This window comes from Halomonas meridiana (assembly GCF_009846525.1).
Lineage (GTDB): Bacteria > Pseudomonadota > Gammaproteobacteria > Pseudomonadales > Halomonadaceae > Vreelandella.
Map to the genome: position 1 here is coordinate 2499087 of NZ_CP024621.1, position 57671 is coordinate 2556757.

At 53.2% G+C, this 57671-nt stretch carries 47 protein-coding genes and 1 pseudogene (2 of these 48 cut by a window edge); 6 read left to right on the forward strand and 42 right to left on the reverse strand.

Annotated elements, in window-relative coordinates:
- The 3 genes from CTT34_RS12080 to rfaH form a co-directional block, all read left to right on the forward strand.
- Window positions 1–4235, forward strand: the 3' portion of a protein-coding gene (locus CTT34_RS12080; RefSeq protein ID WP_159342652.1) for a type I polyketide synthase. The gene continues 3097 nt to the left of window position 1, outside the view; the window shows 4235 of its 7332 coding nt (coding positions 3098–7332); the start codon falls outside the window, past its left edge; its stop codon occupies window positions 4233–4235.
- On the forward strand, window positions 4232–5563 hold the full coding sequence (locus tag CTT34_RS12085; protein ID WP_159342653.1) for an aminotransferase class I/II-fold pyridoxal phosphate-dependent enzyme: 1332 nt from the start codon (window positions 4232–4234) through the stop codon (window positions 5561–5563). Before CTT34_RS12080 ends, CTT34_RS12085 begins: the two co-directional genes overlap by 4 nt.
- A gap of 225 nt (window positions 5564–5788) precedes the next feature.
- A complete protein-coding gene (rfaH, locus tag CTT34_RS12090; protein WP_159342654.1) occupies window positions 5789–6304 on the forward strand; it encodes a transcription/translation regulatory transformer protein RfaH in 516 nt (171 codons plus the stop codon).
- A 376-nt stretch (window positions 6305–6680) separates the two neighbouring features.
- Here the strand turns inward: rfaH and CTT34_RS12095 are convergent, their stop codons facing one another.
- Both CTT34_RS12095 and CTT34_RS12100 read right to left on the reverse strand, forming a co-directional pair.
- Window positions 6681–7928: a hypothetical protein gene (locus tag CTT34_RS12095; RefSeq protein WP_159342655.1), complete on the reverse strand. Its 1248-nt coding sequence runs from the start codon at window positions 7926–7928 to the stop codon at window positions 6681–6683.
- Window positions 7928–8680 (reverse strand): glycosyltransferase family 25 protein, encoded by a 753-nt coding sequence (locus CTT34_RS12100; protein ID WP_159342656.1) that lies wholly within the window; start codon window positions 8678–8680, stop codon window positions 7928–7930. Before CTT34_RS12100 ends, CTT34_RS12095 begins: the two co-directional genes overlap by 1 nt.
- A gap of 170 nt (window positions 8681–8850) precedes the next feature.
- Between CTT34_RS12100 and CTT34_RS12105 the strand changes: the two are divergent.
- Window positions 8851–9356, forward strand: a pseudogene (locus CTT34_RS12105) (REP-associated tyrosine transposase); the annotation flags it as partial.
- Window positions 9357–9605: 249 nt separating this feature from the next.
- Here the strand turns inward: CTT34_RS12105 and cysQ are convergent.
- The 4 genes from cysQ to CTT34_RS12125 form a co-directional block, all read right to left on the reverse strand.
- A complete protein-coding gene (gene cysQ / locus CTT34_RS12110; protein ID WP_159342657.1) occupies window positions 9606–10373 on the reverse strand; it encodes a 3'(2'),5'-bisphosphate nucleotidase CysQ in 768 nt (255 codons plus the stop codon).
- Between the two features lie 118 nt (window positions 10374–10491).
- Window positions 10492–12396 carry a sulfate adenylyltransferase subunit CysN gene (gene cysN, locus CTT34_RS12115; RefSeq protein WP_159342658.1) on the reverse strand — a complete coding sequence of 635 codons (1905 nt, stop codon included), beginning with the start codon at window positions 12394–12396 and terminating at the stop codon, window positions 10492–10494.
- Window positions 12396–13298: a sulfate adenylyltransferase subunit CysD gene (gene cysD, locus CTT34_RS12120; protein ID WP_054641454.1), complete on the reverse strand. Its 903-nt coding sequence runs from the start codon at window positions 13296–13298 to the stop codon at window positions 12396–12398. The genes cysN and cysD overlap by 1 nt, the downstream gene beginning before the upstream one ends.
- 82 nt (window positions 13299–13380) lie before the next feature.
- Entirely contained in the window at window positions 13381–14148 is a 768-nt protein-coding gene (locus CTT34_RS12125) for a helix-turn-helix domain-containing protein (RefSeq protein WP_159342659.1), read from the reverse strand.
- Window positions 14149–14289: 141 nt separating this feature from the next.
- Between CTT34_RS12125 and CTT34_RS12130 the strand changes: the two genes are divergently transcribed.
- On the forward strand, window positions 14290–16017 hold the full coding sequence (locus CTT34_RS12130) for an SLC13 family permease (protein WP_159342660.1): 1728 nt from the start codon (window positions 14290–14292) through the stop codon (window positions 16015–16017).
- Window positions 16018–16088: 71 nt separating this feature from the next.
- Here the strand turns inward: CTT34_RS12130 and CTT34_RS12135 are convergent, their stop codons facing one another.
- The 35 genes from CTT34_RS12135 to CTT34_RS12305 all read right to left on the reverse strand — a co-directional run bounded on the left by CTT34_RS12135 (window position 16089) and on the right by CTT34_RS12305 (window position 56359).
- Entirely contained in the window at window positions 16089–16943 is an 855-nt protein-coding gene (locus tag CTT34_RS12135; protein ID WP_159342661.1) for a UTP--glucose-1-phosphate uridylyltransferase, read from the reverse strand.
- 26 nt (window positions 16944–16969) lie between these two features.
- Entirely contained in the window at window positions 16970–18637 is a 1668-nt protein-coding gene (gene pgi, locus CTT34_RS12140) for a glucose-6-phosphate isomerase (RefSeq protein WP_159342662.1), read from the reverse strand.
- 149 nt (window positions 18638–18786) lie between these two features.
- A complete protein-coding gene (pgm, locus tag CTT34_RS12145; protein WP_159342663.1) occupies window positions 18787–20385 on the reverse strand; it encodes a phosphoglucomutase (alpha-D-glucose-1,6-bisphosphate-dependent) in 1599 nt (532 codons plus the stop codon).
- 34 nt (window positions 20386–20419) lie between these two features.
- Entirely contained in the window at window positions 20420–21469 is a 1050-nt protein-coding gene (locus CTT34_RS12150) for a glycosyltransferase (RefSeq protein ID WP_159342664.1), read from the reverse strand.
- Between the two features lie 84 nt (window positions 21470–21553).
- Window positions 21554–23791: a glycosyltransferase family 2 protein gene (locus tag CTT34_RS12155; protein ID WP_217352963.1), complete on the reverse strand. Its 2238-nt coding sequence runs from the start codon at window positions 23789–23791 to the stop codon at window positions 21554–21556.
- A gap of 68 nt (window positions 23792–23859) precedes the next feature.
- On the reverse strand, window positions 23860–24792 hold the full coding sequence (locus CTT34_RS12160; RefSeq protein ID WP_159342665.1) for a sulfotransferase family 2 domain-containing protein: 933 nt from the start codon (window positions 24790–24792) through the stop codon (window positions 23860–23862).
- A gap of 783 nt (window positions 24793–25575) precedes the next feature.
- Window positions 25576–26646, reverse strand: a complete 1071-nt coding sequence (locus CTT34_RS12165) for a hypothetical protein (RefSeq protein WP_159342666.1) — start codon at window positions 26644–26646, stop codon at window positions 25576–25578.
- Between the two features lie 27 nt (window positions 26647–26673).
- Window positions 26674–28623, reverse strand: coding sequence for a rhamnan synthesis F family protein (locus CTT34_RS12170; RefSeq protein WP_159342667.1), 1950 nt, complete (start codon window positions 28621–28623; stop codon window positions 26674–26676).
- 29 nt (window positions 28624–28652) lie between these two features.
- Entirely contained in the window at window positions 28653–29453 is an 801-nt protein-coding gene (locus tag CTT34_RS12175; protein ID WP_159342668.1) for a hypothetical protein, read from the reverse strand.
- Window positions 29453–30334 (reverse strand): NAD-dependent epimerase/dehydratase family protein, encoded by an 882-nt coding sequence (locus tag CTT34_RS12180; protein ID WP_159342669.1) that lies wholly within the window; start codon window positions 30332–30334, stop codon window positions 29453–29455. The genes CTT34_RS12175 and CTT34_RS12180 overlap by 1 nt, the downstream gene beginning before the upstream one ends.
- Window positions 30335–30349: 15 nt before the next feature.
- Window positions 30350–30907 carry a dTDP-4-dehydrorhamnose 3,5-epimerase gene (rfbC, locus tag CTT34_RS12185; protein ID WP_159342670.1) on the reverse strand — a complete coding sequence of 186 codons (558 nt, stop codon included), beginning with the start codon at window positions 30905–30907 and terminating at the stop codon, window positions 30350–30352.
- A 61-nt stretch (window positions 30908–30968) separates the two neighbouring features.
- Window positions 30969–31859: a glucose-1-phosphate thymidylyltransferase RfbA gene (rfbA, locus tag CTT34_RS12190; RefSeq protein WP_159342671.1), complete on the reverse strand. Its 891-nt coding sequence runs from the start codon at window positions 31857–31859 to the stop codon at window positions 30969–30971.
- Between the two features lie 165 nt (window positions 31860–32024).
- Window positions 32025–32981 (reverse strand): dTDP-4-dehydrorhamnose reductase, encoded by a 957-nt coding sequence (gene rfbD, locus CTT34_RS12195; RefSeq protein ID WP_159342672.1) that lies wholly within the window; start codon window positions 32979–32981, stop codon window positions 32025–32027.
- A 12-nt stretch (window positions 32982–32993) separates the two neighbouring features.
- Entirely contained in the window at window positions 32994–34061 is a 1068-nt protein-coding gene (rfbB, locus tag CTT34_RS12200; RefSeq protein WP_159342673.1) for a dTDP-glucose 4,6-dehydratase, read from the reverse strand.
- A 42-nt stretch (window positions 34062–34103) separates the two neighbouring features.
- Window positions 34104–35048 (reverse strand): ABC transporter ATP-binding protein, encoded by a 945-nt coding sequence (locus CTT34_RS12205; protein ID WP_159342674.1) that lies wholly within the window; start codon window positions 35046–35048, stop codon window positions 34104–34106.
- 51 nt (window positions 35049–35099) lie between these two features.
- Window positions 35100–36524 (reverse strand): MBL fold metallo-hydrolase, encoded by a 1425-nt coding sequence (locus CTT34_RS12210; protein WP_159342675.1) that lies wholly within the window; start codon window positions 36522–36524, stop codon window positions 35100–35102.
- A 257-nt stretch (window positions 36525–36781) separates the two neighbouring features.
- On the reverse strand, window positions 36782–37879 hold the full coding sequence (locus tag CTT34_RS12215; protein ID WP_159342676.1) for a KpsE/RkpR family capsule polysaccharide export protein: 1098 nt from the start codon (window positions 37877–37879) through the stop codon (window positions 36782–36784).
- A 3-nt stretch (window positions 37880–37882) separates the two neighbouring features.
- Window positions 37883–38692 carry an ABC transporter permease gene (locus CTT34_RS12220; protein WP_159342677.1) on the reverse strand — a complete coding sequence of 270 codons (810 nt, stop codon included), beginning with the start codon at window positions 38690–38692 and terminating at the stop codon, window positions 37883–37885.
- A gap of 184 nt (window positions 38693–38876) precedes the next feature.
- Window positions 38877–40604, reverse strand: coding sequence for a polysaccharide biosynthesis/export family protein (locus tag CTT34_RS12225; protein WP_159342678.1), 1728 nt, complete (start codon window positions 40602–40604; stop codon window positions 38877–38879).
- Window positions 40604–41062, reverse strand: a complete 459-nt coding sequence (locus CTT34_RS12230) for a DVU3141 family protein (protein WP_159342679.1) — start codon at window positions 41060–41062, stop codon at window positions 40604–40606. Before CTT34_RS12230 ends, CTT34_RS12225 begins: the two co-directional genes overlap by 1 nt.
- Window positions 41063–41316: 254 nt before the next feature.
- Window positions 41317–42576 carry an O-antigen ligase family protein gene (locus tag CTT34_RS12235; protein ID WP_159342680.1) on the reverse strand — a complete coding sequence of 420 codons (1260 nt, stop codon included), beginning with the start codon at window positions 42574–42576 and terminating at the stop codon, window positions 41317–41319.
- 153 nt (window positions 42577–42729) lie between these two features.
- Window positions 42730–44097 (reverse strand): undecaprenyl-phosphate glucose phosphotransferase, encoded by a 1368-nt coding sequence (locus CTT34_RS12240; protein ID WP_167520882.1) that lies wholly within the window; start codon window positions 44095–44097, stop codon window positions 42730–42732.
- 54 nt (window positions 44098–44151) lie between these two features.
- On the reverse strand, window positions 44152–45240 hold the full coding sequence (locus CTT34_RS12245; protein WP_159342682.1) for a glycosyltransferase family 4 protein: 1089 nt from the start codon (window positions 45238–45240) through the stop codon (window positions 44152–44154).
- Entirely contained in the window at window positions 45237–45743 is a 507-nt protein-coding gene (locus CTT34_RS12250; RefSeq protein WP_159342683.1) for a glycosyltransferase, read from the reverse strand. The genes CTT34_RS12245 and CTT34_RS12250 overlap by 4 nt, the downstream gene beginning before the upstream one ends.
- Entirely contained in the window at window positions 45740–46201 is a 462-nt protein-coding gene (locus CTT34_RS12255; RefSeq protein ID WP_159342684.1) for a glycosyltransferase, read from the reverse strand. The genes CTT34_RS12250 and CTT34_RS12255 overlap by 4 nt, the downstream gene beginning before the upstream one ends.
- On the reverse strand, window positions 46198–47433 hold the full coding sequence (locus CTT34_RS12260; RefSeq protein WP_159342685.1) for a hypothetical protein: 1236 nt from the start codon (window positions 47431–47433) through the stop codon (window positions 46198–46200). Before CTT34_RS12260 ends, CTT34_RS12255 begins: the two co-directional genes overlap by 4 nt.
- Before the next feature lie 40 nt (window positions 47434–47473).
- Window positions 47474–48250 carry a DUF4330 domain-containing protein gene (locus CTT34_RS12265; RefSeq protein WP_254436374.1) on the reverse strand — a complete coding sequence of 259 codons (777 nt, stop codon included), beginning with the start codon at window positions 48248–48250 and terminating at the stop codon, window positions 47474–47476.
- A gap of 112 nt (window positions 48251–48362) precedes the next feature.
- A complete protein-coding gene (locus tag CTT34_RS12270) occupies window positions 48363–49682 on the reverse strand; it encodes a UDP-glucose dehydrogenase family protein (protein WP_159342686.1) in 1320 nt (439 codons plus the stop codon).
- Between the two features lie 278 nt (window positions 49683–49960).
- Window positions 49961–51034, reverse strand: coding sequence for a porin (locus CTT34_RS12275; protein WP_159342687.1), 1074 nt, complete (start codon window positions 51032–51034; stop codon window positions 49961–49963).
- Window positions 51035–51297: 263 nt separating this feature from the next.
- Window positions 51298–52053, reverse strand: a complete 756-nt coding sequence (locus CTT34_RS12280; protein WP_159342688.1) for a ProQ/FINO family protein — start codon at window positions 52051–52053, stop codon at window positions 51298–51300.
- 20 nt (window positions 52054–52073) lie between these two features.
- Window positions 52074–52613 carry a dihydrofolate reductase gene (locus CTT34_RS12285; protein WP_159342689.1) on the reverse strand — a complete coding sequence of 180 codons (540 nt, stop codon included), beginning with the start codon at window positions 52611–52613 and terminating at the stop codon, window positions 52074–52076.
- A complete protein-coding gene (locus tag CTT34_RS12290; RefSeq protein ID WP_174788545.1) occupies window positions 52610–53428 on the reverse strand; it encodes a thymidylate synthase in 819 nt (272 codons plus the stop codon). Before CTT34_RS12290 ends, CTT34_RS12285 begins: the two co-directional genes overlap by 4 nt.
- 135 nt (window positions 53429–53563) lie before the next feature.
- Window positions 53564–54352: a prolipoprotein diacylglyceryl transferase gene (gene lgt, locus CTT34_RS12295; protein ID WP_159342691.1), complete on the reverse strand. Its 789-nt coding sequence runs from the start codon at window positions 54350–54352 to the stop codon at window positions 53564–53566.
- Window positions 54353–54401: 49 nt separating this feature from the next.
- Window positions 54402–55199 carry a sulfite exporter TauE/SafE family protein gene (locus CTT34_RS12300; RefSeq protein ID WP_159342692.1) on the reverse strand — a complete coding sequence of 266 codons (798 nt, stop codon included), beginning with the start codon at window positions 55197–55199 and terminating at the stop codon, window positions 54402–54404.
- Window positions 55196–56359 carry a response regulator gene (locus tag CTT34_RS12305; RefSeq protein WP_368026782.1) on the reverse strand — a complete coding sequence of 388 codons (1164 nt, stop codon included), beginning with the start codon at window positions 56357–56359 and terminating at the stop codon, window positions 55196–55198. Before CTT34_RS12305 ends, CTT34_RS12300 begins: the two co-directional genes overlap by 4 nt.
- A gap of 168 nt (window positions 56360–56527) precedes the next feature.
- On the opposite strand from CTT34_RS12305, the gene CTT34_RS12310 reads away from it, so the two are divergent.
- Window positions 56528–57304: an NRDE family protein gene (locus tag CTT34_RS12310; RefSeq protein ID WP_159342693.1), complete on the forward strand. Its 777-nt coding sequence runs from the start codon at window positions 56528–56530 to the stop codon at window positions 57302–57304.
- Here CTT34_RS12310 and ptsP read toward each other — a convergent pair.
- Window positions 57301–57671, reverse strand: the end of a protein-coding gene (gene ptsP / locus CTT34_RS12315; RefSeq protein WP_159343786.1) for a phosphoenolpyruvate--protein phosphotransferase. The gene runs 1891 nt beyond the window's last position; only the last 371 of its 2262 coding nucleotides appear in the window; its start codon lies off the right edge, out of view; the stop codon is at window positions 57301–57303. The two genes, CTT34_RS12310 and ptsP, sit on opposite strands and share 4 nt — an antisense overlap.

The window sequence follows — 57671 nt, forward strand, 5'->3', positions numbered from 1 at the left end:
ACATGGCCGAACGTATTGGCCTGCACTATGGCCCTGCGTTCCAAGCCATTCAACGCGGCTGGATTGAGGGCGATAGCGTCATTGGTGAAATCAAACTCTCCGAGGCGGTGGCTGAACAGTTAGATACGCTGCATGTGCATCCCGGCATTCTGGATAGCGCCTTCCAGATGTTTATTCCGCTGCTGGCACAGCACAGTGAATTTGCCGCCCAGCTCGCCTTTGTACCGGTGCGCGTGGGTCGCATTCAGGTTAATGCCGAGGCAGTCGCGCCAGTGCTGGCCCGTGCGGTGATGGGCAAACGTGCCCCGCACTCCTTCACGGCCGATTTTGAGTTATTTGATGCCCAAGGCCGCGCCGTGGCCGTGCTAAGCCAGACACGCTTCAAGGCCATTCGCCTGAACCGAGCGCACCACCAGCACTTCAGCTACCTGGATGTAGAGCTCACCCCTGCCCCATTGCAAGCCGCCGCGCTGCCGCTGCCTGCGGACGCCTTAACGCGCTTGATGGGGTTAAGCGATGCCTATACCGCCAGCACCGGCCAGCGCTATGCGCAAGAAGTCGCGCCGCTGCTGGATAGCCTGAGCGAAGCCTTTGCACAACAGGGCACCAGCCCCGTTCAAGATGACGAAGCGTCATTGGCACCAGAAACCATTTGGCAGCTACTGGTACAGGATTACCCCGACTACTTCGCGCCCATTCACGCTGTGGGCCGTTTGGGCCTGCACCGTGAACCGCTGCTCAACGGCAGCGATACGCTGGAAAGCCTGGGCATTACTGCCGAGCACTTGGCTGGCATCAACCGGGTACTGATCGGTGAAAACGGCTGGCAAGTCCTGGCCCGCGAGCTAGGCGCGCTGATGGACGCCTCGCTGGCCACCCTACCGGATGGACAACGTCTCAATCTGCTGGAAGCAGGCCCCTGTGCGCCCGCGCTAGGCCAGCGCCTGTTAGAGCAGCTTGCCCATGGCGAGCCAGGAGTAAGCGACCGCTATCGCTACCGCGCGCTTACCACCAGCGACACGGCGCACCATCAAGCGGAACAGCTGCAAGAGCGCTACCCGCTGATGGATATTCAGCCGTTAGACGAGGCGTTACCGGCATTGGCCGCCGCGCAAAAAGCGCAGCTCGCCTTTGTAAGCGCGGATGTCACCCAGCCCGAACGCACACGCCAGTTGATCGACGCTCTACCCGCTCAACTAGCCCCAGGCGCTCAGGTCATGGTGATTGGCCTTCATCCAAGCCGCTGGCTGGACGATCTGCTGGCAACGCCGGGCATCGATCAAGCCGCGCTGGAACAAAGCACGCTCATCGAGTGGTTGAGCAGCCAGGGGCTGAGCGTCTCCTCGCCTATCGAGTTAGAAGAGAACGGCGCTTACCTGCTGCACGCGCAACAAACAGAACACAACGACGCCAACGTTCAGGCATCCAGCACCCAAACGCTGCTGGTGGCCGCCGCTCAGCAAGAAGCGCTCGCGGCAGCGTTGGCCGAACAGCTGAATAGCCATGCAGGCCACAGCGTATGGCTTCGCATCAGCGATGCAGCGCCGCAAACGCTACTCAACGAAGCGCTTGCCGACCTGCCCGAAACACCTGCGGCACTGAACGTGCTTGACCTGCGTGAACTGGGTAGCACCGCCACGTCGGCTCAAACCCAACGCTGCTTTGGCGCACAGCAGTGGTCGCTGGCGCTAGAAGCCAGCGGCCTGGAAGCGCAAGGCAGTGCCGTGACGCTATGGCTAGCCACTCAAGGCTATCAACGCGCCGATGACGCCGCGCTATGGGGCTTTGGCCGCTCGCTGGCCAACGAAGCCGTGGGCCACAGCGTCACCCTCATTGACCTGCCGGATACCCCCAGCGCGGCCGCTTTAGCCATAGCGGCAGCCTCTATCGCTGAACCGGATAACGAAAACGAGCTGGTGATTACCCAGGAAGGCACCCGCTTTGCCACACGCCTACGAACGCTGCCTGCGCCGCATCCGCAAACCGCCGACAGCGAAGCGCCACGCCAAGCCATGACACTGGGCTTTACCCTGCCCGGCCAACTGCGCCAGCTACAGTGGCGGCCGCGCCAACTGCCGGAGCTAGGCGCGGATGACGTCGAAGTGCGCGTCAAAGCAACCGGCCTCAACTTCCGCGATGTGATGTACACCCTGGGCCTGCTCTCAGATGAAGCCATCGAAAACGGCTTTGCAGGTCCAACGCTGGGGCTTGAGTTCTCTGGCGAAGTCGTCGCCGTGGGCAGTAACGTGCACCACCTAACACCCGGCCAAGGCGTCGTGGGCTTTGGCCCCGCTAGCTTCAGCGACCGCTTGGTGGCTAGCCAGCACGCCGTGGCTCCGCTGCCCGACGGCGTCAGCTACGCCGCTGCGGCCACCATTCCGACCACGTTCTTTACCGTGTACTACGCGCTGAAGCATCTGGCGCGCCTAGAACCCGGCGAAAAAGTGCTGATTCACGGCGCAGCAGGCGGTGTAGGTATTGCCGCGCTGCAAATCGCCCAGTGGATGGGGGCTGAGATTTACGCCACGGTGGGGTCGGAAGAGAAGCGCGACTTCCTACGCCTGATGGGCGAAGAGCGCCTTTACGACTCCCGCTCGCTTACCTTCGCGGAAGAGATCCTCGAAGATACCCAGGGTGAAGGCGTCGATATCGTCCTTAACTCCCTGGCCGGTGAGGCCATCAACCAGAACCTGCGCGCTCTGCGCCCGTTCGGTCGTTTCCTGGAACTGGGCAAGCGCGACTTCTATGAAAACACCCATATCGGCCTGCGCCCGTTCCGCAACAACCTGAGCTACTTCGGGATCGACTCCGACCAGCTCATGAAGGTGCAACCCGCCCTCACCCAGCGTCTGTTCGGCGAAATGATGGCGCTGTTTAACGACGGCACGCTCAGTCCGCTGCCGTTTACCGCCTTTAGCCACAGCCAAGTCATCGATGCCTTCCGCTACATGCAGCAGGCGCGCCAGATCGGCAAGGTGGTGGTGACTTACGAACAGCCCATTGCCCCACCACGCCAAGAGCAGCTAGGCACCGCCCGCATGGCATTACCCAGCGATGCCAGTTACTTGGTGACCGGCGGCCTGGGCGGGTTTGGTCTGAAAACTGCGCAATGGCTGGTAGATAAAGGCGCGCGGGAGCTGATTCTCCTCAGCCGCAGCGGACCGGCCAGCGATGAAGCCCAAGCGGCCGTGGCAGCCTTCGAAGCTCAAGGCGTGAAAGTGCTGGCAGCGGCTTGCGACATCACCGACCGCGATGCGCTGGCCAAGGTGCTTGAACGTGCGAAAAGCGAACTAAGCCCGCTGCGTGGCATCGTTCATGCTGCCACGGTGATCGACGACGGGCTGATTCGCAACCTGGATGCCGAGCGCATTCAAAAAGTGCTCTCACCGAAGATCGACGGCGCCAAACACCTGGAAGCGCTGACAGCCAACGAAGCCCTCGACTTCTTCGTGCTCTATTCATCGGCGACCACGCTGTTTGGTAACCCCGGCCAAGCCAACTATGTGGCTGCTAACCACTGGCTCGAAGCGTTCGCGGCTCGCCGCCGTTCGCAAGGCCTACCAGCTACCTGCGTACGCTGGGGCGCGATTGACGACGTTGGTTTCTTGGCGCGTAACACTCGCACCCGTGACGCACTGCAAGAGCGCCTGGGCGGCTCGGCGCTGCGCTCCGACGATGCGCTCAATGTGCTCGAGCAAATGCTGCTGACGCCCGGGCCAAGCCTGGGCGTACTGGAACTGGAGTGGGGAGCCCTTGCGCGCTTCCTGCCCACCTCCAGCGCACCACGCTTCGATGAGATTGCTCGGGCCAGCGATGACGACGGTAGCCTGGATAGCGACGACGATATCAGCGCGCTGCTGGCGGATCTCTCGCCAGAAGAACTGCACAGCACGATTACCGAACTGCTGCGCGCCGAGCTCGCCAGCATTCTGCTGATCGACGAAGAGAAGATCGACGTGAACCGCTCGGTTTATGACATGGGCTTCGACTCGCTCATGGGGGTCGAGCTGATGACCGCCATCGAGAACCGTCTAGGCGTTCAGGTACCGGTGATGGTGCTCAGCGAAGCGTCTACGCTCGATAAGCTCGCGGGCGTGTTGATTCAAAAACTGCACCAGCACGATGAGGATGTTGAAGAGTCGCCACAAGATGCGTTAGCCTCTCTGGCCGCCCGCCACGGTGCGGATGGCCTTAACAGTGAGCCAGCATCATCCCCTGCGACCGAGACACCATGACCGCCAAGCGTTCTGAGTTAAAACGCCAACTTCTGGAGCAAGCGCGCAAGCGTCCCACCGCCAGAGCCGCCAGTCCCTCTGCCCCCAGCGCCCAAAGCGCGGGGGCAGCCCGCTCTGTTCCTGAGCGCTTTACACGCTTTGATGCCCACCCGGGCTATCAACAGCTTATGCTGCTGCGCGAAGGCGCTAAACAGCTTGGCCTGAAAGTGCCCTTCTTCAAGGTACACGACGGCCTTGCCGGGGCGACAAGCGTGATGGATGGCCGCACCTGCATTAACTTCGCCAGCTACAACTACCTGGGCTACTCCGGAGACCCGCGTGTCGTTCAAGCCGCCAGTGATGCAGCCGCCCACTATGGCACCTCTGTCTCAGCCAGCCGTGTGGTCTCAGGGGAGCGCCCTATTCATGGTGAGCTAGAGCGTGCCATTGCCAAGGCCTACGCCGTAGAGGATGCCGTCGCGTTCGTCAGCGGCCACGCAACCAATGTATCTACCCTTGGCTACCTGCTCGGCCCAAAAGATCTCATCCTGCACGACGAGTATATTCACAACAGCTCGTTGGTGGGCGCACAGCTCTCTGGTGCCAAGCGCATGTCGTTTAGCCACAACGACCCGGACGCCCTGGAAGCACTGCTCACCCAGCACCGCCACCAGTTCGAGCGTGTGTTGATAGTGATCGAGGGGCTCTACAGCATGGACGGCGACATCCCCGATCTGCCGCGCTTTATCGCCCTCAAACAGCGCCATCAAGCCTGGCTAATGGTCGATGAAGCCCACTCTTTCGGCGTGATGGGAGAAACCGGCCTCGGCCTGCGGGAACACTTTGCGATTGACCCCACCGATGTCGATATCTGGATGGGCACCATGAGCAAAACGCTTTCTGGCTGCGGCGGCTACATTGCTGGCAACACCGCGCTAGTGGAAACGCTGCGCTACTTCGCACCGGGCTTTTTGTACAGCGTCGGCATGCCCGCGCAAGTGGCCGCCCCCTCGCTCAAAGTGCTGGAGCTCATGCCCCAGGAACCCGAGCGCGTCGCCAAACTGCAGGAAATCTCCCGCTACTTCTTAGAGCAAGCCCAAGCCCGTGGCATGGACACAGGCCACAGCATCGGCTCCGCCGTGGTGCCCATCATCGTCGGCAGCTCGCCCCTGGCCGCGCACCTCTCCAACGCGCTGCTGGAGCAAGACATCAACGTTCAGCCCATTCTGTACCCCGCCGTACCGGAAAAAAGCGCCCGCCTGCGCTTCTTCCTCTCCTGCGAACATACCCAAGCACACATCGACGAGACGTTGGACGTGCTTGAAAAGTTGATGGCGAAAGGGATGTGACGGGTGAGTGGTGAGTGGTGAGTGGTGAGTGGTGAGTGGTGAGTGGTGAGTGGTGAGTGGTGAGTGGTGAGTGGTGAGTGGTGAGTGGTGAGTGGTAACACCGTAGCGCGGCGTAACGAAAGAGCGAGAGCATCGAGCGAAAGAGGCACCCGCGAGGGCGGCGATAGCCGCCTGGAAGGTGGTACGTTAACCTAGGGAGCCACCGGGCAATAGGAAAGGTAGTCAATGGTAGTAGAAGCAACCGAGACCAGCACTGCCCACTGGTACGTCATTCAGTGCAAAGGGAGCGAATCCTTTCGCGCGGCGGAGCATCTTTCGAACCAAGGTTACGAGGTGTTTCATCCAGTGTTGGATGTAAAACGCAAACGCCAAGGGAAGCTCACCACCGTCACTGAGCCGCTGTTCCCCTACTACCTGTTTATTCGATTAGACCAGGTCGTCAGCAACTGGCGTCCCATTCGCTCTACCCGGGGCGTACTGCGCCTACTCACCTTCGGCAACACCCCCATCGCCGTGCCCGACGCGCTTGTAGAGACCTTACGCGCCCAACCCCACCGCCAAGAAGGTAGCCACAGCTACTTCACTGCCGGAGAAAAAGTCACCATCACCGACGGCCCCTTCAAAGACCTAGAAGCCATCTTCACCCGCTGTAAGGGTGAAGAGCGCGCCATCGTGTTGCTGAACGTCCTCCAACGGCCTCAGCAGGTAGAGCTACCGGTTGAAAGCTTGGAAAAGCGGTGAAGAGCGTATAGCCACACGAAATGAATGCTGTGCCACACAATGTGGCACCCGCGAAGGCGGCAGATAGCCACTTGGATAGAGCCACCGTGCAGCATCAGACCTCGGCGCCACCATCGGCACTCCTAACGGAGTGCTTCGCGGGTGCGCTATCGCTTACACCGCGCTACGGGTGCCCGCTTAAGTGCACTGGAGCCACGTAGCGCGGCGTAACGAAAGAGCGAGAGCAACGAGCGAAAGAGGCACCCGCGGGGGCGGCGCTAACCGCCTGATTTAACCACCGTGAATCATCATCGCCCCCTTGGCACCGCTTACGCTGCGCTTCGGGGACCCTCACCTTGATGGAAGCCCCCGACACGGTGCTACGAACTCTGAAAGGCTAGCGGATGGTCGCAAAATAGCGCTGCACCATCCTCCGATACCAAAACAGCCGTAAGATGTTGATCACACCAAGTACAAAAGGCACCGCGTAAATAATAAATACCCACTCCTGGGCTTGCGGCATTAAGCGCACGATGCCAAACACCAGCAATACGAATAAAAAAACCACCATATTGAAGGCAAGTGAAAGGCGCTCATAGCCACAAAAATTAATCAGCACCGATTCAATAACACCCAACTGCCCAGTAGCGACGTTAAACGCAAAAGCCGCAACAAAAAACAGCACCAACCAAGTATCGTTCACCGCACCAGACATATAAAAATACACGATAATCGTCAGCGACAGCGCAGGCACCAAAGCGGCGACCAAGGCATGGATTTTTTGACGAAGCGGCACCACGACCGAACGCGCATAATCACGTGCCATCACCATTTTAGACAACGCCGCAGCACTATTATTAATCAGCCCTCGTGGTAAAGCGGACATCGCGCTAAAGACCGCAGCACATAGCGACGCTACAAGAGCAACCTCACTTCCTCCCAGGGCGATAAACAGCGAGGGCAAAATGAAACCGACGCCACTACTCGCCGCGTTGGAAAAACCAACCACCAAACTCGACACTAAATCGCTGGGCGCGATGAACAGCGTGTCACCAGAAACGCGAGTGTTGCCCTCTTGGAAAACCAATACACCCACAAACATGACGAAGGCCAACGCGTATGAGATCGATAATACGTTCAACAACTGATCTGCATGGAGCGGCCCTTCAATAAAGAACATCAGCAGCATCATGGCGATAAACAGGCACCCAATGACGCCATCGTAAAAAAACAGCCTCCAAAATTGGCGCTTAAAGACTAAATAATTACGAAAAACCTGATATACCGACGTCATCAGGATCAGTGCAAACACGTCTAGCCAATGCGGGACAGGAACGGCCAGAGACGCCATCAGTAACGCAAAAGCCGACACTCCCCCGCCTACCACCACACACGATGCCGCGTACCGCAGCAGTATCGCCAAGCGCTCATCCTCGGCCATACGCTTCATCAAAATAGTGGAAAACCCCACCCCCGACACCATGACAAAAAAGGCTGCCAAGGTGTACTGAGTGGAAAAAAACACCACGCTGTCAGGGACTAAAAAGAAACCAGCCACACCCAGTACAAAAATACGAAAACCACCGGGCGTTGCCGCCGTCATAAAGGGCAGCAGTCTTTCTAATGAACGACGAAAGGGCATCATCAATCGTCCTTCCTAGATTGAAGGTGGCGAAGGCATCCTCGCAGTACGCGCGCCATGAAAAAGATCTTACGACGCGAAGGTGTTTGGCGGTCTCCCTCTAACGAACTTTCGATATTGATGAAATCTTCCCACACCAATAACGGCCTCACTTCCTGTACCTTAACGCCCTTACTTTCAAAGTGCGGCCAGTCATCCAACACACAGCGGAGCGTGGTAGAAGCCTCTAACAATCTAGTTGCCCCAGCAGGTGTCACAACGTACCCCACCGCACCAGAGGGCCACGTTTTGAAGCCGCGCCCGAGCTTAAAGGCCCCTATTGGACTCCAACGCTTTAAGGGTTCAAAAAAGTGATACAGCGTTTTCCGGCGGTGATCTTTTTTAGAGTGGCCTAACAACACCACATCGAACGGAGCATTCGCGTCTAACAAACGATCTAAAAATGCTGGGAGTTCTCGTTCGATAAGCGCATCGTCCTCAAAAATGACGCAAGGCTTCCCGGCATCCACCACTTGCTGCCAGATTCTTCGATGGCTTACAAAGCAGCTCACCTCGCCTTTCGTGAGCATCCGGCCGTATCGCCCTTGAATCGCATCGCTATCGATGGGCAGATCGGCATGCTCGCTTTTCTCCAGGACCGTGGCATCAATGTACTGAAACGACATACTCAACTGAGACATTTGGCGCTCGATAGAGGCAATCCTTGTCTCGTCTCTCATGGTCAACACATAAACGCCAAACTGCTCAATGCTCACACGTCTGCTCCTTGGATCAATAGGGCTCCCATCATATGAGGGAATGTCATGCCATATTGTCCCTTACCCTACACAGCATGGCTACTCAGCATGGGCATCGTGGCTGTAAAGATGCATCGTCTTCTCATCGACGGTAGGCTATTGGCATCAATCACTGCAAGGAAGCAGCCATGGCGACCTACCGACGCGCCTATATCCCAGGCGGCACCTACTTTTTCACCGTGGTGACTTATGGTCGTCAACCGCTGTTATCGGATCGTTTAAATATAGATGCACTTGGCCGAGCATTTCGTCGAGTGCGTGACGAACAACCGTTTCAAATGGATGCCTTTGTTCTCCTGCCCGACCACCTGCACTGTATCTGGACACTCCCCGAAGGGGATGCGGATTATTCCTCCCGATGGAGAGACGTCAAAAAATATGCGTCTCAAGAATTTTTGTTTCCACCCGGCAGCCAACATGCCTGGCAGCGTGGTTTTTGGGAACACGTAATTCGCGACGAAAACGACTGGCAACGCCACATGGATTACATCCACTACAACCCGGTGAAGCACGGCTGGGCGCAGTCCCCTCGCGAATGGCAATAGTCCAGCTTTCACCAATGCGTAAAAAAGGACGGTACGCGCCAGACTGGGGCACACGAGACACACCCGAAGTGGCCGCCATGAACTGGGAAGAATCCTCGGCCCTACTGGCTCGCGGGTGCGTGATAACGATGCTCCACTTGAGCGCCGTAGTGCCACGTAGCGCGGCGTAACGAATGAACGAGAGCAACGAGCAAATGAGGCACCCGCGGGGGCGGCAGGTAGCCGCCTGGGTTAGGCCGCTGTGAATGATCACAACTCAGTGCCAAGATTGGCACTCCTAGCGGAGTGCTTCGCGGGTGCCTACCTCAAGTGCGGTGGCACCTATCAATACGGGTAATTTAGTGGCCCCACACCACAAAATAAGGGTTTAGCTTTTCAGCGGGGTTGGCATAGCTGAGCGGTTCGCCTTCCAAGGTCTCGACGCGTCCGCCTGCATAGCGCACGACCGCATGAGCGGCGCCGGTATCCCAGAGGCAGGTAGGGCCTAAGCGCGGGTAAGCATCGGCTTTACCTTCAGCAATTAAGCAAAGCTTGAGCGAGCTGCCCATGGGGAGCATTTCGTGTTCGCCTAATTTATTCAGCCAAGCCGCTAAATCTGGGCTGGGGTGAGAGCGACTGCCCACGACGCGCCAAGTTGAGCCTTCAGCAGGCTGTCCAGCCACTTGAATGGCATGACGTTGGCCGTCTTTCTCCACCTTAAACGCACCTACGCCTTCAGCCGCCACATACGCCGCCCCCAACGCAGGGGCAGTGACCACACCGAGCACGGGTACACCGTTTTCGATCAGCGCAATGTTGACGGTGAACTCACCATTACGCTTGATGAACTCTTTGGTGCCATCCAAGGGGTCGACCAGCCAATAGCGTCCGTCGGCATTCACGCCCGCAAACCCTTCCATGTCCTCTTCGGAGAGAATCGGGAGGCGAACCGACAGCGACTGAAGGCCCCGCACGATGACGTGATGAGCCGCTTGATCCGCCTCGGTCAGCGGGCTTTTATCCTCTTTCTCTTCGACGCTGAAGTCACGGGCATAGACCTTCATGATGGCATCGCCTGCCTCGCGCGCAATACGCTCTACCGCCTCCAGCAGTGTTTGATCGATCATCGTATCCATCCTTTACATTCGACATTAAAAACCGCCAACAACCCAAAGATGCTAAGTCGTTGGCGGTATGACGACAGAGGCTGACTCCAACCCCCTACGCGACGTCAACTGCGTGTCGTTAGCTGATCAAGCCGCGCTCACGTAGCGCCTCGATTACCGCATCGGCGGCTTCTTCGGCACTCATTTCAGACGTCTTCAAATGAACGTCGGGCGACTCGGGCGCTTCATAGGCGGAATCGATCCCCGTAAAGTTCTTCAATTCGCCACGGCGCGCCTTTTTGTAGAGGCCTTTTGGATCACGCGCTTCCACCACGTCCAGCGGCGCATCGACATAAATCTCGATGAATTCACCCTCTTCCAACAAGTCGCGGGCCAACTGCCGCTCGCTGCGGAACGGTGAAATGAACGCCGACATGACGATCAGGCCCGCATCGACCATCAGCTTGGCGGTTTCTGCCACCCGGCGCACGTTCTCGACCCGGTCGGCATCGGTGAACCCCAGGTCACGGTTCAAGCCATGGCGGACGTTATCGCCATCCAGCAAGTAAGTATGCTGGCCGTTACCAAACAGCTTCTTTTCCACCAAGTTGGCAATGGTCGACTTACCCGCGCCAGACAACCCCGTGAACCATAGCACCGCAGGCTTTTGCCCTTTGGCTAGCGCGCGTGCCTGCTTGTCGATATCCACGTGCTGCATATGAATGTTCTGGCTGCGGCGTAGCGCAAAGTGCAGCATGCCAGCGCCAACCGTATTGTTCGTCATACGGTCAATGAGGATGAAACCACCGGTATCCTGGTTCTCTTTATACGCATCGAACGCGACGGCGCGGTTCAAGCTAATCGTACACACGCCGATCCCATTCAAGTCCAGCTGCTTCCCCGCCGTGTGCTCAAGCGTATTGACGTTTACCTGATACTTGATATCGGTGACCGTGGCAGATACGAGCTGAGTCCCTAGTTTCATTAGGTAGGGACGTCCCGGCAGCAGCGGCGCCTCATGCATCCATACCAGCGTGGTTTCGAACTGGTCGGCCGTGTGTGCCGGCTGGTCGACGCCAGAAATGATGTCCCCACGGGAAATATCGATCTCGTCATCGAGCAGCAGCGTGATGGATTGCCCGGCGACCGCTTCCTCCAAATCGCCATCGAACGTATAGATGCGCGAGACGGTGCTGGTTTTACCTGAGGGCTGTACACGAATAGGATCACCAGGACGAACGACGCCGCTGGCGATCATACCGGTAAAACCCCGGAAATCGAGATTCGGGCGGTTGACCCACTGCACGGGCATTCGGAACGGTGAACGCTGCAGGCGCTCGTCGTCTACCTCGACGGTCTCCAGGTAGCCCATCAACGTGGTGCCGTGATACCACGGCATCTTCGCGCTGTGCTCGATGACGTTATCGCCCTTCAATGCCGACATCGGAATGAAGGTGATGTTTTCAAGCCCTAACTGCTTGGCGAACGCGCGGTACTCCTCGACGATTTGGTCGTAACGCGCTTTCGAGTAATCCACCAAGTCCATTTTATTGATGGCAACGATGATATGGCGCATGCCCATCAGCGACATCAAAAAGCTATGACGGCGGGTTTGGGTCAGAATGCCGTGGCGAGCATCCACCATCAGAATCGCCGCATCGGCCGTAGACGCCCCGGTCACCATGTTGCGGGTGTACTGCTCGTGCCCTGGCGTATCCGCGACGATGAATTTGCGTTTCTCGGTGGAGAAGAAGCGGTACGCCACATCGATGGTAATACCCTGTTCGCGCTCAGCGGCCAGACCATCGACCAACAGTGCAAAGTCCATCTCACCGCCTTGCGTTCCGTACTTCTTGGAATCGGCTTCGATGGCAGCCAGCTGGTCTTCGAACAGCAGCTTGGATTCGAACAGCAAACGGCCAATCAGGGTACTTTTGCCATCGTCCACGCTTCCACAAGTGATGAAGCGCAACAAACCTTTATGCTCGTGGGACTTCAGGTAGCCCTCGATATCTTCAGCAATCAGATCGGATGAGTGCGACATTAGAAGTACCCCTCTTGCTTCTTCTTCTCCATGGACGCCGCGCTGTCATGGTCGATCACACGGCCCTGGCGCTCGGATGTTTTGGTCAACAGCATCTCTTGAATGATTGCGGGTAGCGTGTCGGCTTCCGACTCCACGGCACCGGTCAGCGGGTAGCAACCTAAGGTACGGAAACGTACCTTGCGCATCATGGGCACTTCACCCGGTTCCAACGGCATGCGGTCATCATCAACCATGATCAGCGCGCCATCACGCTCCACTACCGGACGCTCGGCAGCGTAATAAAGCGGAACGATGGGAATGTTCTGCAGATGGATGTACTGCCAAATATCCAGCTCGGTCCAGTTCGAGAGCGGGAAGACACGAATGGACTCTTTAGGGTGCTTGCGCGTGTTGTAAAGCTTCCACAGTTCCGGCCGCTGATTTTTCGGATCCCAGCGGTGCTGCGCGGTGCGAAAAGAGAACACGCGTTCTTTGGCACGGGACTTCTCTTCATCGCGCCGTGCCCCGCCAAACGCTGCATCGAAGCCATACTTGTCCAGTGCTTGCTTCAAGCCTTCGGTTTTCATCACATCGGTATGAATGGCCGAACCGTGAGTGAAGGGGTTGATATCTTTCTCCACTCCTTCCGGATTGATATGCACGATCAATTCCATGCCGATCTCTTCGGCCATCTTGTCGCGGAATTCGTACATCGCTTGGAATTTCCAGCGGGTATCGACGTGCAGCAGCGGGAAAGGAGGCGGCGAGGGAGCAAAGGCCTTACGCGCCAGATGCAGCATCACCGCTGAATCCTTACCGACGGAGTAGAGCATCACCGGGTTTTCGGTCTCGGCGACCACTTCGCGCATGATCTGGATGCTTTCCGCTTCCAGCCGCTGTAAATGGGTGAGTGATGTCATCATCTTTCCCAACGTTGTGTGAAAAAACCGTTTTCAAGTGGCCGCTCGCGGCACTGCCTTAAAAACCTATGGATAAAAAGCCTTAGCGGTGTTCCAAACCGATATCTGCCGGTACCGCCACGACCGTTAACGTCGTTTGGCGATCGAGCCACTCGGTAAGCGTTTGGCTAGCCGAGAACAGCGCGCCGTGAAACACCACGGCGGCAGGCCGAGGCAGCGATGCCCACACCGCCTGATAATCGAACGCGGCCGGCGGACGCTCGTAACAGCGCATGTAGAGCTTTCCGCGTGCCCCGTGCAGGTACACTTGATAGAGCGCCCGCTGCACATGCGCCACACGTCTTACGCCGCCCTGCCAGCGCTGCTCGGCGCTCGGGTAGAGAGAGAACGTCGGGGCGACCGTTTTCTCGAACCACCGCCCTGCACGAGTGCGCTTTTTGGCTAGCGCATTCAGCTCCCAGGGGGCATGCTGCAACCCTTCGGTTTCCCACCAGTGCTCAATGGCACGCTGGGTGAGCTTTAGCCCCAAGCGCACATTCACCAAGTCGGCCAGCGCAGCGCTACTCCAGCCCGGCATGCCTTGAGGAGGTGCACCATAAAGCGCCTCCCAAAGTACGGTCTGGGCGGCAGCGCCCAGCGTATTGCCCTGCCCCTTCGTCCGGCCACGCGGCTTAACGGGTACGGCAGCCCATCCCCCTTCGCGAAAGGCCTTCCACGCCGCCGAAACCGTAGGCGCAGACAACCCCGTACGTTGGCTGGCCACCGCTACCGTATGGCCATCCAAACGCAGCCTGACAGCTTTTTTACGCTGCTCATTCAGGGCTTCAGGCGACAAATGTTTAGCGCTCAATTTTAAACATAACCCCTTGCTTTAAAAACAAAAACAAAGCGAAAAACAACACTGCTAATGGTAATTATTAGACACCATCATAAAAGCCTGCGTAAAATCCAGCAAGTAGACATGTATTTTCTGTTGACATAAGGACCCCACATGACCCCCTGGGCCGTCTTGTTATCCATTACCTTGTTGTTAGTTTTATTGATTAGCGGAAAGGTCAAACCTGCCATCGCGTTTGTGTCACTGGCCGCTGGTTACTTGCTGGTGGGATTCATCGATACGAGCACGTTACTCGTACAGTACACCAACCCAGCACTGGCTACGCTGCTGTTACTCTTGCTGGTATCGCTGGCGCTGGAGCGCTCGCCGCTGCTCGACTGGCTGTCTAAGCATTTACTCAAGGGCCACCCGAAATTGGCGACGGCACGGCTGATGGGCAGCACTGCCGTACTATCGGCTTTTTTGAACAACACCGCCGTCGTTGCCGCCTTTCTAGGGGCCATTACTCGCCAGCAAGGCATTGCACCTTCACGGCTACTGATCCCACTCTCTTACGCATCGATTCTTGGCGGCATTACCACGCTGGTGGGCACCTCGACGAACCTCGTGGTGAACTCTTTTCATCTGAACGCCAGCGGCAGCGAGCTGGGCATGTTTCAGTTTAGCCTGGTGGGCATCCCGGTTGCCTTGATCACCCTGGCCGTTCTGCTATGGCGTGCCAACGCGCTCCCCCACCACCGCCCTGAAGACACGGAAGAGAAACTCTCGTATTTCTTGGCCGCCGATGTGGAAGCCGAATCTCCCATGATTGGCCAAAGCATCGAGCAGAACGGGCTACGCAGCCTAGATGGTCTCTACCTACTAGAAATTGAGCGTCAAGGCAGGCTGATCAGCCCCGTGGCTCCCGATGAACAGCTACAGGCTGACGACACGCTGGTATTTACCGGTGAAGTCAGCAAAGTGCAGGCACTGCAGCGCTTTCCTGGCCTCAACCTGTTTGGGCACCAAGCCGATAACCTGCTCGCTACCAATCTGGTCGAGGTAGTGATCTCGCATGAGTCGGAATTAGCGGGTAAGACACTGCAAGACGTCGATTTTCGCAGTATGTTTAGTGCAGGTGTGGTGGGTATTCGTCGCGGAGACAAACGTTTAGAGGGACAATTAGGTAAAATCCCTCTCCGGGTAGGCGACTGTTTATTATTGGCCGTCAGCGCGGATTTTCGTCAGCACCGCAACCTAGACCGCAACTTTCATTTACTGAGCGGCAGCTTTACACGCCCACAACTCAACCGTAAGGAAAGCCTGATCACCCTAGGTGGTTTTGCGGCCGTCATTTCTTTGGCGGCGGCTAACTGGCTGCCGCTGTTTCACGGTTTACTCATTCTGCTAGGCGCGCTGCTACTGCTGAAGGTGATCAGCATGGCCGAACTGCGCAGACGTTTTCCTTTCGAGCTATGGCTCATCATTGGCTCTGCCTTGGCCATCGCCCAGGCGCTGGAAAACTCCGGCGCGGCGGCATTGCTCGCCGATGGCATGCAGGCCGTATTTAGCGGTTATGGCATTTATGCCGCCTTTATCGGCTGCTATTTATTGACGTTACTGCTCACGGAAACGGTCACCAACAACGCCGCCGCCGCGCTGGCCTTTCCCATTGCATGGAGCACAGCACAAGCGTTTGGGGCCGACCCGCTGCCTTTTGTCATGGCCGTTGCCTACGGTGCTAGCGCTTGCTTTCTGATTCCGTTTGGCTACCAAACCCACCTCATGGTGTATTCACCAGGGCGCTACAAAATCACCGACTTTTTCAAGATCGGCTTGCCTATTAGCCTCACCTATTCAGCGGCAGTGCTGCTAATTACGCCGCTAGTATTCCCCTTTTAGTGATGGATAGATTTTTACAAAAAAGCCGCTGCAGCGAGAGCTGAGCGGCTTTTTTGTTGCTTGGAGATGCGTTATACGTCGTAACCCGCCTCGCGGGCAAGCGTAGTATTGGCTTGGAGCCAGCCTTCAATATGACCGCAATCGAAGGTGCGGCCATGCATACGGAACGCCTGCACGGTTTGGCCTTCTTGCATTAAGCGGTCGATGGCATCGGTTAGCTGAATTTCGTTGCCCGCGCCCGGCGGCTGGTCGCGTAGCAGCTCCATGATTCGGTACGGCAGCACATAGCGGCCAATCACCGAAAGCCGTGACGGCGCGTCTTCCGGTTGGGGCTTTTCCACCACGCCGCGCATGGTGGCGCTCTCACCCGCTGCTGGCTCGTCGCAATCCACAATACCGTAACGATAAACGTCTTCTTGCGGCACCGCTTCTACCATGATTTGCGACGCATCGGAGGCTTCCCAGCGCTCGACCATGCTGCCCAAATCACACGCGCTGCTGCCTACCTGCGGCTTGACCAGCACGTCCGGCAGGATCACCGCGAACGGCTCGTCTTTGTCTAACAGGTGGGAAGCGCAGTAAATGGCATGGCCCAGCCCTTTGGCGTTGGGTTGACGCACGCTGGTGACTTTCAGCTTTTTAGGGGAAATGGCCGACAAGGTTTCCAGCAATGCATCTTTACCCTTGCTGGCTAGCGAATGCTCGAGTTCAAAATGCGCATCGAAGTGGTCTTCAATCGCTGATTTTCCAGCACGCGTGACCAAAATAATTTCGTTGATGCCTGCGGCCAGCGCTTCTTCCACCACGTGTTGGATAAGAGGGCGATCCACCACCGGCACCATCTCTTTAGGAATCGCCTTGCTGATCGGCAGCAGGCGCGTACCAAACCCGGCCACTGGAATAATCGCTTTGCGTACGTGAGTCATTGGCCATTTCCTTTTTCATTACATTGCTAACGCCACTCATTTACTTTACGCAGCAGCTGAGCAGTACTGGGATCTTCTACATTGTCGTGTTGAGCCGGTTGCCCCACCAGCGTTTGGTAGAGGCTACTGGCTAATTGCTTTCCTAGCTCAACACCTGGCTGATCAAACGGATTAATGTTCCACAACACCGACTGTACAAATACTTTGTGTTCATAAAGCGCCAACAGCGCGCCAAGTGACCAAGCGTCCAGCGTTTTTAACAGTATGGCCGAATTAGGCTGATTGCCACGATACCCTTGTGCCATATAACCGCGTAGTGACGGGGGGATCGCATCGTCGCCTAATGCAAATAACTGAGCTTGGGCAAGGCAATTTGCCAAAGTCAACGCCCCCTGCTCTTTCAATGCAGTATAGATTTGGGCTGAGGGAAAGCTTGAGCCCCCTGCTATCGCGATAAAATCCGCACTAACGGTATGACCACCTTGGTGTAGCAATTGATAAAAAGCATGCTGCGCGTTGGGTCCTACGTCGCCCCATAAAATAGGGCAAGTGGCATGGTTAATCGAGCGGCCATCGAGCCCCACGCTTTTACCGTTCGACTCCATTTCAAGCTGCTGCAAATACGCCGCGAGACTTTTCAGGCGACCATCGTAAGGCAGCACCACATGGGTAGGGATATTCAAAAACTGACAGTTCCACGCCCCTACCAGCCCTACTAACACAGGCAAATTATCTTTTAACGGAGTTGCCATGAAATGCTGATCCATGGCGTGGGCGCCGTCTAATAGCGCATCAAATTGCTCTAGGCCCAACTGCATCGCAATACTGACGCCAATGGGCGACCACAACGAAAACCGGCCGCCAATCCACTCTTTGAATTCCAACTGATGTGCTTCAGGAATGCCAAACTCGGTCATTTTGTCGGGTTTTGCTGACACACCAAGCAACTGATAACGGCGAATGGTGGCTTCTTCGACTTCGAGCGCATCACTAAGCCACAACAGTGCCGTACGCGCATTGAACTGAGTATCGGCCGTGGTGAAGGATTTAGACGCCAACACCAGCAAGGTCGTAGCCGGATTGAGAGTCTCCATCAAGGGGAGTAGCTGCGAGCCATCCATGGTCGAGACATAGTGCACGCCCACTTTGACACGGCTGGGGCAGTCCGCCAGTGACTCACTCACCAATTTGGGGCCTAAATCCGAACCGCCTACACCGATATGCACAATATCAGTGATCGCTTGCCCGGTGGCACCAAACCACTCGCCTTGGTGTACTCGCTGTACCAAGCTCGCCATTTTGGTACGCTGCTGCTGGCAAAATTTTGCCGCTGCTTCCATCCCTTCGGGCGGTAACTTCTTAGCTGGCCAGCGGGCCGCCATATGCAGTGCCGGACGTTTCTCTGAAGAATTTACCTCAGCGCCCGCAAACAGAGCCTGGCGTTTCGCTTCAAGACCACAGCTATAGGCCCACTCCACCAATAAAGAAAGTGTTTGCTGCGTTAAACGCTGTTTACTGAAATCGATATGCAGCGAGCCAAGCGTATACGCCAACGATGCAGCGCGCTGCTGAGCGGTATCGTCATTTTCTAACAAATCACTAAGGGATTGCGCTTGCAAGTGTTCTGCATGTGCCGCTAACGCGTTAAGGGGGGTGTACACCCGCTGATGTAGCGCCGATGAAGATGTTTCCATGAGTCTTCCTTGATATAGCAACAGGCGACGTAACCTCAATCTACTATGCAAACGTTACGCCAGTCCGCCTAACTTCAGTATTGATCATCAATACTGACAAGCATATGACAACGACCGCCATAACAGCAGAGTCGGTATTTCTATGTGAGTCACCACTCCCCTTTCAACACGCCTGATAAGAGCGCGGTGGCACTTTCGATCAACTCATCCAAATGCTGTGGGCCTTTGAAGCTTTCGGCGTACACTTTGTAGAGCGATTCCGTGCCACTAGGGCGGGCGGCGAACCAGCCGTTTTCGGTGGTGACTTTCAAACCACCAATGGCGGCTTGGTTACCCGGTGCTTTGACCAATACGGCGGTGATGGGGTCGCCTGCCAAGGTGGTGTCGGTGATGCTATCGGCGGTGAGGTTTTTGAACGCCGCTTTCTCTTCCGCGGTGCAGGCGGTATCGACCCGTTTGTAGAAAGGCTCGCCAAACCGTTCAGTGAGGGTTCGATAATACTCGCTGGGCGTTTTGCCGGTAACGGCCATAATCTCAGCGGCCAGCAAGCACAGCGCGATACCGTCTTTATCGGTCGACCACGCTTTCCCTTCTTGGGTAAGTAGGCTCGCGCCAGCGCTCTCTTCACCACCAAAGGCTAACCAGCCTTCATGCAGGCCATCCACGAACCACTTGAAACCGACAGGTACTTCAAACAGCTCACGGTTGTGCGAAGCCACGACGCGATCGATCATCGACGAAGAGACCAGCGTTTTACCGATTTTCAGCGAATCGCTCCACTGCGGGCGATGGCTGATCAGGTAATCCACGCACACCGCCAAGAAGTGGTTCGGATTCATCAACCCGTTGGCGTCCACAATACCGTGGCGGTCGGCGTCTGGGTCGTTGCCAAAAGCGATATCGAAGCGGTCTTTAATCTTTAGCAGGTTCGACATGGCATCCGCGCTGGAGCAATCCATGCGGATTTTGCCATCGTGATCGGGCGGCATAAAGCTGAAGCTGTCATCAATGGCGGTGTTCACGACTTCCAGGTTCAGACCGAAATGCTCACCAATCGCCTGCCAAACGGGCAGCGCCGTGCCGCCCATGGGGTCTACGCCCAGCGTTAAGTTGGCTTTTTGAATCGCCGCCATATCCACCACGTGACCCAACTGCGCTACGTAATGCGCGGTGTAGTCATACTCCTGGGCGTGGGCAAGCGCCTCTTCTAACGGCACTAACGCAATATCGCTTAGCTGACGCAGCAAGTACGCATTGGCGCGCAGCTCGATCCATTGGGTCGCTTCGGTATCTGCTGGGCCGCCGTGGTGGAGGTTGTACTTAATACCGCCGTCTTCTGGCGGGTTATGGCTAGGCGTAATAATCAAGCCGTCCGCTTTCATGGCAGGCATGGCCTGACGCTGCTGCGCGTTATGCTGCAAGATCGCGTGGCTAACCAAAGGCGTGGCCGTGTAGCCATGGCCCTTTTCGATCATCACCGGCACTTTATTGGCGGCCAACACTCGCAGCGCGCACTCCCAGGCGGGGCGTGAAAGTGCATGGGTATCCAAGCCTAAAAACAGCGGGCCCTGGTAGTCTTCTTCTTGGCGGTAATCCACTACCGCCTGGGTGATGGCAATAATGTGCGCTTCGTTGAACGTGCGCTCGGTAGCGCGGCCACGGTGGCCTGACGTGCCAAACGCAACCCGCTCTTTTGCCACATTGGCATCTGGAGTTTGGTCAAAAAAAGCCTGAATAATGGCATCCATTCTATTTACTCCCTTAAAATCAAAAGTCTGAAGCTTAACGCTGACGCGCCTGCCAAAAATCAACCGCGTGATGAAGAGCACCTACCCGCAGCGCATCGGCCGCTGCCTGTTGTGCCATGTTAGCAGTCGCCTCAGGATTATTAAGCAATTGCTGCAGGGCGGCCCGCCACTCACTGGGGGTATCCCCTACCAGCAAGCCATTTTCACCATGGCGCACCACCTCTGTGTAAGGGTAGCGATTCGAGTAGATACCCACGCCGCCCATCGCCGCGATGTCTAAAAACTTAATAAACGACTTCCCCTCGTTAAAGGGAGTTTGCAATAACGGTGCCAAGCCAATGTGCAGTCGTTTACTGGCTTGATAGTGTCGAAATGAGTGCCAAGGTAACGGTTCAGGCGTTGAGGTGTTCTCCAAGGCCGTTAACGCGAACGGCGTATACTGCCCCAGCATAACTTCGCAGTGAAGATCTTGGCGAACATTCAATACTGCCCATAACGAGGGCGTAATGTGGAGCAGATCGTTCAAATGGGCGCGTGTACCATGAAAGCCCATCTGCCAAGGCTTCTGGGCCGAGGGTGGCTGTTCAAAATGTTCAAGGGCTGGTAATGGTGCAATTAACGGAGGAGTTAACACCGAAACCCGGTGATGAAGGGGCAAAAAGCGGGCAGCTAGCACATCGCTGCAGGCAACGACTTCATCGCATAGCGCTAATAGGGCTGGCTGACGCTTTGCGATACCCGCCATACGCTGACGATAAGCAGCAGGCAAAGCAGTGTCTTCAGCGGCTGCCGCTATATCATCATCTATTAAATAAGCGATATAGCCAAACCAATGACGATGACGTTTTAACCACGATACCCAGCTCGGCGCTAACGAGCGGCATATCACAACATTGGCTCCCGCATAACGGCGTAATAACGCCCTGCCATGCAGCCTTGCCGCTGCAAAAAAGCGCTGCGCAACCACTCTCTCAACACCAACACCCTGCTGACGTAAAGCAAGAGCAGCAGACTCTAAAAAATAGATATCTTCGGTAGGTTTAGCGCCATCGCTCAGCACTAGCCACATGTTTGGCTGGCTCATACCCACCTCTTTTTCGTTGGTGATTCCAACACGATGACTACACAAGATAATAAGAGGCTGTACGCGCCAGCAGAGCTCAATGCCCTAGCGGAGCGAAAAGTCTTCATGCACCTGGGTCAGGTTCGGGTTGTAGGCAGGGTCTTGATGCAAGCTTTCTCCCCAGGCACGGCGCATATAAGCGACTTCTCGTGCGGCTCTGGCGCGCTTTTCAGGATTGTCATCGGAACCGCGGGAGATCGACTCATGGTGATAGAGCTCTGCATACGGCGTCCAGAGGTTACGATAGCCTGCTTCACGTACTTTCAAGCAAAAATCGACATCGTTAAACGCAACGGCTAAATGCTGTTCATTTAACCCATCGACTTCATGGTAAACGTGTTTACGCACTAATAAGCAAGCAGCCGTCACCGCTGATAAGTTATGAGCAAGATGCAGCCGCGTGAAATACCCCAGGGCATCGCGTTGATAATATTTGTGGGCGTGGCCTGCCACGCCCCCAATGCCTAAAATCACCCCCGCGTGCTGAATGGTGTCGTTTGGGTAGTAAAGTTTTGCTCCTACACAGCCAATCTCTGGGCGCACCGTTTGGCTTACCATTTCGGTTAACCATTCAGGGTTAATCGGCTCAATATCGTTATTCACAAGCCCGATTATCTCGCCTTTTGCGTGCTGAACGCCAAAGTTGTTAATAGCAGAGTAGTTGAACGGGTGCTCCCAACGTAAAACACGCACGCGCTGGTCGCGCAACGCCACCTCTTCCATATAGGCCAAGGTGGCTTGGCAAGTACTGCCGTTATCTAAAATCAGTAGTTCAAAGTGACGGTATTCCGTTCGCGAGAGAATAGCATCAACACAGGGCTGTAGGATTTCCACGCGGTCTCGGGTGGGTATTAGCAAGCTCACCAGCGGCTGGGGGTCAGGAAGCGGCCAACGCACACGGTAAGTATTGGCGTAACCACCGTGTTCAACCAACGCCCCCGGATGATGAGCCGCTAAATGGCTAGCCACAGCTTTCAAGCCAGCCTGGGAGGTATAGCTTTTCTGGCTACTGCCCATTGCCGTGGAGCCTTCGGCAGCACGCCAGTGGTAAAGCACTTTCGGCACGTGAACAATATGTTCAGCTGCAATAGACGCCGTTACCCGCAGGGCAAGATCATGGTCTTGGCTGCCTTCGAACCCTTCCCGAAAGCCACCCAACTCACGCACCAACGCTGTAGAGTAGACTCCCAAATGAGACAAGTAATTTTGGGCCAGCAGCAGATCCGGGTTCCAGTCGGGTTTAAAGTGCGGATCGTAGCGAACGCCACGTTCATCTAGCTTATCTTCATCGCTATACAACAGACGCGCCTGAGGAAAGCGATTCATGGCGATGGCCATTTCCAGCAGCGCTTCTGGGGCGAGACAATCGTCGTGGTCGAGCAGTGCCACGAACTCTCCTTCCGCAAGACTAAGTGCCGAATTGCTGGCCGCGCAGATATGGCCATTTTGCGGACGGTGAATCACCTGAACGCGTGGGTCGCGCTCGGCATACTCATCAAGAAGCGCAGCGACCCCCGGTGCGGTGGAAGCATCGTTCGCGATACACAGCTGCCAATGCGGGTAGTACTGAGCCAATACAGAATCTAAACAGCTTGTTAAATGGTCGAGTGATGGATTGAATACCGGCACGACGACTGAAATGACGGGGGTAGCCGTGAGTGCTTGCAGCGTTTGTTGATACTCTTCAAGGGATACGCTTGGTTGCTGCTTCAACCAATCGACATAGCTGTACTGAACCGAAAAGCGATCAAATGTAGCAGCGTACTCTGCCAGCATAACGTGACGCCAAGGCTGACCCGCCTCTGCCGCCTTTTGCTTTATATCCACCAACACTTGCTGCTTGGGTTTACCACGCCATTGTGGGTGCATGGTGGTTAACCGGTGCGCCAAACGATCGTGGGCAAACCACGGCGTTAACCACACGAAACGCAAATGCTGGATGGTAAAGCTGCCTGTGTCTTCCAGCGGGTCTAGGCGTAGCGTGCGCACACCTAACGGCATCCAAAACACACGCTTAGCCACCCGCCCCGCCTTCACGGGCAAGTAAACGCTACTCTCCTCTTCGAACCCTTTTCCTCGGTTAAAATAGAGCTTAACGGCAGCGCTAGGCTGGTCGTGATCTATCGCAATTTCCAGCATTTGCCAGCCGGGCAGTAAACGGGCCTTGGGGAACGTAAACTGAGGGTCTTCACCAACGGCTTGCCATTGGTAAGCGGCTTCCGGCGAGAGTGCCTGCAAATGGCAGCGGGGCTGGTAATCAGGCGTACGGGAAAAAAGGGTCACAGCAATCTCATTCTCAATGTTAAAACAGCGCAAGTGATGGCAAGAGCTAAAGTGTCTGAAAACCGATATCAGCTAATGCACTGGCCTGTTTTTGCCACGCGTACCGTTACAACGGCATCCTCAGAGAGGGGTTCTGCAAAGTTATGGTGAAACCCTACGTAACCACGACGCGGCAACCCCAGCCGAAGCAGGCCAGGGCGCAAATCTTTTGCATAAACAGTAGCAACGGTTTCTCCATCTACCTCTATCGCTAGCTCAACGGAGTCATCGCTGCCTTGCCACCATGCCCAACCGCTAATGCTCTTGTTACTCTGCTGCTGAATGGCGCCGTGTACGTAAGGCCTGCCCTGCTTAAAGAGTGTTTCGCGCTTAAGAAATAACCGCTTCGCGTGATCATAAAGCTGAAGGTCGTCCTCGTTGAGGCTGCGAATTTCGTTTAGCTGCTCTTCCGGTAACTCATATTCGGCGGCTTTATCTTTTCGGCCCATATTCATGGAAACAGACTGAATATTCGTACCATAAGCCTGGTTGAGAATGTCGAGCCCTTGCTCGTAACGCTCGGTAAGGCCCACAAAACCAAGCGCCTCAACCGGTACGCCCTGTAACATCTTCGACTGGCGATTAATAAACTGTGGCTTACGATAAAAAGAGGGCAAATCGCCCTTATAATTATTATGTCGAACAAAATGATAGTATTCGGACACTATACGTTGCACTGGTTCTCGCAAAAAAGTTAGAGTATTAAGTGAACCAAAAAAATCTATGTATTTTCCAGCACTAACATGCCCACAAATGAGTTTAACTTTAAGAGACTTCAACTCATTGTAAAATAATAAAAAATCCTGGATCTCATATACGAAATTCAATGCAACGTCAGAAGTTTCAACCGAAGTAGGAGAATAGTCGTAAACGACTTTCTCAGATCCAAAAAAAAGTTCAGCTGCTTTTCTAAAACTAGTTCCAGCAGTTTTTGGAACATGAACAAAAAACAATGAATTCATAACACTCACCCGATTAATTAAGATAGACTTAAAACATGAAACATAACAATCAAGCCACGATTCACTCAAAGAACTTCACTAAGCTTTTTATTGAATTTTAGCAACACTAAAAGACATCAACAACAGTTAAAGGATTTCTTCAAATCAAAACAGCTAGGAAAACTTACATTACATCATGCATAAAAAAACAGCCTCATAAAAAAGCTTGCAACAATGAAACACATATATACTGCCACTCTCATTAGCACGTAGTAAGGATTTGCAACATGTACAATCATAATTCATAAAGAAGCTTTATAGCTAATCATTTTATTATTTAAAAGGTGAAGGCTAAAATTTTAGACCACTCAATCATTAATTATATATCAAGCGCTCAAAAAAATATTTACATAAACACCAAGAAATGCAACTTGATATTTAAATCATAGATTCCTCATTAGAAGTGTTCGTTTAAAAAACTAGGCTATAGCAGCATTCTCTTAACTCTTATTGCGAGATCATTAACATCCTATTTTACAAACCTTTAATTAACTACAAGCTGCACCAAGCAAACAGCCACGACAAACTCGCATCTACAGTTTATAACTTAAAAAAGCGACCAATTTTACTTGTGAATAAAATTTATACACAAATTGACATTGAAGCTTTCATATTAGACAAAGAAAACAATATCACTTAGAGCGCACTCTCTCAATTTATAGAGACTATTTTCGCACATTAAGGAAAACAGCTGAAAAATTAAAAGCAATAAATAATGCGCCAAATTGATATTAAAACTCGTCCTCAAAACATCTTTTTATATATATCCACCATAATCAAATCAACTAGTTTAGCAACTGTTTGTGGATGATCGACTACGTCAAAAGGAACAACCTTGTTCTTAAGTAAACTCAAAAGAAAATCGATGCATCGCGTTGAGTATAAAAGTATATCCTTTTCATCAGAAAACCCCTCTAAATCATCCGCATATATATCCTCATAAAAATCATCTGAAATTCGTTTTTTTATCCAAGAATAATCACTTTCAAATTGTAGCATAACCCTCTCATAGTACTTACTAGAAAATTTAAAACTATGCCCAGAAATCCCCCTTAAAAGCTCAACGAACTCGTTAGCAACTAGGTATTTTTTGTCGCCAAAGTCAGAATTAATTTTTTGATGATAGTGATAAGTAAAAAGAACCGCCACAGCCTCTCTTGAAAGAGATTCATTGAATATTTTTCCATCTGAGTATGTATCTTCCAACCCAAGTTTTTTGCAAAAATCAAGAACTATATCAGAGCCAATTAAATCCCCCTTCGAAAATTTATATAAAAGCACATTATTTGAACCAAAAGCTTTATCAAAATTTTCGAAATTTTTATACCTATGATAAAGACTGGAAGGATCTAAATTATTTTTTTTATGGTATTTAACTAATTGTTGAAATGCAGACTCCAGGAGAGACTTAACAGGTCTTACATAAGCAAAAATAACAATTTTTTTAAAGTATGGATCCAAAAAATTCTTAAAATTAATAACCTCTTCTTCTGTCATGTGAAAAAGGTCTTCACCTGACAAAAGTATAATGCTTTTATTTTCTGAGCAAAAAGCGTCGTGCAATATTTTTCGGCTTTTATCCCTAAAAAGCTGAAGCTTTTCTTTATCATTAACTCCTTGAGCCGCAAGAAAATGATAACTTAAATAATTTTTAACAAATAAACCATAAATTCTACCACTCTGATTCGATTCCGGAAATTTTGGATAAAGCACTCTAGAATCATTAAGACCTTTATCAAAGGCCTCTTGAAGTGTTGAGGATCCCGTTTTTGGCATACCAATATGCACAATACATAAATCTTTTTTTTCTAACATAGATTATCCTAATGTAGTCTGTTGATTTTACCAAATGGTGTTTTCTGTATATATTCTTTTTACCGAATAATTAGACTCTTCTACAAGCTGAGGCAAAATTCGTTCAAAAGCATGAAGCACAGAGCCATCATATGGAATAGGTTCAGGCAAGTTAAATGTATCATCTTTAATTTTAGCTAAAGAAGACAAAGCAGAAACTCTCGCCCAAAACATAGTACCTAAAGGAAAATGATGGTAGTTATCTCTACGGCACAGCCCCATTTGCTTTAACAACAATTCAATATAGGCAGAATTTTTTCCCTCATCAACTAAGTGACGATCCTCGGCAAATACTAAACCTGTTTCAAAGTCATTAAACAATGAAAGTATCTCTATACTTGCTGCTCTTGATCCCATTAAATTCCCAAGTAAATAGCGACGCCAACGATCACCGACACCGTTGGCTACATCATTTGATTTTTTTGTATGAAAATGCCCAACAATGTCATAGTAAGGCTCAATATTATCTATGAATTGACGATAAAAAGGGTATACATCTCTACCTTGGTTATCAAACCGTTGCAAATGCAAACTTCCACTTACTGACTCTTCCAATTGCTTAATATGGGCGTCATTTAGTTCTGGGACATGTGACACAAAGAGGTCCACATTATGATCAGTAAGAGTTTTGAAGTACTCACAAAACTCTGGTATGAGATCTTCAAAATAGATATGAAACTGTAATGCAATACGTCCACTGTAGATTTTTTCAACCGGCGCACCTTTAATTATGGTTACTGGCATACCTTCAACTTTGGCCGACATCGCCATTTCTACAGCAGATTGAAAATCACATACATTAATATTGTCACAAACAGCTTGAATATCGGAGCCTGGGAACGGTTTAGTTACTGCGATACCTTTAATTAGCTGACTAAGGAAATGATTCTTTACAGCAAACTCACTAACTATATCTTTATTATAAAAATTAGCAGAAAAGTTTTTGCGGAAGCAATCTAATTCCTCAAGCTTTTTCAATTCATCACGTCTAGCTATAGATTCATCAATTAAGACTTTTATATTTATGACATAGTTATCAAAACTAAGCTCCTTACTGCATATAGCTGAATTAACACCATTTTTAGAAATCAAGTAGTCAAATTTTTCAACTATATTTTCAGCAAGATTACGTGCATCCCCGTACTTTCCTATGGCTGCTCGCGCATATTTTTCGACTACAAAGTCAGCTATCCCGCTAGACTCAGCAAAAACGCCTATTCCACAATCAGAATGCAAAGCATCAATAGCAACATTTGGAAAAGGATCAAGTTTAGATGTAAGAAGAAACAAATCAGCTTCACGTAATGCCAAACCAACATCGTGGACAGCACCCGGAAAATGGACTCTATCTTTGATGCCTACTCGATGCATATAGGCATCAAGCCAAACACTAACTAATGTATCATTCTCATTGTAGCCATTACCAAGCCAGACAAACTGCAACTTATTTGCACGCACGTCGTTACTTTGCGACATTATCTCAAATATATAATGACATGTTTCTAAAAACCAATCGACACCTTTTCGAGGCTGAACATGTCCAGCACCGACTATTAATAAATCCTCATTGCTTAGCCCCAGTTGCTGCCTAAGACTCCAGGTTGAGTCATATCTAATTTTAAAATCCAAATACCCTTGAGGTTGAATTACAATATGATTCGGAATAGTACGAATTCCACTAGAGCTAGATAGCTCATTTAGCCCGGAACTCATTAGACTTTTAGCCGGGTACATTACCATATCAGATGCTAAAAGCATTCTACTAACCTTACCTATAGGCCTAGTATACTCAGCAAACTCATGAAGTAAACTTGCAGTAGGTAAACCAAGGTTAAACGCTGCCTCTGCCATCTCAACAGACTCTACAGAGTTCAACAATACAGCGTTCACTCCAGTGTAATCGATTATTTTCTTGATGCAGAATTCAAGAGCTTGCACCCCAAGATGCCCAGGTGCGTCCAGGTGTACTATCCCAGCTTCGACAAAGTCTGAATGTAGCTCCCCCCCCTTAGAGTACAAGTTACAATATTAAAATACTTACTCAATCTTTTTGAGACTTCTAATGCAACAACTGGAGCTCCAGTCGCACTGGCTTCGTGACTTACTAAAAGAACAGAAGACAAATGCTTATCTTTTTCTTGCCCTCCTTTAATTATCAAGCTATCAATGTCCAAGAAGCCTAGACGACCTTCCTCGTGCCCATGGAAAATATAATGAAAAAAGGAATTTATTGACGGATCAGCAACATCGGGATACATTGCTTCATAATGTTCTTGATCAAAAAAATCTTGAATTTTAACTATTCCACTTTCAGAAACATCTATCAACTCATTAATCCACTTTTCCTGTTCAGCGGAACTTAATCCGTTTTGTAAAATTTTTTCTTTAAGTAACAGAGCCTCTAGCCTTGATTTAAAGTCGTTGTTGTCGACTATCTTTTTATTTTCAGTTTTTTTCAGAATTATCTCATCATCTTCTTGCCAAGCAGACCTACCTTCATATTGGCCATATATTAAAAAATGTACTAATGGATTGGTGCCATTACTGAGTACATCTGGGTTATTTTTTAAATAATAAGAAGAATGAAAAACCCCAACTATCTTTAAAGGGTAGTCCAAATAATTATGCATAAAGAACAAAACTGGATCTTTAACTTTATCAGGCAAAGTCAAAGCATAAGCATCCCAATCCACCTCACTTTTTTTCAATAGAGCATAATTATCTTTATCTTTGTCTTTATTTAATATTTTCCGGATAATAAATTTCATCATTCTTCCCTAAAAAGCTCATTCCTAAGATACTCAAAAGCTGTCAGACTACTAGCTCTTAAACCGTAAGTTTTACTAAGTTTTTCAGTACATAAAGAACTACACCTAACATCCGTTTTAGTTGAAATGGTTTCTTTTATCAATGCATTTGGAAGCTTTGATCGTACAAACTGGATAAGCTCCTGCAACTTTATTGACTCTCCACTGGCAACATTAAACACTCCGGGGACAGGACGATCTATCATATCAACAAGTATGCGTGCCATTTCTGGTGCATATATAAAGTCACGCTGCGCCCCTTTTGGAAAACATGCATTAAAAACTTTACCCTCTCGAATATGATCTACAAGAACATCTACTAAGCCATGCTTAGGATGATTAACATTACCAAAAGGATTAGACACTCTTGCGCAAATAAATGGTACATTATTTGTTGCAGCAAGTTGTTGAAAAAGTGCTTCTTCAACAAGCTTCATCCGCCCATACCAAGAGCTTGGTGCTGGCGAATCAGTCTCTACACTAGGCGTAAATAATGCATCACCATAAATAGTTCCTGCGGAAGATATTTGCATTAGTAAACTAGGTGGTTTGTCACGCAACAAGTTTAATACTGTATTAGTAAGATTCCAAAACTCAGTCATCGCAGACTCAAAGTTTTCTTCAAAATCTCTTGGTTTCAACCCACCAATCGCGTTAATGACTATAGGCTTTTCATCTAAAGCTTTTTTCAGACTATCATCTACTAACTTAACTGTTTTAAAATCACTATCAGCACCTCCTGAACGAGACACGCCTAACCAATCTCGACCACGGCAATTTAACTCTTGCGCAATATTAGAGCCTATAAATCCAGTAGCTCCGAGTAATACAATTTTTTGCATCCCCTCTCATCCCTTCTATCGTATTAATTCAAATTTTCGAGCATCTTTGAAGCTTGATCCTGCATTATCTTTCCCTGATAGAATGGGCATATTTTCATGTACAAGGGGCCAATCTATAGCTAAATCCTCATCATCCCAACGGATGCAGTATTCATCGCCCGGGTTGTAATAGTCTGTGCATTTATACTGAAACTCAGCTTCATTACTAGTAACATAAAACGCATGGGCGAATCCTGGCGGTATCCAAAGCAGTTGCTTACTTGTAGAGTTTAAGAAAACACCTATCCATTTACCAAATGTAGGACTGTTTAATCTTAAATCCACCGCAACATCAAAGACTTCTCCCCGAGTCACTCTAACTAATTTCCCTTGAGGCTTTTCAAACTGATAGTGCAGCCCTCGCAAAATACCGCAGCAAGAAAGACTATGATTATCTTGTACAAATGTGTAATTGCCACAATGTTTTATAAAATCTGCATGACGAAAAGTCTCCATAAAAAAACCACGCTCATCACTAAATACTTGCGGAGTAAGAAGCATTACGTCGGGTATAGCAAGTTTTTCATATTGCATGTAAAAGCCATGAATAGTGAGTAATGAATAGTGAATAGTGAATAGCTACTCTAATTACTTATCACTTTTTACCTTTTAAAAGACGCTGTAGGTATTGCCCGTATTGGGTTTTGGCAAGCGGCTTGGCCAAGTCGGTCAAGCGCTCATTGCTTACCCAGCCTTGTTGCCAAGCAATTTCTTCTAAGCAGGCAATTTTCAACCCTTGGCGATGTTCGATGGTTTGCACATATTGGCTGGCTTCGAGCAGGCTATCATGGGTACCCGTATCCAGCCATGCAAAGCCACGGCCTAGGCGCTCTACCCGTAAGTCGCCGCGTTCGAGGTAGGCATTGTTGACACTGGTAATTTCTAGTTCGCCCCGTTCGGAAGGCTCTACCTGCTTGGCAATGTTCACCACATCGTTATCGTAGAAATAGAGGCCCGTAACAGCGTAGCTGGATTTCGGCTTTTTGGGCTTCTCTTCAATCGAGATCGCTTTGCCGTCTTCGTTAAATTCCACAACCCCAAAACGCTCTGGGTCTTTAACTAAATAGCCAAAAACCGTTGCGCCGGTGGCATGAGCGCTTGCACGCTTGAGCTGTTCTGAGAAGTGCTGGCCGTGGAAGATGTTGTCTCCTAACACCAAGCACACGGGGCTTTCGCCAATAAACTCTTCACCAATAATAAACGCTTGTGCCAAACCATCGGGGCTAGGCTGCTCGGCATACTGGAGGTTGATACCAAAGTCGTCCCCGCTGCCCAGCAGGTTTTTATATTGCGGCAAATCTTCAGGTGTCGAGATAATCAAAATATCACGAATGCCTGCCAGCATCAGCACGGAAATCGGATAGTAAATCATCGGTTTGTCATATACCGGCAGTAGCTGCTTAGACACACCACGCGTGATGGGGTGCAGGCGAGTACCGGAACCACCGGCTAAAATGATGCCTTTACGCTGGGTTGGCTTGCTCATGTTCGGCTCCTTAATATGATAGAAATAATACACTTAGCCACTGGCAACCACTGAAAACACCGAAATGGCAAAAACACGAAACGATAATAATGTAGTGAATAGGGTTTTTGCATGCTTTCCAAGTCGCCGTGGCGTAACACGACCTTCCGTGGCTCATTTGCTTTTTTAACTTTCTAAATGTTCTTTTAACGTTAACGCCAGTTGGCTTTGCCAAGTAGGCAGGGAGATGCCTAGTGCGTTTTCCAACTTACCTAACGCCATACGTGAGTTCAGTGGTCGCTGGGCAGGGGTCGGGTAATCTGCTGTAGGAATTCCCCCTGTTGCTTCCGGCGTAATGGCTAACGGTTGGCCTTCTACTCGGGCTTGGGCAAAAATTTCACTCGCAAAGCCATGCCAGCTAGTTTCACCACGAGGAGCCAAGTGATAAATGCCTGTCGGGAGATGAGTTTTAGCTTGTAAACCGTAAATCGTGCATGAGTTACCTTGGGTGGTGAATGACATCGCGGTCACTTGGGCAATAAGACGTGCTGGAGTGGGTGCGCCTATTTGATCGTTGACGATGTTCAGCGATTCACGCTCGCGGCCCAGGTGCAGCATGGTTTTCATGAAGTTTTTACCACGAGCGGCGTATACCCAGCTAGTGCGGAAAATCAAATAGCTAGCGCCGCTTTTCTCTACTGCCTCATCGCCCTCTAGCTTTGTTTGGCCGTATACGCTCAGCGGCCCGGTGGGGCTATCTTCTTGCCAGGGGATTTCGCCGTTGCCTGGGTATACGTAATCACTCGAATAGTGCACTAGTGGAATGCCCTGCTTAGCGGCATAGGCAGCTAATTGCGCAGGTAGCTCGGCGTTTAGTCGCTTGGCCTGCTCTGGCTCACTTTCGGCTTTGTCGACAGCAGTATACGCCGCCGCATTTAGAATCAGGGCGGGCTGGTGCTGTGCTAAGTAGGCATCTATGGCGTTTGCATCCGTTAAATCGAGCGCTTGCCGGGTGGGTGCAAGAATAGTGCCCAACGTAGAAAACTGGCGCTGAAGCTCAAAGCCCACTTGGCCATTGCCGCCGGTGATAAAAATCGTGAGGGGCAAATGGTGAGGGGTGAGGTGTGAGGGGTGAGGGGTCATGGTGCTCGCTCCTTATAAACTTCCGAGACGCTGGCCTTGGTAGCTGCCGTCTTGTACGCGCTTCCACCAGGTTTCGTTGGCGAGATACCATTCGACTGTTTTGCGTAGGCCGGTTTCGAAGGTTTCTGCTGGTGTCCAGCCGAGTTCGCGTTCGATTTTGCTGGCGTCAATAGCGTAGCGTACGTCGTGGCCGGGGCGGTCGGTGACGAAGGTAATTTGGTCGCGGTAAGACTTTTCGTTAGGCACTAACTCTTGCAGCAGATCGCAGAGAGTTTCAACCACGGTCAAGTTGGCTTTTTCGTTATGCCCACCAATGTTGTAGGTGTCGCCTACTTGGCCTTCGGTGGCGACTTTGATGAGCGCACGCGCGTGGTCTTCCACGTAGAGCCAATCGCGGATTTGCTGGCCGTCGCCATAAACTGGCAGCGGCTTGCCTGCCAGTGCATTGAGAATCATCAACGGAATGAGTTTTTCCGGAAAGTGGTACGGGCCGTAGTTATTCGAGCAGTTCGTCACTAACGTAGGTAGGCCGTAAGTACGCTGCCAAGCACGCACGAGGTGGTCGGAACTAGCTTTGCTGGCGGAGTAAGGCGAGCTTGGCGCGTAGGGTGTCGTCTCGGTGAAGAGATCATCGGTGCCTTCCAAGTCACCGTACACTTCATCGGTAGAGATGTGATGAAAACGGAATGCTTCTGCTTTGGCGGCGTTCGTTTCTTGAAGGGTTTTCCAGTAGGCGCGGGCCGCTTCCAGCAGAACAGCCGTGCCAACAACGTTAGTTTGAATAAATTCAGCAGGGCCATCAATCGAGCGGTCTACATGGCTCTCGGCGGCCAGGTGCATCACAATATCTGGCTGGTGCTGCTCAAACAGTTTTTGCATCGCTGGGGCATCACAAATATCTGCTTGCACAAACGTATAGCGCTCGTTTCCTTGAACAGTGGCTAGCGATTCCAAATTACCTGCGTATGTCAGCTTATCGACATTCACCACGTGATGCTGGGAGTTGTGCACCAGCTCACGCACCACTGCCGAGCCAATAAAGCCGGCACCGCCGGTGATGAGGAATGTTTTATGTGCCATGAGTCTCTATCCTTGCAATAATTACACGTTAGCCAGCGCAACTTAATCGTTAGCTGAGGTTAAAGCGCCCTGCTCTTTTTTGAGTGCTTCAAGATGAAGCTGGGCATTTTTGATCTGTTGTTCACGCTTGGGAATATCGTCGGCAATGTATTTTTGATACAGCGGAAGTAGCTTTTGCGTTTTAGCGACCTCTAACGATTTCTGAGCTTCTGCTAGCTTGCGCTTTACGTCATTGAGGTGTTTTTCAGCTTCTGGAATAGTGCCGGGCAAATGATCGAAGCGCCTGGGGTTATCCGCATTGGCTTTCGGAACGGGCGCTTTCCCTGCTTGAATATCACTGTGATACGCCCTGACCGCTTCTTTAATGTCGTCGTACCAATAAGCCTGCCCTTCTTTCAGGTAAAGGCCTGCTTGGCATAGGTCTTTTAAGATGCCTTCTGAGTGGGAGACCATAATGAGCGATGCCTTTCCCACCTTGGACTGAAACAGTGCCTTGGCTTTATCTTTAAACGCCTTGTCGCCTACGGCGGTGGCTTCGTCTGAAATATAAACGTCAAAATCAAACGCTAACGACAGACCAAACGATACGCGTGAACGCATCCCCGAGGAGTAAGTACGCACGGGCTCGTCAAACGCTTCACCGATTTCCGCAAACTCTTCGACAAACTGGATGACTCGCTTGACGTCTTTGGTGTTACTGCCTTGAACGCGCGCTACAAACTTGGCGTTTTGCCGCCCCGTCATGTTGTTCTGCATACCCCCCGCCAGCCCAACCGGCCAGGAAACGCGGCTATGACGAATCACCTCTCCGCGTTCAGGCGAGTCCATGCCTGCAATCAGGCGCAGCAGTGTAGATTTACCAGCACCATTAGCGCCTATTAACCCCACACTCACGCCAGTCGGTATGGTGAGGTTGATGTCTTTCAGCACCCAATCACTACCGTGGTGGTTGTGGTAGCGCTTGTAGAGATTACGAATTTCGATCATTTGTTTGTGAATCGTAAGGTGTGAATGGTGAGTGATAAGTTCTGAATGTGATTACACCTCGGTCACTACTCTCACTTTTTTGCCTTTGCGCTTATAGAGACTTTCCAGTGCACCTTTGAGCACTATGCGCGCAGCCCGTTCACCGTGAACTAGGCGAATGGTGTGGGGCCAGCGACGCATGCGTTTGACGAAGTTGAGCAGGTCTTTTTGGTCGGCGTGGGCGGAGTAACCGCTGATGGAGGTGACGCCTGCTTTGATGTCCAAACGCTCTCCGTCTATTTCTACCCAACCGCCTTGAGGGCCGTACTGCTGTATGGCGCGGCCTGGGGTGCCTGCGCCTTGGTAGCCTACGAACAGTACTTGGTGGCGCTCATCGCCAAGCATGGCTTTTAGGTAGTTCATGATGCGCCCACCTGCACACATGCCGCTGGCGGCGATCACGACGGCGGGGCGGCCTGTGTTGGCTAAATACGCTACCGTTTGCTCGTGGGCTTCGTGGCTTTCTACGGTGTAGAGGTTATCGAAGTTGAGCGGGTGTCGGCCGCTGCGTAGGCGGCGCTGGGCTTCGTTGTCCCAATAGGGTTTTAGCTGGCGGTATACCTGGGTAAAGCGGGCGGCGAGCGGTGAATCGACAATGATTTCTAGCGCTTGCCATTGGCTTTTGGGTAAGCCGCGTTTGGCATTACGCTCGGCTTCATAAATGATGCCTTCCAGCTCGTAGAGTAGCTCTTGTGTGCGGCCTATGCTGAAGGCGGGCACCATGACCGTGCCGCCGTTGGTGAGTGCTTGCTCGATGGCATGTTTTAAAGTGGCGCGGCGCTGGCGGCGGCCGGGGTGGTGTCGGTCGCCGTAGGTGCTTTCGAGTACTAGTTGTTCGCAGCCGTAGGGGGATTTAGGTGCGGGGAGTAGCGGTGCGTAGGGGGCGCCTAAATCGCCGCTGAAGATGACGCGCTCTTTTTTGCCATCAGGGTACTGGTGGGCGACTTCTACGTAGCTGGAACCGAGAATGTGCCCTGCCCGCTTGAGCTTTACCCGTGTGGTGATGCTGCCTTCTTCGTTTTTTTCGACCACGGTGTGCCATTTGCCATAGGGCACACTGACGATTTGGCTTTCTAGCTGCTGCTGGAAACGCTCTATGAGTTGGGCGTTGCGGGTGAAGCCGATTTTTAGCGCGTCTTCGATCACTAGGGGCAGCAGTTTGGCCGAGGGTATGGAGCAGATGATGGGCCCTTTGAACCCGGCAGCCAACAGGTAAGGCAAGCGGCCTACATGGTCGATGTGTACATGCGTGACGACCAGCGCTTTAACAGTGCTGATGTCGAATTCAATTTGTAGCTGATCGAATGCGTCTTCTGTTGCGTCTTCGCCTTGGAATAGTCCGCAGTCGATCAGCAGTGAATGTTCGCTATCGAGGGTCAGCTGGTGGCAGCTTCCAGTGACGCCTTTAGCTCCACCGTGGTGGGTGATGTTGAGCATTGAATTCCTTTTCGTGCTTTTTTAACGTGCTTTCTTTGAGCGATGAGGCGTTTTGGCATGTGGTGGCGTTAACGGGGCGACGGTTGCCGCCTCCGCAGGTGCCTCTTTCGCTCGTTGCTCTTGCTATTTCGTTACGCCGCGCTACGGGGTGATAGCCCCCTTCACCCTTCACCACTCACTACTCACTACTCACTACTCACTACTCACTACTCACCATTAACAACTCACCACTCACCACTCACCACTCACCAACAATCCTAATCGCGGTGGTCTTTAACGATCATGATGAGCATGCTAAGGATAAACGCGAGGAAGATGGTGATAATGGCGAAGACGCTGCTGTTGTAGAGTCGATTAGGTTCGGTAGGGTATTCCGGCATGAGCGGGCTTTGCAGCACGCTGACCTGTTTGAGCTGGCGAGCCGCCTCTAGTCGCGTGTTTTCAAGCACGGCAAGAGCGCTGGAGTAGGTTTCCTGGGCAAACTGCGCCTGTAACTCTAATGTTTGATACTCGGCTGATACTCGGTTGAGAGAATTACCCGTCGCCTGGGCTAAGCGGTCACGCTGTTCTGCAATTTGGTCACGCAGTGCCTCTATATTACGTTCAACTTGTCGAAGCTCAGCCGATTGTGAACTTTGAAAGCTGGCTAGGGCATTGCGCTGTGCCTGCAGGCGGGCAAGGTCGCCTTCTAGCGTGGCAACGACTTGGTTAATGCTTTCTACTGTGGCGGTGGGCGATACCAAGCCGTATTCGTTTTGGAAGGCGAGTAGCTGGGCGCGGGTTTCTTCAAAACGCTCTTCCAGGCGAATCATTTGCCGTTCCAAGAAAACCACCTGCTCATCGGCTAGACGGTGCCCCATTTCGTTCATGTGGTTTTCGCCCGCTTCTAGTAGCAGCGATGTCATGTCATGGGCGAATTCAGGTGTATAGCCTTGCACGCTGATATTCAAGACACCAGCATACTCATCTATCTCCACTTCGACTCGGCGAAGATAGTATTGGTGCAGGTCTTCGATGGGTACATTAGGATCACGCAGCTTGGCGAAGAAGTCGCCGTGTTCGCTGTAGTGTTGGCGGATGCCTAATTGCTCGTCTAGCAGACGCAGCATATCGACCGACAGTAAGTGCTCACGCAGTAGTAGAAGGTCGGCGGTATTGCCCGCACCACTTCCCATAAGTGAAGAAAGGCTAAAATCAGGCGTTGCCACCTGCGAGCTTTCGAGCACCACGGTAGCACGGGAAACATAACGCTCTTGCGCCCATACAAACCAGTAAAAGCTGACAAGGGCAATTGCCACTAATGCAAACGCCCAATGCGGCGATTTCTTAACAAAACGAGTGAACGATATAAACATTAATTATTTAGCCTTTAACCGGTCAACAAAACGGAGGTGCATAAGCAGCCCCAGCGCATTCAGCGAAAGTGTTACCAGCCAAAAATACGTCATACTGGTGCCATGAGTAGCTTTATAATTTTCAAAAAAGCCTAACCGTAACGTTTCCAACCCATGAGGAATAGGGTTCAGCATTAAATACTCCAGCATCCGATGAGGGAGCTGATTCAAGGGAAACAGAACTCCAGACAAGATGAGCAAGGGAAGAGACGTTATACGAATAATTTTACCCACTTCAGGCACTAGCGTCGAAGCTACAGAAACGACTAACCCCAACCCTATGCCTAGCCCCCATAACGCCAGCCAAGCTGATATTGCACGAACAGCATTATCGGGGAATAGCTCTAAACCAAGCAGTAAGCCGCCCGCAATAAAAATCAGAAATACAAAAGTACGCAGTGTACCTTCCAAGAAATTGCGTACTACGACAGGGTCAACAGGATGCACTTGACGGTATGCAAACAAAGCGCTGTTACCTTCAATCGCCCCCATGCCCCGGAGCATGCCTTCGCGTACTAAGAAAAAGCCCATCATTCCGACAATCATCCAGGGAATGAAGGGGGCATTAGCAATCAAATTATCGCCGCTGATAAAACTGCGAATACCGACCATTAAGGCAACAAGCGCAAAAGGTTCGAAAATCATCCAGAACCAGCCCATGCGGTCGCTCATGGTGCGGGAAATCGCTTCCCGCATGAACATGGCATACCACACGCTGCGGGTGACTTGCCAAGGGGTGCGCGCCCCTTTCGGGGCGCTGTGTGAGTTATTCATGATGCCGTTTCTTTTGAGGTCGAGAACTTACATGAAGGGTCTATAACAGTACGTGGCCAGGGCGGCTGGCGCCGCCTAGGGCAGGTCCGCCGCTGCGGTGCCTCTTTCGCTCGTTGTTCTCGCTCTTTCGTTACGCCGCGCTACGAGATACTGCTTACACCACTCACTATTTACCAACCACCCATCACAGATCCACTGCAACACGAGTAGCTACAGCCACTTGGTAGAGGATTTGCGTGAGCGTGGCGGCTAGCTGCAGGTTGTGGGTGGGCGCTTCTGGCATCACGAGGATTTCATCACCTGCGCGTAGCGGGGTGTTGCGGGCGTTTTCCACCGCGCCGTTTTGGCGAACCAGCAGGATGTGGTCGTCGTCGGCACGCTGGGTGAAACCACCGGCACTTTCCACGTAGTCGATCACGCTCATACCGGGGCGATAGACTGCTGCTTGGGGCACAAGCACTTCGCCGCTGATGAGGATGGAGTCGCTGATTTCAGGAATGGTGATCACATCGCCATCTTGTAGGCGAACATCGGCAATGCGGTCGTTGTAGGCCACTACCAATCGGCCGCTGGGCTCTAGCTCGCGGGCGCGTTGCACGAAGTTTTGGATCAGCTCAGCTTCTTGGGCGCGAATTTGCGCTTCTTCGTTGGTACTGGATTCTGCGCTTAGGTAGGTGGTTTCCAGGCGGCGCAGGCTATCTTCCATCGATTGCTGTTGCTGCTGTTTCACGCTTTCACGCTGTAGCGAAATGCTTTCCACGGCGGTCATGTTTTCCGGCACGGGAATGGCATCCAGCAGTTCGCTCAGGCGCGCATCTCGGGGTAACGCAAAGCGTGACGGGCCGTAGTAGCTGCCCTCTACTTCTACCACGATGGTTTCACTGCGCTGGTCGGCACTAAACACCACTTCATCGCCGCTACGAATGGTTTGAGTGTAGAACTCGTTCAGCGGGAAGTACTGGGCCATGGGGCCATCGGAACGGTTGCCTCGCAGCAGCACGTGGGAGACACCGCTTCTAAGGCGGGCAAGCTTTACCAGTTCCGCACCGCTGAGCTGGTTGCCAATAAGCTCGTAGCGATGTTCACGGTGAACATCGCCTACTACGGCAATGGCCGGGCCGCGCTCTTCCACTACGATGGTGTCGCCATCCTGGAACTGCGGGCGGGCAATGCTGCCGTTGATCAGGAAGTCGTAGAGATCCACCGTGGCGACGGTTTGGTCGTTGCGAATCACGCGGATTTGGCGATAGCTGCCTAGGTCTTGATCGATACCGCCGGCTTGGTCCAGGAAGTAGAGCACGGAGTCGTTGGGGGTGCCCGCGTAGCGGCCGGGGTTTTCTACGTAACCGGTGACGAACACTGCCACGGGCTGCACGCCCTGTACATTGGTGTATACCTGTACGTTTTCGGGGTACACCGAGGTAATCGCACCCCGCACGCGGCTATCGACCTGCTGGCTGTTTTGGCCTTCTACATTGAGCGGGCCTGAGCCGGGAATAAAGATGTTGCCCTGGGCATCCACCGGCAGCACGCGGTCAAACTCGAACGCGCCCCAGGCACGCACGGTGATCTGGTCGCCGGGTTTTACTTGGTAGTCGGCGTTTAGGCCATCGCCCATCGCCCCGCGAAAGCCGCCGGTAAACAGGTTGGCACCAAAGGGCGGCAACGCATCGGGGTTTTGCTGCGGTTGGCTAACGGGGCCGTAGGTGCCGCTACGCCAGTCGGCGCGGGGGGTGTCGTTCACTTGCTCGACGGGCTGCTGGTTGGATTGGTCTTCCGGCAGGATGGTATTGGGCAGGCTAATGCTTTGTGCCCAGGTTGCGCTGCTGGCAGCGGTGCCCAACAAAGCTAGGGATAACACCGCTACCGGGCGCGTGAGAGAAAGCCGTTTCATTACGCGTTGTACACTCATTAGTAGCGCCCTTGAGAGGTCCCTTGAGACATGGAGGATGGCGCTGTCAACGACATCGCCCCTTGCTGGCTTTCTGGCAGCAGCATGCGCTGGTTTACCCACCCGTTGGGGGTAGCGCACGTCAGCGCCGTACGGGCCGCTCCGCTGCCCTGCTCGATGACCCGCAGCTTACGGCATTCTCTACCGCTGGCGGCCAAATAGGGCGCATCTGCCACGATCTCGACGTTATCGCCCCAGGGGCTTTGCACCAGGTTGAGTACGGCACCGGCAGGCGCTTGGGCAAGAAAGCCGTTGAGGTTTTCGTCTTGCAGCGGCTTGGCGGAGTCGTTGCCTAGCACGTACTGCACCTGCTGCTGGTTGCCGCTAGGATAGGTGGCGCAGCCGCTAACCACGGCAACGCTCAAGGCGGCCAGCAGCATGCGAGCTGGCCGCGCTATAAAAAATGGGGAGTTTGACATGGTGATTTCCAATAAAAAGGCACGCTACCGCCCAGGGATTGTAACGGGCGCATTCCCTTGCCCTACGCTGTGCGGATGAAATGTAATTAACCTGCGCTATTAAAAAGCACCCAGCATTGTAAGGGATTAACTGCTGAGGCTCTACGTTGACAAACCTTGTACATTCAATTAACTCTAATTAGTGTCACTGATTTTTGCTTACCAGCAATAAAAAATCGGCCGTGCAGCCGATTCTTAATCTATCGTTAAAACAGTTAGTTAGTTTTATGAGATATTTGCTGTGCATAAATGCCCCAAAGCACTGCCAGCATGAAGGCATACATCATCACGCCGCTGTTGTGCTCCAAGAACACTTGAGTCAAACCAAAGTCCATGAACGTCACGGGAAGCAGCACCCCTGCAGTGGCTACGGCTCGCGTGGCTAGGTGGTTAGCCTGCAAGTGGCGTGCAAACAGACGCATGGGCACGAGATAAAGCGCCAGCAGCACGGCCAGCCCTACTACCCCCCGCTTGGCGAACGCATCGATGAACTCGTTATGGGCATGCCCATACTGGGCGGCTTCGGCGCTGATAACCCCCGCCTCGCCGAAGTCGGCCATTGCTTGGGCGTAACCATTGCTCCCCCAGCCGGTCAGGGGTTTTTCTTGAATGAGCTGGGAAGCACCGCGCCACATTTCGAACCGTGAGCCTACCGAGGTCGAGCGGTTTTCGCCGGAAGCGTACAGCGCCACATCACTAAAGGCTTGATGAACACGCTCTTGCACACCGATTTGCGGTACGGCATACACCGTTATTCCACCCAACACGACAGCCGCTAGCGCGGCCGCCTTCAGTTTGGTCGAAAGCTGGGTACCATAAGCCCGGTAGAGCACCAGTAGCACGATAGGAAACCCTACCCAACCGCCACGGCTACCTGAGAAAAGCGACCCCAACACACCGCCTGCCGCCCCAGCGAGTAGTAGCACTACCCAAACACCACGATAGCGCTGAATGACGGCCCATCCCAAGCCCGCCATGCACAACACGCCTAGCAGCATGCTGAGATTGCCAAACTGGATGACATGGGTATGGCCCTGGGCGCGCCCAACGCCTTCGACGAGCTTTTGCCAGCCACCCCAAGCACCCGCACTGATGCCACCCAGCGCTATGCCACTCCACAAATAGGCGAGCTTGGGTGGGTACCGCAGCACCCATAGCAGGGCGGGAATAGCCAGGATGAAACGGCTGGGCTTATCGAACCCTCGGCTGCCTTGGCCATCCCACCAGGCCTCCAGCATGCTGACCAACGCGTAGGCCACCAGCGCGGCGATGACCCAAAAATCGTGCTTGTTCAGCGCTGGCAGGCGACGGGTGATAAGTAGCCAGCAACCAGCCAGAAAGAGAATAACTGCACCGATGGAGTAGCCACTAGGAAGGATGAGGCAGACGGCCGTCAGAAGAAAAACCGCCATACTTGAGAGCTGACTGGGCAGCTCGGCGGCTCTGTTCGTGGCAGCGTGGGGAGGGTACGTCATTGAAATACGGGTCCTGGCAACGAAGAAGCACGTTAGTCAGGCAAGCGCCTGAAAAGTGCCATACTATCACACCCACTATCCCTCCCCACTCACGTGCTGATTCGCTACCACGAACGCGGATTCGTTTCATTTTCAACGACGTTGCAACTCCGTCTAATAAGCGTTTTTGTTAATGAAACCTTTGAAGACGGTGAGTACGATGATTTTCAAATCCAGCCAAAGCGACCAGTTGTCGATGTACCACAAATCGTACTCGACCCGCCGCTGCATCTTTTGCAGCGTATCGGTTTCTCCGCGCAGACCGTTGACCTGAGCCCAGCCGGTAATACCTGGCTTCACCTTATGACGGCGCATGTAAGACTCCACCAGTTCTTTGTACTGCTCGTTATGGGCCAGTGCGTGTGGACGTGGTCCGACGATAGACATGCGCCCTTGCAGCACGTTGTAAAACTGGGGCAACTCATCCAGTGAAGTGCGCCTTAAAAAGGCTCCGATTGGCGTGATGCGGCTGTCGTTCTTTTTGGCTTGGGTCACTTGGCCGGCCTCTTCTTGGTGAACACGCATCGAGCGAAATTTATACACCTTGAAGCGACGCCCGTTGGAGCCCTCGCGGTGCTGTTTGAAGAGTATCGGTCCTGGTGAGGTGAGCTTGATAGCCAGCGCAATGCCCAGACACACCGGCAAAATCATGATCGAGATGAGGGTGCCAATGATGATGTCTTCACTACGTTTGACAAAGCGCGACATACCGCTCATGGGCGATACGCTCAGGTCGATCGCGTAATGCCCGGCCACTTCGCTCATACGGTGGTTGAGCAGATGCATTTCTTCGAACGCTGGGATAAAACGCACTTCGGCGGTGTGGTTACGCAGCGCAAAAAACAGCGACCGTACGACGTGCCCCATCTCGAAGGGCACACAAATCCATACTTCGCGGGCATTCGAACGGCTGATGCGCCGGACGATGCGCTCGATGCACTCCTCGTTGACCTGTTCTTTGATACGCTCGACGCCGGCAATGGTATGCCCTTCCCAAGCGGCACTACGAATGCCCTCCGCTACGCCCAATACGTTGGTAGCTGGGCCTATCAGGAAGACCGGGCGCCGTGCACCGCCTCTCAGACGCACGTGCTGTAAGGCAAGCTGTACCAGTAACCGCGCGCCGCCTGCGACGAGAAACGAAACTGCGAGCGTCAAACCGATCCAGAGCCGAGAGTAACGGTTGGCAGCGTGAGCAAAGTAGATGAGTGACGCAGCCGTGATGCCGACAGCCACCCATACCAGCAGCAGTTTGCCTAACATCTGCCCGACGGGCGTAATACGCCAACGACGATAGCTACCGGACATGCTATTAATCACCAGCACCAGTAAACCGATGCAAATAAGCGCGAGCACGTAGCGCTCGTGCAGGTGAAATGAGCCAAACCGCATCCAGTGCGCTAACCAGCCACCCGCAAAAATCGCCAGTACATCAAAAAAGGGGAACACCACCTGAGGCGGGAAACGTTCTGAAAATGTCATGGTTTTTGGCTTACCCATTGCAGCCACCCGTTTCGCATCCATTCATCAACATGTTCATTCGCTTTGCTGCTGACTCAAAATATCGTTCACCCCTTGAGTGAACACCTGCTGGTCGCTAAAACGATGGCGTACGCTTTTGGCCTGCGCGCTCAACGCTGCCCGCTCGGCTGCGGGCAGCGTATGGAATGTTTCAATGGCCGCGACCAAACCATCGACACCACCTTCATAAAAGTACCCGTTCTTGCCCTCTTGAAGGTACTCCTGGGCGGCGTGCAACTGCGCGTTGGCAATGACCGGGACACCACAGGCCAAGGCCTCGACAGCTACCAACCCAAAGCTCTCTCGTAACGAGGGAAATACGAAGACGGAAAAATCGGACAGCACCTCCGGCAACTGCTCTCTAGGTAATGCGCCTTTGAACGTGGTGATATCGGCTACGCCGAGCTTATGCGCCAACTGCGCTAGGGCTGCTCGCTGAGAGCCATCTCCCACTAGCACCAAACGCTTGTTGGGGATGTCCAGCTTAGCGAAGGCTTCCAGCAGCGTTTGGCAGTTCTTGCCTGGCTCTAAGCGAGATACACAGCCCACGATGAAGGCATCGTCGAGGGCTGGTTCGTAGGCGCGCAGCGGAGCTGCAAATAGCTCGCCAACGCTGTCTGGATAGACTTTGATGATGCGCGCCAATGGCACCTTCAACCGCGCATGGATTTCATGCCGAAAATGCTCCGAAGGCGCAACGCACAGGTCGACGCTACTTTTTAGCCGATCGAACAGCCCACGAAACACGCTAGAACCGGCAATCTGCGCCAGATCCGTCCCGTGGAAACGCAGCACTAGGTAAAAGTGCTTGGGTTTCATTAGGGCCAGTAGGTAGAGCAGCGGCAAAAAATAGACCGGATAGTGAACCTCTAGCAACGTCCCTGCAGGCTTGTTGCGTAGCGAAAGCGCGCAGCGTACCAGTAAGTCGGTATACAGCCTGATTTTGCTGAGCTTACTGGTGGGCTTTTCGCGGATGGCCACCTTCTCTACGTTTTCGCTGCCCAACGCTTGCCGCCACGCCTGCTCGGTCGATTTGACGAAGGTGCCATAATGCGGGGCCGCGTGGGTGGGGTACAGGTTCGTCCATAACAATAGACGCTTCATGAGGTGCGCCCTTTCAATCCAAGATGCTCGGCAATACGCCGACCTAGCGCGTTGTCTTGGCTTGTTCGTTCGAGTGGTTCGGCACCAACAGGCGCGTGGACCAACGTATCCAGCGCATTGAAAAGAGCCTGCTTATCCTCACAAAACGCCAGTGACGGGTATTGGCCGGCAAATGCCTGAGCCGTATCGCGCTGGTGGTCGTTACGATGCTCGCCTAACGCGTATTGACGGGGCATGAACACGCCACGTTTGCCGTGGTCGAGGCAGGACAGAATACTGCCCATCCCAGCGTGCGAGACGATGCCCTGCGCTTGGCAAAACCAATGATAGTACTCATCGCTCGAGAGCGTTTTGAAAAGCTGCATGTCAGGGTGAACAAAACGGCTATCTTCGCCTACTTGCGCAACGACTTTGCCTGAGTAGCCGCGCTGGTCGCGCCACTCTGCGAAGTGTTCCAGCAAGCGGTCGAAAGGTAGCTGGGTGCCGACGGTAATGAAGATCATAGGACTTTCCCCCAGTAGCGCACGCGCTTGTCCTTGGCCGCCAGATGTTCCCATTGGGTCAGGCAAACATCGCAAAAAAAGCGCGCTATTTTGCCTGAAAAAGAGAGCTGCTGATAATTGGCCATGCTGTCGACCCAAATGACCTGCTTACCCATCACTTTCGCGAGAAAGCAGAGCAGCAGGCCTGGCAGTGCTCCAGTGGAGATCACCACATCTGGCTTGGCCGCTCTCAACACTCTGACGGATTGCCACAGCGCAGAGCACAGCGCCTTGATGCCGCTACCCCGGTGTATGTTTGGGCAACAATGCGCCGGGGTATCCTCCACGACGAGTCCGGGCTCCGTACTGGCAAAACTAAACGCCACGTCATGTTGCTCGGTTTCTTGCGCAAGCTGGGCGTACAGCCGCTTGAGCTGTATGAAATGGCCTCCAAAAGAGCCTACTAACAGAATGTTCACGCTTCCTCCTTGAAGGTCGGCAGCCGGGTTTTGAGTTGATAGAGGTAGCCGATCAGTAGCGCTGTTGCGCTTGAGGCAATACCTGAATTGACGACGTGTCCCGCCGCAAGACTCACCCCAATGACCGTGATGATGAGCAGCCAAAAGCTCATGCCGTACCTTGGCTGCCGCTTGAGTAGCTGTGTAGCCCAGACGGCCCCTAGCAGCCAAGGCAGGTAAAAGAGTACGCCACCTATGACGCCAAAGCTGATGAAGACATCGATCAGATCTATCTCTACCAGAGAGCCCCGCACGGCCAGCAGGTGATCGACGCCTACACCAAACAGCACATCCCAAAACCCAAAGGGTACGACGACCAGCTCGACGGCTTCACCTAAAAACGAGAGTCGTCCGCTCAGCAAAGCTCCCCAAAAGCCGCCATGCAGCTTGTAGAGAAAAAGCATTCGATCCAACAGCCCGGCGGCTTGAATGAACTGGTAGCCGAAGACGATGACCGCCGCGCCACCCACCAACGTGATCAAGTACACGGTGGGGATGCGCCTTACTTTGAAGTAGCCATTGTGGATCAGTGCGAATACGAACACCATGCAGATCCCCAGCATGGCTACTTTGGTGGCTTTCATCAGGAAAAACAGCAGGAATAGACCGAACACCAACGTCAGGCTTCCAGCGCCACGCGTTTCGGCCAAGCGAAACAGCACGATACTGGCCGACGCGAGCATCAAATAGCTCATTTCATTGCCTGCGATGATGAAACCTTTTCCACCGATCCCACCGGCATACTGCGATTCGCCAACGCCTAACACGCCCAACGAGACGTTCACAGACATGACGATGAAGTAAAACAGCATCAGTCCTGCCAGTTTTTGCAGGCTCCAAAAGCCCTCTGGCTGCTTAGCCTCGCCTACCAGATAGAACAGCAGCGCTAAGGTCAGCAATCCCCGCACCGCCCAGGTAACGCTTTCTATCGCGTGCCCATAGTTCATTACCTGATAGAACAAACACAGGGCCATTAGCGCTGCGCAAAGCAGTAGATATAAAAACTGCTTCACGTGATAGATCATCAGCACGACCAATAGCGCAACGAACCCCAGCGTTTTGTATGGCGCGGAGATGCTGGGCAGAGATACGCTTTGGTAATAGAGGTAGCCGTTGAGTGTATCGACCAACGGCCATGCCATGAGAAAACATAGCAACAGCAAGTCGATACACCGTTTTAGTTTCATATCCATCGCTGGCTCCGGCGGCAATGAGTGCGTTAACGCCCTCTCATTACTGGGCGCGCCGATAAGCAGCTGCCACTTGCGTGACGAATACGCTGAAGACGGCGGCTAAAGGTGCCAATAGCAGTGCCACGAGCACACCGAATGCCAGAATAAAAGTTTTGCCGATCCCCACCGGTTCGAGACTTTGCACGGCGAGTTGGGTGGAGTCACCAGGATTGATGCTCTCGATACGACGTTCGAGTTGCAGCGTTTTCTCGAAGAAAGAAGCTTCCAGCTCGCGTGCGCTTTCGCTGCTGGAGGCCCGAGCAGCCTCTAGTGCTTGCGAGTACGCTTGCTGTTGGGCGTCGAGCCCCGCCATTAATTCTTCTACCAGTTGCTGCTGATCTTGCTTGATAGCGTTTACCAGCCCTTCGTGAAATTGTTCGATCATGGGCTGGTGGACCTCTTCCGATTCGCTGAGAATACGTAGCAACAACGTATTGCTGGGGTTCGTCACGTCGATATCGAATGGAATCCCTTCTACGCTTTCATCTTCCAGTAGTTGTCTACGTTGCTGCTCGATGAAGACGTTTTCTAATTTGGCGATGACTTCTTCAGGCGTTTCGAGCCCTTCTCGCTCGCCCTCCAACGTTTCATAAGACGCCACCGCATACATGGTGGCAAAACCATATTTGACCGGTTTTAACCAAAGAGCGGCCAGCGTCAGCAGCATGACACACGCTATGCAGGCTAGCATGATCTTCCACTGTTTCAGCAGAAGCACGACGAACCCTACCAGCGTCATGTCTTCTGGCGTGGTCGCCCCACTTTCCTGTGAGTCCATTCCTTTCCCCCTCATTCCTACTCTCCATTCATCGCATCGATATGATTACAGTCGGTCTTTTGCGTTTTATTGCCGAGTATTCCCTTCAGGCACTCGGCTTTATTATCTTGGGTTAGCGTCCCACACCGTAATACGTAATGCCTCTTTTCGACATACGTTTTGGATCGAACAAGTTGCGACCGTCGACGATCACCGGTTGAGATAGCGTTGCTTTGATCAACTCAAAATCTGGCGCTTTGAAAGATTGCCAGTCGGTCACGATCACTAGAACATCGGCATTTTTTAGCGCGCCTTCTTTCGTTCCACACAAGGTTAAATCATCACGATGGCCATAAATTCGCTGCGCTTCTTCCATGGCTTCAGGATCGTACGCTTGTACTTTAGCGCCCGCCTGCCATAAAGATTCCATGACTACACGGCTGGGGGCTTCTCGCATATCGTCGGTATTCGGCTTGAAGGCCAGTCCCCACAACGCCACGACTTTACCTTCCAGTGCGCCGTCGAAGTGGCGGTTAATTTTTTCGAACAGGGTATTTTTTTGCAGCTGATTGCGCTCTTCGACCGCTTTTAGCACTTTGGCGTCGAAGGCGATACTTTCAGCCGTGCGTATCAGCGCCTGCACGTCTTTTGGGAAACAGGAGCCTCCGTAGCCCGCGCCAGGATATATAAAGTGGTAGCCAATACGAGGGTCGCTGCCAATGCCTTGGCGTACCATTTCAATGTCGGCGTCCAAGCGCTCGGCAAGATTCGCCATCTCGTTCATGAAGCTGATCTTCGTAGCCAGCATACAGTTAGCCGCGTACTTCGTTAGCTCGGCACTACGCACGTCCATGGTGATGATTTTGTCATGGTTACGGTTAAACGGTGCGTAGAGCTCACGCATGATATCGATGGTTGCATCGTTCGTAGTGCCAATGATGATACGGTCAGGCTTCTTGCAATCGGATACCGCACTTCCCTCTTTCAAAAACTCGGGGTTGGATACCACGTCGAACGACAGATTTGTTTGCCGTTTGGCTAACACTTCTTCTACCACGGCAGTCACTTTATCCGCCGTGCCGACGGGCACCGTGGACTTGTTGACGATGACCACCGGTTTTTCAATATGCGTCGCGATGGTCTCGGCTACCTTCAGAACGTATTTCAAATCGGCGCTGCCATCTTCGTCTGGTGGCGTGCCAACCGCGATGAACTGTACCTCTCCGTGCTTGACGCCTTCTTCAGCCTGGGTGGTAAACGTCAGCCTGCCTGCTGCGTAGTTCTCTTTGACGAGAGCTTCGAGCCCTGGCTCATAAATAGGAATGACACCCTGCTCTAAACGCGCGACTTTTTCAGCATCGACATCGACACACACGACGTTGTGACCCACATCCGCCAGAACGGCACCTTGCACCAGCCCTACATAGCCTGTTCCAAACACGGTTACGTTCATACTTTCCCTATCAACTCACATAGTTCGTTAATGAACACAGCCGGACGCGGTGTTTTCAAACATCGGCTGGCAGCGATAAACGTTGACTATCATACTGTTTATCAGCAACGCTGTAATGCTATGCCAACTTTTGTGATGGTACAGCTTGATTGTCAGGCACAGACATCTCGCCAGCGAGATGAATTTTCTAGTTTTTAAGCATAAAAAACCGGCCCCATGAGGGGCCGGTTCATTATCTACTACAGGAGTTACAACTTTAAGCTTGGTTTAACCAAGGCTTAGAAGTGGTAACGAGCACCTGTCAGGTAGTACAGGTCATCGCCGTCAGCATTGATTTCAGAGTTAGTGCCATCCAGTGTTACGTTGATGGACTGCTGATCAGGCTGCTGCAGCTCTAGGAATACGTCAAAGTTGCTGGAAACTTTGTAGTAAGAACCCAGGGCCCAAGAAGTACGGCTGTCAGCACCTTGGCCATCCGGATCTACGTCGTAGATGTCACCAGTGAAGGCCCAGGGACCAGTGGTGTAAGTAGCACCCAGACCAACTTTGTCGAAACCACCGCCAACTTCATCGCTGTGCTCACGACCTTCGTAGCCCAGACGTACAGAGAACTGATCGTTCACGTCGTAAGAACCGATCAAGCCGCCCAGCAGTTCGCCGTTGCCGCCGCCGTTACCGGAGTTGTTCGGGTCAACGCGACGTACGTCTTCAACGAAGCCCAGACCTACAGTGAACGGACCTTGCTGGTAACGAACACCACCTTGCGGTGCAATGACGGTACCTTCAGCATTCGGGGCAGACTCGCCACGTACGCTGTAGTGTTTCAGCTGCAGGAATGCAGTGAAGCCTTGCAGGTCAGGCGTGTAGTAACCGATGGAGTCACCACGTGACTGTTTGCGGTGGCCAGCAAACTCTAGACCACGGTCGATGTACACGTCGAACGGCAGAGATACGAACTGGTTGTAGAAGCTGTCAAAGTTACCAGCTTGGAACGTACCGTACTGCTTGCTCTGCAGACCGATGTAGCTCTGGCGAATTTCGTTGAAGCCACCGTCGGTGTCGTTCTCGTCACCAGTGAAGCGCCACTCCAGACGACCGAAAGCGGTCAGGTCGGAAGTTACTTCCTGGCTCATGCGGAAGCCCAGACGAGAAAAAACGTCTACGAACTCTTCGCCGTTGTCTTGGAAGTTGCCGTTGGAGTCATACTCCGGGCCGCCACCAGCAACGCCCATGGCGATACGGCCATAAACGTCCAGTTTGGTGCCGTCTTGGTCATAAACGGTCGCCGCTTGAGCGGCAGCGGAGGCGCCCAGGGCACCAACAATAGCAGTCGCTAAAAGTGTCTTTTTCATGATGTAGGTTCCTTAACTAGCTTACTGTTTCGATCGTTATTACTGGCCTTCAAAGAAGCCAGTAAGTGGCTTGCGGGCCATGCTCTTTTTCTCATCCACCGGTTTTTCCCGGTGGTATGCGACATGTCCTCAACAAAGCCTTGTTATAGTCCAATGCTCGCAGGTCAAACTCTATACCGGGATTCCAGGGAACGCAATAGAAAAAAACAGTGTTTTTTTACGATTTGTGTTTTTTTATGGAACCCACAGCACGGCCTCGGGTCTCAGCGGCCTTCGAATTTTTGCTGCAAGCCTTTTAGTTTCTCTTCCATGCTAAGCGGCTTTTTCTGCTCGATTTTTTCGGACGTTACTGGTTTTGAAGCAGGCTGTTGGTCGCGTCGATGTAGCTTGTCAGCCCTGGCCTTCGTTTTATTAGCGCTGCTTTTTGCAGGGGTGGCCGAGCGGTCAGACGCATTTTTCGTGGGCGACTCGTGTCGACGCTCACTGGCATGTTGCGCAGCTTCTTTATCCACTTTACCCGCAGGCTGACCGTCTAAATCGACACGTTCGGCCCCTTCGCGCATGGATTTGATATAGCGCGGTAAATTGACGTAGTTGGCCAGCGCGCGGCGAATCAACTTGCCAGACCAAGGTTCGCGTTCGGCCAAATCTTGGTGAATGCCTACCTTCAAGGGCTTGGTATGCCCTTTAAAGAAAGCATTCGGGTAGCGCTGATACCACTGTTTCAGCAGCGCTTGCGGCGAAGGTGGTGCGGCGGGCGTGTCAGGCGCATCTGGCTCTGCCGAGCTGGTAACGCTCGGCGCTGGCTGAGGCAGTGATTGGGAAGCATGACTATCCGCTGCCGAGCGCTCTGTTTCAGCGGCGTGCATAGGGGCAGGCGTTTCTGGAGCGTGAGCCGTCAGTGCCGCGAGTTGTTGCTTTAACTGCTGATTCTCCTCGCGCAGCGCAGTGAGTTCGGCATTTTTTTGTTCGAGCCGTGTTTCTAACGTTTCTAATAGATGCAGTACGCTGGCGGCCATAACCCCCTCCTTTGACCTGATCAGTCGCTGACGCGCTCGTACACAACGAAGTCGTAGTTCGGCTGCCCTTCCGCTGGCTGGCCGGGTACACGCTGGACTTCTTGCCACTCGTCCATGGAAAACTCGGGGAAGTGGGCGTCGCCCTCGACCTCGATATCGACTTCCGTGATGTAGAGACGTTGTGCAAACGGTAAAGCTTGACGATAAATCTCGCCGCCACCCATGACCATGACTTCTTCCGCCGCCTCGATGGTCGCCTGCTGATCGGCCAGCGCTAACGCAGCGGGCAGTTCGTGGCACACGCGCGTACCTTCGGCGCTAAAATGGGTATCCCGAGTGACCACGATATTGAGTCGGTTAGGCAGCGGCTTACCGATGGAAGCATAGGTTTTGCGTCCCATAACCAGCGGCTTGGCCTGTGTCATGCGTTTGAAAAACTTCAAATCTTCGGGCAAGTACCAGGGTAGCTTGCCATCGACGCCGATGACGCGATTCTTGGCCATGGCGACGATCATCGCGACGGGCACCAGCGATTCATAAGCGGTGGCTTGCTGACTCATACGGCTACCTTTGCTTTGATATGCGGATGTGACTCATAGCCTTCGATCTGAATATCATCGAAAGTGAAGTCGAAGAGGTTTTTGATATCGGGATTGAGCGCCAGCGTAGGTGGCGCCATGGGCGTACGGCTGAGCTGCTCTTGAGCCTGTTCGAGATGATTGCTGTACAGGTGCGCATCCCCTAGCGTGTGCACGAATTCACCCGGTTTTAGCCCCGTGACCTGGGCCACCATGCTAAGAAGCAGCGCATAACTGGCGATATTGAAGGGCACGCCCAAGAAGATATCGGCACTGCGCTGGTATAGCTGGCACGAGAGCCGACCGTTGGCGACGTAGAACTGAAACAGGCAGTGGCACGGAGGCAGCTTCATTTCATCGACTTGGCCGGGGTTCCATGCGGATACGATCAACCGACGCGACTGCGGATTCGTGCGAATCTGTTCGAGCACATTGGTAATTTGATCGACACTGCCGCCGTTGGGATTTGGCCAGCTACGCCACTGATAGCCATACACGGGCCCCAGATTGCCGTTTTCGTCGGCCCACTCGTCCCAAATACGCACGCCGTTCTCTTTAAGATACCCAATGTTGGTATCCCCTTTCAGAAACCACAAAAGCTCGTGGATGATGGAGCGCAAATGCAGCTTTTTCGTCGTCAGCAGCGGGAAGCCGCGTGAGAGGTCAAAGCGCATTTGATGCCCAAACACCGAGCGCGTCCCCGTGCCGGTGCGGTCGCCACGGTCAACGCCCTGCTCCAGCACGGTACGCATCAGATCTAGGTAAGGCTGTTCAAGCGCAGGTAACGTTGATGTCATGGCAGGCGTGGGCGTTGTTGCAGTCACAGAAGTTCCAGATTAACAGCGAATGTGGGGCTGTATTCTAGGCCGCTGGCCGCTGATTGGCTACCAACGAGAGCGCGTCCCCACCATTCACCATTTACCAATTACCAATTACCACTTCGCATCCACAGACTGATGACGCGACCACGCCATGAACACCACTCCTAATGCAATCATGGGTAACGTAAGCAGCATGCCCATGGTGACCCAGCCGAAGGCGATGAAGCCGATATGGGCATCAGGCATACGAACGAACTCGACCAAGAAGCGGAACACACCGTACCCCAGCAGGAAGAGGCCGGAGATGAAGCCACGCGAGCGCGGCTTGGCGGAAACCCACCAGAGAATGGCGAATAGCACCACCCCCTCTAACAGCGCCTCATAGAGGGCCGAGGGATGTCGTGGTTCTGGCCCCATGCCGGGAAAGGGCATACCCCAGGGTAGCGAGGTGATGCGCCCCGGCAGCTCATGGTTGATGAAGTTACCGATACGTCCCGCCCCCAGGCCAATGGGCACGAGCGGTGCGATAAAATCGGTCAGCGCGATGAATGCCAACTGTTTGCGACGCGCGAAGAGCCAAGCAGCTAGCAGTACGCCCATCAAGCCACCGTGGAAACTCATACCACCGTCCCAAACGCGGAAGATCCAGAGCGGGTCGGCCAGCCACTGCTCTAAGCCGTAGAACAGGGCATACCCTAAGCGCCCACCGGCGACCACGCCAATGGCACAGTAGAAAAGCAGATCGCCGATATCGTCTTTGGTCAGCCCAAGCCGTGGGGCGCGTTTGCACCCTAGCCACCAAGCGGCCACGAAGCCGACGACGTACATGAGGCCGTACCAATGTACCTGCAACGGGCCGAGGGAAATCGCGACAGGATCTATCGTTGGGTAGTTGATCATTCACTTTCTCTATTCGAATAAAAGAAATGCCACCACTTGCCACAGCGGGTTACGCCAGTATGAAGCGTAACCCCACCACGGCGAGCAGTGCAGCAAAGCAGTAACGAAGCACATGGGCGGGCAGCACGTGCGCCAAACGCACGCCGAGGCGGGCGAAGGGTACACTGGTGACGACGATGCCAATGAACGCAGGCCACATCACGAACCCGGTAGCCCAGGGCGGCAATAAGGGGTTGCCCCAACCCACCACGACGAACGTGACGGCCCCCACCGCCGCTATTGGTAAGCCACAGGCGGCAGAGGTTCCCACCGCTTGTGTCATGGTGGCACCACAGCGTGAAAGCCAGGGCACGGTCATCGCGCCACCGCCGATACCAAATAGCGCAGAAATGGCTCCCACCACGCCTCCCGCCACGGTCATGGCGACCTTGCCAGGGGCCAATGTGCCCGGCTTGGGCGTCAGCCCCATGAGCATTTTGGTGGCGAGCAGGAGCACGAACACGCCGAATAAGGTGCCTAGCACGGTGCCCGACAAATTACCGGCGATGAAAACGCCCGCAATGGCCCCCAACATCAACCCGGGTAGCAGCGCTAAAAACCACGCACGATGTACGCTGCCTTTACGAAAGTGGCCTAGCGCAGAGGACGCCCCCGTCACGACAATGGTGGCCAGCGAGGTGCCCACTGCTAGGTGCATGGTGATCTCGGGGGAAATGCCCTGTAAGCCGAAAGCAAATACCAAGACGGGCACAATGATGATGCCCCCACCCACACCGAACAAACCGGCCATGGTGCCAGCCGCGGCACCTAGCAATAAGTAACTGGCCAAAATGGCTGCAAAGGTCATTCGTTGGGCTTCTCCAGGGCGTTAGGCAGCCATTTTTTGATCATGCCGTGCAGGGTATCGGGCTGATAAGGTTTGGCGAGGATATCGTCGAGCCCTGCGTTCGCACAGGTGTCTTTGCCCGCGTTATCGGCATTGGCCGTCAGGGCGATCATGACGCTGCGCTTGGAGGAGTGCTGCGCTTCGTACTGTCGCCAGCGGCGGGTGGTTTCCAACCCATCCAGGGTGGGCATGAAGATATCCATGAACACCAAGTCATAGAAAGCCGACTGCTGACGCTCCAGTGCCTGCTCGCCGCTACTGACTCCCTCTACCTGAAGCCCTTGCGACTCCAGCATTTGCCGCGCCAGCATCAGGTTTACGGGGCCATCATCGACCACCAACACCCGCGGACTTTGCTCATCAGAAATGGGTAGGTCGTAGGTATTGGCCTCGTTCACGCTCTGTTGCACGAAATTCGCCAACAGCGAGCGAATATCCGCCAGCCGCTCGCGAACGTGGGTGACGTTCTGTCGACAGGCATCGGACGCCTCGTCGGTCAGCATGGTGCCCAGATGATCGAACAGGCTGTCGGCTTCACGCTGCATGAGCGTCAGGTAGCCAGACTTTAGACGCGACTCCTCTCGGGCGCGCTCTCTTCCCGCCATGAGGTGCTTTAGCTGCTTTTGCTGGTGGTGTAAGTCTTCCAAGAGGGCCTGATCGGACTTGGGCTGCTCAGTGGCTTCCCCAGCCACATGGCCATTTTTCTCTAACGCGCTCACCAAGCTCGCCAATTGATCGTTGGCGCGAGTCAGCCGTTTGAGCGGGCGCTCGTGGCTCTCTTCGTTCAACAACAGCGGGGCATGGGGCATCATCCCCTGTTGAAGCGTATCGATATGGCGCTCCAGCTCGTTGAGACCTTGCACGAACAGCGCGTCTTTAAACTTGGCGCGCGCTTTGATTAACATTAAAAACGCGCCGACGTTGAGGCAGCTACCCAATAGCAGCGTCAGCGTGAGCCACAGCGTGGTGGTCCATGACGCTTGACCCGGTGACATCAGCCAAATCACGGCCCCCACCGACACGCACAGCAACACCAATGCGGCTTGAACAAGAAGCAGGGGCCATAACACCGGCCAAATGACGGCATTCCAGAAGTGCTCTCGCTGATAGCGTTGCATCATTCTCGACTTCCTAGTTGGCAGAAGGCAGCATGCCCCTTACGTGTAGGTGGTTCACGTGGATGACCCGCGTTTCACTGCTAAGTGTACGTCGACACCGCACCCCTGTCATGCCACGCGCTCCCACCACTTCAACCAGGCGGCACGACGACTGCCGATCAAGGGCTATGTATGTGTTTAATGACCTTTCATTGGGCGCCCGGTAGCGCGACTCCGCTCCGCTTAGCAGGCAATCGCGATGAGTTTCATGCGCGCGCCACGGCTCCGCTAAGCGCTTGGCAGGACCTCCCTCTATGCGGAGGCCGCGATTTGGAGGCGGGGGGTACGTGGCTGGCAGCCAATCGGCGTGGCGTGATAGCAGCGCTCACCAACGTCCGCGACACGCGCTTGAAGACGCCCGACAGCGCTCCCAGCCGGGGCGAATTAGTTGCGGGCGTGCTCACCGCCGACGATCCGGCAGAGTGGCTCAAGGCGCTGGCTGGTCACCATGCCGAGCGCTACGCAGGCTTCAATTTACTGGTCGCCACGACCCGCCACTGCTGGCACCTGCATCGAGGTTACGAGGGCGTGTCGCTGTCGCAAGTTGCCCCTGGGGTTCATGGGCTTTCGAATGCTAGCTTGAACACGCCATGGCCTAAGCTCGAGGCCGTGCGGCAGGCGCTTGCAGGGAACGAGGCGCGTCACTGGCGGCGTCACACCGGTCACGCACTACACGATCCTGCTTTGGCCGAGCCAGCTCTCTTACCAGATACCGGCGTTGGGCTCGCACTCGAACACCAGCTGTCGGCGGCGTTCATCGTGGGCGAGCAGTATGGTACGCGCGCCACCACATGGCTGACGCTGAACGCCCTGGGCAATGCCACTCTCACCGAGCAGCGCTTTGGACCGCTCGGCCGCTTTCTGGGCGATACCACATTGACGGCCTTGAACGAGCGAGCCGTGCCCTAATCCCGAGGAGGCAACAGATGCGACAGCTGCCACTCATCCAGTCGTTTATTCAGATGCTCGTGGACTCGGGCAGGCGTATCTAGCTGCATGATCTCTTTCAGCAGCGTTTGCGCATCCGTCAGGGAGACCCGACGAATTGCGGCACGCACTTTTGGCAGGCTGGGGGCGTTCATGGAGAGGCTGGTGAAGCCCATGGCCATCAAGAGCAGTGCACCCGCCGGGTCACCCGCTAGTTCACCACACAGCGATATGGGTTTGTCGAGCCGTTTGGCATCTTGGGCGAGTTCTTGCAGCGCCCCCAGCAGCGCTGGGTGAAGCGCATCGTACAAGCTGGAGACGCGTGGGTTGTTACGGTCGACCGCCAGCA

Coding starts and splice junctions, on each gene's coding strand:
- CTT34_RS12285 (WP_159342689.1), bottom strand. CDS start 52,613: ATGAGTCAGCAAGCCACCGCTTATGAATCGCTGGTGCCCGTCGCGATG.
- CTT34_RS12210 (WP_159342675.1), bottom strand. CDS start 36,524: ATGCTCAACATCACCCACCACGGTGGAGCTAAAGGCGTCACTGGAAGC.
- rfbA (WP_159342671.1), bottom strand. CDS start 31,859: ATGAGCAAGCCAACCCAGCGTAAAGGCATCATTTTAGCCGGTGGTTCC.
- CTT34_RS12280 (WP_159342688.1), bottom strand. CDS start 52,053: ATGGCCGCCAGCGTACTGCATCTATTAGAAACGTTAGAAACACGGCTC.
- pgi (WP_159342662.1), bottom strand. CDS start 18,637: ATGGAAACATCTTCATCGGCGCTACATCAGCGGGTGTACACCCCCCTT.
- CTT34_RS12085 (WP_159342653.1), top strand. CDS start 4,232: ATGACCGCCAAGCGTTCTGAGTTAAAACGCCAACTTCTGGAGCAAGCG.
- CTT34_RS12160 (WP_159342665.1), bottom strand. CDS start 24,792: ATGAATTCATTGTTTTTTGTTCATGTTCCAAAAACTGCTGGAACTAGT.
- CTT34_RS12150 (WP_159342664.1), bottom strand. CDS start 21,469: ATGAGCCAGCCAAACATGTGGCTAGTGCTGAGCGATGGCGCTAAACCT.
- CTT34_RS12165 (WP_159342666.1), bottom strand. CDS start 26,646: ATGTTAGAAAAAAAAGATTTATGTATTGTGCATATTGGTATGCCAAAA.
- pgm (WP_159342663.1), bottom strand. CDS start 20,385: ATGGATGCCATTATTCAGGCTTTTTTTGACCAAACTCCAGATGCCAAT.
- CTT34_RS12230 (WP_159342679.1), bottom strand. CDS start 41,062: ATGTCAAACTCCCCATTTTTTATAGCGCGGCCAGCTCGCATGCTGCTG.
- CTT34_RS12215 (WP_159342676.1), bottom strand. CDS start 37,879: ATGTTTATATCGTTCACTCGTTTTGTTAAGAAATCGCCGCATTGGGCG.
- lgt (WP_159342691.1), bottom strand. CDS start 54,352: ATGATCAACTACCCAACGATAGATCCTGTCGCGATTTCCCTCGGCCCG.
- cysN (WP_159342658.1), bottom strand. CDS start 12,396: ATGTCGCACTCATCCGATCTGATTGCTGAAGATATCGAGGGCTACCTG.
- CTT34_RS12225 (WP_159342678.1), bottom strand. CDS start 40,604: ATGAGTGTACAACGCGTAATGAAACGGCTTTCTCTCACGCGCCCGGTA.
- CTT34_RS12305 (WP_368026782.1), bottom strand. CDS start 56,359: ATGATGCAACGCTATCAGCGAGAGCACTTCTGGAATGCCGTCATTTGG.
- CTT34_RS12220 (WP_159342677.1), bottom strand. CDS start 38,692: ATGAATAACTCACACAGCGCCCCGAAAGGGGCGCGCACCCCTTGGCAA.
- CTT34_RS12130 (WP_159342660.1), top strand. CDS start 14,290: ATGACCCCCTGGGCCGTCTTGTTATCCATTACCTTGTTGTTAGTTTTA.
- CTT34_RS12270 (WP_159342686.1), bottom strand. CDS start 49,682: ATGAACGTAACCGTGTTTGGAACAGGCTATGTAGGGCTGGTGCAAGGT.
- rfaH (WP_159342654.1), top strand. CDS start 5,789: ATGGTAGTAGAAGCAACCGAGACCAGCACTGCCCACTGGTACGTCATT.
- cysQ (WP_159342657.1), bottom strand. CDS start 10,373: ATGATCGATCAAACACTGCTGGAGGCGGTAGAGCGTATTGCGCGCGAG.
- CTT34_RS12245 (WP_159342682.1), bottom strand. CDS start 45,240: ATGAAGCGTCTATTGTTATGGACGAACCTGTACCCCACCCACGCGGCC.
- CTT34_RS12275 (WP_159342687.1), bottom strand. CDS start 51,034: ATGAAAAAGACACTTTTAGCGACTGCTATTGTTGGTGCCCTGGGCGCC.
- CTT34_RS12175 (WP_159342668.1), bottom strand. CDS start 29,453: ATGAAATTTATTATCCGGAAAATATTAAATAAAGACAAAGATAAAGAT.
- CTT34_RS12240 (WP_167520882.1), bottom strand. CDS start 44,097: ATGACATTTTCAGAACGTTTCCCGCCTCAGGTGGTGTTCCCCTTTTTT.
- CTT34_RS12235 (WP_159342680.1), bottom strand. CDS start 42,576: ATGACGTACCCTCCCCACGCTGCCACGAACAGAGCCGCCGAGCTGCCC.
- cysD (WP_054641454.1), bottom strand. CDS start 13,298: ATGACATCACTCACCCATTTACAGCGGCTGGAAGCGGAAAGCATCCAG.
- CTT34_RS12250 (WP_159342683.1), bottom strand. CDS start 45,743: ATGATCTTCATTACCGTCGGCACCCAGCTACCTTTCGACCGCTTGCTG.
- CTT34_RS12205 (WP_159342674.1), bottom strand. CDS start 35,048: ATGATCGAAATTCGTAATCTCTACAAGCGCTACCACAACCACCACGGT.
- CTT34_RS12310 (WP_159342693.1), top strand. CDS start 56,528: ATGTGTTTAATGACCTTTCATTGGGCGCCCGGTAGCGCGACTCCGCTC.
- CTT34_RS12135 (WP_159342661.1), bottom strand. CDS start 16,943: ATGACTCACGTACGCAAAGCGATTATTCCAGTGGCCGGGTTTGGTACG.
- CTT34_RS12265 (WP_254436374.1), bottom strand. CDS start 48,250: ATGGACTCACAGGAAAGTGGGGCGACCACGCCAGAAGACATGACGCTG.
- rfbC (WP_159342670.1), bottom strand. CDS start 30,907: ATGCAATATGAAAAACTTGCTATACCCGACGTAATGCTTCTTACTCCG.
- rfbD (WP_159342672.1), bottom strand. CDS start 32,981: ATGACCCCTCACCCCTCACACCTCACCCCTCACCATTTGCCCCTCACG.
- rfbB (WP_159342673.1), bottom strand. CDS start 34,061: ATGGCACATAAAACATTCCTCATCACCGGCGGTGCCGGCTTTATTGGC.
- CTT34_RS12180 (WP_159342669.1), bottom strand. CDS start 30,334: ATGCAAAAAATTGTATTACTCGGAGCTACTGGATTTATAGGCTCTAAT.
- CTT34_RS12095 (WP_159342655.1), bottom strand. CDS start 7,928: ATGATGCCCTTTCGTCGTTCATTAGAAAGACTGCTGCCCTTTATGACG.
- CTT34_RS12290 (WP_174788545.1), bottom strand. CDS start 53,428: ATGACATCAACGTTACCTGCGCTTGAACAGCCTTACCTAGATCTGATG.
- CTT34_RS12300 (WP_159342692.1), bottom strand. CDS start 55,199: ATGACCTTTGCAGCCATTTTGGCCAGTTACTTATTGCTAGGTGCCGCG.
- CTT34_RS12260 (WP_159342685.1), bottom strand. CDS start 47,433: ATGGATATGAAACTAAAACGGTGTATCGACTTGCTGTTGCTATGTTTT.